Annotated in this window: 46 protein-coding genes, 1 pseudogene and 1 riboswitch (1 of these 48 running past the window's edge); of the genes and pseudogenes, 18 read left to right on the top strand and 29 right to left on the bottom strand. The window is 62.8% G+C overall.

Annotation, left to right across the window (positions count from 1 at the left end):
• Nucleotides 1–191: 191 nt before the first annotated feature.
• The 4 genes from P3T16_RS25155 to P3T16_RS25170 all read right to left on the bottom strand — a co-directional run bounded on the left by P3T16_RS25155 (nucleotide 192) and on the right by P3T16_RS25170 (nucleotide 3,066).
• Nucleotides 192–464: a hypothetical protein gene (locus tag P3T16_RS25155; RefSeq protein ID WP_429344348.1), complete on the bottom strand. Its 273-nt coding sequence runs from the start codon at nucleotides 462–464 to the stop codon at nucleotides 192–194.
• Between the two features lie 51 nt (nucleotides 465–515).
• Nucleotides 516–962: an OsmC family protein gene (locus tag P3T16_RS25160; protein WP_429344349.1), complete on the bottom strand. Its 447-nt coding sequence runs from the start codon at nucleotides 960–962 to the stop codon at nucleotides 516–518.
• Nucleotides 963–1,036: 74 nt separating this feature from the next.
• Nucleotides 1,037–1,483 (bottom strand): Ohr family peroxiredoxin, encoded by a 447-nt coding sequence (locus tag P3T16_RS25165; protein WP_429256303.1) that lies wholly within the window; start codon nucleotides 1,481–1,483, stop codon nucleotides 1,037–1,039.
• A 251-nt stretch (nucleotides 1,484–1,734) separates the two neighbouring features.
• A complete protein-coding gene (locus tag P3T16_RS25170; protein WP_429344350.1) occupies nucleotides 1,735–3,066 on the bottom strand; it encodes a PLP-dependent aminotransferase family protein in 1,332 nt (443 codons plus the stop codon).
• 90 nt (nucleotides 3,067–3,156) lie between these two features.
• On the opposite strand from P3T16_RS25170, the gene P3T16_RS25175 reads away from it, so the two are divergent.
• Nucleotides 3,157–3,753, top strand: coding sequence for a DJ-1/PfpI family protein (locus tag P3T16_RS25175; RefSeq protein ID WP_429344351.1), 597 nt, complete (start codon nucleotides 3,157–3,159; stop codon nucleotides 3,751–3,753).
• Between the two features lie 288 nt (nucleotides 3,754–4,041).
• On the opposite strand, the gene P3T16_RS25180 is transcribed toward P3T16_RS25175, so the two are convergent.
• Nucleotides 4,042–4,860, bottom strand: coding sequence for a response regulator transcription factor (locus P3T16_RS25180; protein WP_429253886.1), 819 nt, complete (start codon nucleotides 4,858–4,860; stop codon nucleotides 4,042–4,044).
• A gap of 125 nt (nucleotides 4,861–4,985) precedes the next feature.
• On the opposite strand from P3T16_RS25180, the gene P3T16_RS25185 reads away from it, so the two are divergent.
• Together P3T16_RS25185 and P3T16_RS25190 are read left to right on the top strand one after the other, a co-directional pair.
• A complete protein-coding gene (locus P3T16_RS25185) occupies nucleotides 4,986–5,831 on the top strand; it encodes a carbon-nitrogen hydrolase family protein (RefSeq protein ID WP_429344352.1) in 846 nt (281 codons plus the stop codon).
• 86 nt (nucleotides 5,832–5,917) lie between these two features.
• A complete protein-coding gene (locus P3T16_RS25190) occupies nucleotides 5,918–7,258 on the top strand; it encodes an APC family permease (RefSeq protein WP_429253888.1) in 1,341 nt (446 codons plus the stop codon).
• Between the two features lie 48 nt (nucleotides 7,259–7,306).
• Here P3T16_RS25190 and P3T16_RS25195 read toward each other — a convergent pair whose 3' ends face one another.
• Nucleotides 7,307–7,888 carry a TetR/AcrR family transcriptional regulator gene (locus P3T16_RS25195; protein WP_429344353.1) on the bottom strand — a complete coding sequence of 194 codons (582 nt, stop codon included), beginning with the start codon at nucleotides 7,886–7,888 and terminating at the stop codon, nucleotides 7,307–7,309.
• A 469-nt stretch (nucleotides 7,889–8,357) separates the two neighbouring features.
• Between P3T16_RS25195 and P3T16_RS25200 the strand changes: the two genes are divergently transcribed.
• Both P3T16_RS25200 and P3T16_RS25205 read left to right on the top strand, forming a co-directional pair.
• Complete coding sequence (locus tag P3T16_RS25200) at nucleotides 8,358–8,834, top strand: DUF3331 domain-containing protein (RefSeq protein WP_429344354.1); 477 nt, start codon at nucleotides 8,358–8,360, stop codon at nucleotides 8,832–8,834.
• 45 nt (nucleotides 8,835–8,879) lie between these two features.
• A complete protein-coding gene (locus tag P3T16_RS25205; RefSeq protein ID WP_429344355.1) occupies nucleotides 8,880–10,328 on the top strand; it encodes a catalase in 1,449 nt (482 codons plus the stop codon).
• A gap of 142 nt (nucleotides 10,329–10,470) precedes the next feature.
• Here the strand turns inward: P3T16_RS25205 and P3T16_RS25210 are convergent.
• The 6 genes and pseudogenes from P3T16_RS25210 to P3T16_RS25235 form a co-directional block, all read right to left on the bottom strand.
• Nucleotides 10,471–11,385: pseudogene (locus P3T16_RS25210) on the bottom strand (2-hydroxy-3-oxopropionate reductase); the annotation flags it as partial.
• 30 nt (nucleotides 11,386–11,415) lie between these two features.
• On the bottom strand, nucleotides 11,416–12,201 hold the full coding sequence (garL, locus tag P3T16_RS25215) for a 2-dehydro-3-deoxyglucarate aldolase (RefSeq protein ID WP_429253892.1): 786 nt from the start codon (nucleotides 12,199–12,201) through the stop codon (nucleotides 11,416–11,418).
• Between the two features lie 355 nt (nucleotides 12,202–12,556).
• Entirely contained in the window at nucleotides 12,557–13,387 is an 831-nt protein-coding gene (locus P3T16_RS25220; RefSeq protein WP_429344356.1) for an alpha/beta fold hydrolase, read from the bottom strand.
• Between the two features lie 68 nt (nucleotides 13,388–13,455).
• Nucleotides 13,456–15,048, bottom strand: coding sequence for a benzoate-CoA ligase family protein (locus P3T16_RS25225; RefSeq protein ID WP_429344357.1), 1,593 nt, complete (start codon nucleotides 15,046–15,048; stop codon nucleotides 13,456–13,458).
• Between the two features lie 150 nt (nucleotides 15,049–15,198).
• Nucleotides 15,199–16,797, bottom strand: coding sequence for a 3,4-dehydroadipyl-CoA semialdehyde dehydrogenase (locus tag P3T16_RS25230; protein WP_429344448.1), 1,599 nt, complete (start codon nucleotides 16,795–16,797; stop codon nucleotides 15,199–15,201).
• A 125-nt stretch (nucleotides 16,798–16,922) separates the two neighbouring features.
• The gene (locus P3T16_RS25235) at nucleotides 16,923–17,402 is read right to left on the bottom strand and encodes a DUF4863 family protein (protein ID WP_429253896.1); all 480 of its coding nucleotides are present in this window, start codon (nucleotides 17,400–17,402) and stop codon (nucleotides 16,923–16,925) included.
• A gap of 155 nt (nucleotides 17,403–17,557) precedes the next feature.
• Here P3T16_RS25235 and P3T16_RS25240 point away from each other — a divergent pair, with 155 nt between their 5' ends.
• The 4 genes from P3T16_RS25240 to boxA all read left to right on the top strand — a co-directional run bounded on the left by P3T16_RS25240 (nucleotide 17,558) and on the right by boxA (nucleotide 23,203).
• Nucleotides 17,558–18,493, top strand: coding sequence for a helix-turn-helix transcriptional regulator (locus P3T16_RS25240; protein WP_429253897.1), 936 nt, complete (start codon nucleotides 17,558–17,560; stop codon nucleotides 18,491–18,493).
• 133 nt (nucleotides 18,494–18,626) lie between these two features.
• Nucleotides 18,627–20,378 carry a 2,3-epoxybenzoyl-CoA dihydrolase gene (boxC, locus tag P3T16_RS25245; RefSeq protein ID WP_429344358.1) on the top strand — a complete coding sequence of 584 codons (1,752 nt, stop codon included), beginning with the start codon at nucleotides 18,627–18,629 and terminating at the stop codon, nucleotides 20,376–20,378.
• 73 nt (nucleotides 20,379–20,451) lie between these two features.
• Entirely contained in the window at nucleotides 20,452–21,879 is a 1,428-nt protein-coding gene (boxB, locus tag P3T16_RS25250) for a benzoyl-CoA 2,3-epoxidase subunit BoxB (protein ID WP_429344359.1), read from the top strand.
• Nucleotides 21,880–21,955: 76 nt separating this feature from the next.
• Nucleotides 21,956–23,203, top strand: coding sequence for a benzoyl-CoA 2,3-epoxidase subunit BoxA (boxA, locus tag P3T16_RS25255; protein ID WP_429344360.1), 1,248 nt, complete (start codon nucleotides 21,956–21,958; stop codon nucleotides 23,201–23,203).
• Between the two features lie 83 nt (nucleotides 23,204–23,286).
• Here boxA and P3T16_RS25260 read toward each other — a convergent pair whose 3' ends face one another.
• A complete protein-coding gene (locus P3T16_RS25260; RefSeq protein ID WP_429344361.1) occupies nucleotides 23,287–24,189 on the bottom strand; it encodes a LysR family transcriptional regulator in 903 nt (300 codons plus the stop codon).
• A 174-nt stretch (nucleotides 24,190–24,363) separates the two neighbouring features.
• Here P3T16_RS25260 and P3T16_RS25265 point away from each other — a divergent pair, with 174 nt between their 5' ends.
• Nucleotides 24,364–25,155, top strand: a complete 792-nt coding sequence (locus P3T16_RS25265; RefSeq protein ID WP_429253902.1) for an SDR family NAD(P)-dependent oxidoreductase — start codon at nucleotides 24,364–24,366, stop codon at nucleotides 25,153–25,155.
• Here P3T16_RS25265 and P3T16_RS25270 read toward each other — a convergent pair.
• The 10 genes from P3T16_RS25270 to P3T16_RS25315 form a co-directional block, all read right to left on the bottom strand.
• A complete protein-coding gene (locus P3T16_RS25270; RefSeq protein ID WP_429344362.1) occupies nucleotides 25,111–26,286 on the bottom strand; it encodes an aminotransferase in 1,176 nt (391 codons plus the stop codon). The genes P3T16_RS25265 and P3T16_RS25270 overlap by 45 nt on opposite strands.
• A 155-nt stretch (nucleotides 26,287–26,441) precedes the next feature.
• Nucleotides 26,442–28,139 (bottom strand): acid phosphatase, encoded by a 1,698-nt coding sequence (locus tag P3T16_RS25275; protein ID WP_429344363.1) that lies wholly within the window; start codon nucleotides 28,137–28,139, stop codon nucleotides 26,442–26,444.
• Nucleotides 28,140–28,974: 835 nt separating this feature from the next.
• Entirely contained in the window at nucleotides 28,975–31,131 is a 2,157-nt protein-coding gene (locus P3T16_RS25280; protein ID WP_429344364.1) for an ATP-binding protein, read from the bottom strand.
• 224 nt (nucleotides 31,132–31,355) lie between these two features.
• The gene (gene atzF / locus P3T16_RS25285) at nucleotides 31,356–33,182 is read right to left on the bottom strand and encodes an allophanate hydrolase (protein WP_429344365.1); all 1,827 of its coding nucleotides are present in this window, start codon (nucleotides 33,180–33,182) and stop codon (nucleotides 31,356–31,358) included.
• A 53-nt stretch (nucleotides 33,183–33,235) separates the two neighbouring features.
• Complete coding sequence (gene uca / locus P3T16_RS25290) at nucleotides 33,236–36,859, bottom strand: urea carboxylase (protein ID WP_429344366.1); 3,624 nt, start codon at nucleotides 36,857–36,859, stop codon at nucleotides 33,236–33,238.
• 172 nt (nucleotides 36,860–37,031) lie between these two features.
• Nucleotides 37,032–37,673, bottom strand: a complete 642-nt coding sequence (locus P3T16_RS25295) for an urea amidolyase associated protein UAAP2 (protein WP_429344367.1) — start codon at nucleotides 37,671–37,673, stop codon at nucleotides 37,032–37,034.
• Nucleotides 37,674–37,687: 14 nt separating this feature from the next.
• Nucleotides 37,688–38,392 carry an urea amidolyase associated protein UAAP1 gene (locus tag P3T16_RS25300; protein ID WP_429344368.1) on the bottom strand — a complete coding sequence of 235 codons (705 nt, stop codon included), beginning with the start codon at nucleotides 38,390–38,392 and terminating at the stop codon, nucleotides 37,688–37,690.
• 12 nt (nucleotides 38,393–38,404) lie between these two features.
• Entirely contained in the window at nucleotides 38,405–39,196 is a 792-nt protein-coding gene (locus P3T16_RS25305; protein WP_429253910.1) for an ABC transporter ATP-binding protein, read from the bottom strand.
• Nucleotides 39,193–40,008: an ABC transporter permease gene (locus P3T16_RS25310; protein ID WP_429344369.1), complete on the bottom strand. Its 816-nt coding sequence runs from the start codon at nucleotides 40,006–40,008 to the stop codon at nucleotides 39,193–39,195. The genes P3T16_RS25305 and P3T16_RS25310 overlap by 4 nt, the downstream gene beginning before the upstream one ends.
• Nucleotides 40,009–40,048: 40 nt before the next feature.
• On the bottom strand, nucleotides 40,049–41,116 hold the full coding sequence (locus tag P3T16_RS25315; protein ID WP_429253912.1) for a putative urea ABC transporter substrate-binding protein: 1,068 nt from the start codon (nucleotides 41,114–41,116) through the stop codon (nucleotides 40,049–40,051).
• A 57-nt stretch (nucleotides 41,117–41,173) separates the two neighbouring features.
• Nucleotides 41,174–41,283: riboswitch (guanidine-I (ykkC/yxkD leader) on the bottom strand.
• A gap of 209 nt (nucleotides 41,284–41,492) precedes the next feature.
• On the opposite strand from P3T16_RS25315, the gene P3T16_RS25320 reads away from it, so the two are divergent.
• From P3T16_RS25320 to P3T16_RS25335, 4 genes are all read left to right on the top strand, one after another.
• Nucleotides 41,493–41,993 carry a nuclear transport factor 2 family protein gene (locus P3T16_RS25320; protein WP_429344370.1) on the top strand — a complete coding sequence of 167 codons (501 nt, stop codon included), beginning with the start codon at nucleotides 41,493–41,495 and terminating at the stop codon, nucleotides 41,991–41,993.
• 290 nt (nucleotides 41,994–42,283) lie between these two features.
• Nucleotides 42,284–44,443, top strand: a complete 2,160-nt coding sequence (locus P3T16_RS25325) for a hypothetical protein (protein ID WP_429344449.1) — start codon at nucleotides 42,284–42,286, stop codon at nucleotides 44,441–44,443.
• Between the two features lie 95 nt (nucleotides 44,444–44,538).
• Nucleotides 44,539–44,796, top strand: coding sequence for a hypothetical protein (locus P3T16_RS25330; protein WP_429254495.1), 258 nt, complete (start codon nucleotides 44,539–44,541; stop codon nucleotides 44,794–44,796).
• 197 nt (nucleotides 44,797–44,993) lie between these two features.
• Nucleotides 44,994–45,593: a LysE family translocator gene (locus P3T16_RS25335; RefSeq protein WP_429344371.1), complete on the top strand. Its 600-nt coding sequence runs from the start codon at nucleotides 44,994–44,996 to the stop codon at nucleotides 45,591–45,593.
• On the opposite strand, the gene P3T16_RS25340 is transcribed toward P3T16_RS25335, so the two are convergent.
• From P3T16_RS25340 to P3T16_RS25365, 6 genes are all read right to left on the bottom strand, one after another.
• Nucleotides 45,511–46,815: a winged helix-turn-helix domain-containing protein gene (locus P3T16_RS25340; RefSeq protein ID WP_429344372.1), complete on the bottom strand. Its 1,305-nt coding sequence runs from the start codon at nucleotides 46,813–46,815 to the stop codon at nucleotides 45,511–45,513. The two genes, P3T16_RS25335 and P3T16_RS25340, sit on opposite strands and share 83 nt — an antisense overlap.
• Nucleotides 46,816–46,834: 19 nt before the next feature.
• The gene (locus P3T16_RS25345) at nucleotides 46,835–48,538 is read right to left on the bottom strand and encodes an FAD-dependent oxidoreductase (RefSeq protein ID WP_429253916.1); all 1,704 of its coding nucleotides are present in this window, start codon (nucleotides 48,536–48,538) and stop codon (nucleotides 46,835–46,837) included.
• 119 nt (nucleotides 48,539–48,657) lie between these two features.
• On the bottom strand, nucleotides 48,658–49,647 hold the full coding sequence (locus P3T16_RS25350; RefSeq protein WP_429344373.1) for a DedA family protein/thiosulfate sulfurtransferase GlpE: 990 nt from the start codon (nucleotides 49,645–49,647) through the stop codon (nucleotides 48,658–48,660).
• A gap of 255 nt (nucleotides 49,648–49,902) precedes the next feature.
• Nucleotides 49,903–50,334 (bottom strand): HIT family protein, encoded by a 432-nt coding sequence (locus tag P3T16_RS25355; RefSeq protein ID WP_429344374.1) that lies wholly within the window; start codon nucleotides 50,332–50,334, stop codon nucleotides 49,903–49,905.
• Between the two features lie 169 nt (nucleotides 50,335–50,503).
• A complete protein-coding gene (locus P3T16_RS25360; protein ID WP_228983880.1) occupies nucleotides 50,504–50,749 on the bottom strand; it encodes a hypothetical protein in 246 nt (81 codons plus the stop codon).
• Nucleotides 50,750–51,008: 259 nt separating this feature from the next.
• Complete coding sequence (locus tag P3T16_RS25365; protein ID WP_429344375.1) at nucleotides 51,009–51,566, bottom strand: DinB family protein; 558 nt, start codon at nucleotides 51,564–51,566, stop codon at nucleotides 51,009–51,011.
• A gap of 186 nt (nucleotides 51,567–51,752) precedes the next feature.
• On the opposite strand from P3T16_RS25365, the gene P3T16_RS25370 reads away from it, so the two are divergent.
• From P3T16_RS25370 to P3T16_RS25385, 4 genes are all read left to right on the top strand, one after another.
• Nucleotides 51,753–52,271: a methylated-DNA--[protein]-cysteine S-methyltransferase gene (locus P3T16_RS25370; protein WP_429344376.1), complete on the top strand. Its 519-nt coding sequence runs from the start codon at nucleotides 51,753–51,755 to the stop codon at nucleotides 52,269–52,271.
• A gap of 760 nt (nucleotides 52,272–53,031) precedes the next feature.
• The gene (locus P3T16_RS25375; RefSeq protein WP_429344377.1) at nucleotides 53,032–53,598 is read left to right on the top strand and encodes a response regulator; all 567 of its coding nucleotides are present in this window, start codon (nucleotides 53,032–53,034) and stop codon (nucleotides 53,596–53,598) included.
• Between the two features lie 91 nt (nucleotides 53,599–53,689).
• A complete protein-coding gene (locus P3T16_RS25380) occupies nucleotides 53,690–57,181 on the top strand; it encodes an ATP-binding protein (RefSeq protein WP_429344378.1) in 3,492 nt (1,163 codons plus the stop codon).
• A gap of 163 nt (nucleotides 57,182–57,344) precedes the next feature.
• Nucleotides 57,345–57,671 carry the 5' portion of a hypothetical protein gene (locus P3T16_RS25385; RefSeq protein WP_429344450.1) on the top strand. It continues 603 nt past the right edge of the window, so 327 of the gene's 930 nt are visible here — the first part of the coding sequence; its start codon is at nucleotides 57,345–57,347; the stop codon falls past the right edge of the window.

Below are 57,671 nucleotides of genomic sequence, written 5' to 3' on the forward strand. Positions count from 1 at the left end.
CATAGCCGATCGCGCCTAGCACGGCATCGTAAAATCGCTTTGCTTTTTCCAGGTCGTTGGTGCCGACCACTACATGACTGAACATTGTTTCCATCTTCCTTAGTAAATGAACCACGACCCATCCGATGCTGTGGCCGGCGCGCATGAAGAGCGACGATGCGCGACGGCCCAGCGACGGAGGGATGCGCGATCTAGTGACGTGCGAACAGGTTGTCGCGCGACGTCACGGCGACATGGCTCCCCGCCTGGGAGAGTCCGGCGACTACACCGCCATACGCCTCTTGCGAGCCAGTTACGCCGTCGCGTTCGGCGGCGAGGGTCTGCACGCTCTGACCGCGTTGCGACGCCGGCGCACCAACCGAGGGCCGGTAAAAGGGGGCCGGTCCATAGCCGCTGGCGAATGCGGGAGCGGCGGCGGATGCCAACAATGCGACGAGCAGTGCAGCGACAAGTTTGGTCTTCATGATAGAAATTCCCTAAAAAGATGGTTAGTGAGACGCGCGTGCCTTATCCGATCACACCGTGACGATGTTCGTGCCGATCTCGATGTTGCCGCGCACAGACTTCGAGTACGGGCAGATCTGATGGGCCAGGTGCGCGATTGACTCGACGACTTCCTTTTCCAGACCCGGCACGCGGATGGTGAACTGGGCGCCGAGGAACCACGCGGCACCGGTCTGCCCAATGTTTACCTGGATGTCCACGGAATAGTCGGGCGGCAGCGTGACCTTCTTCAGCGAGGCCGCGATTCCGAACACGGTGGTGTAACAGGCCGACCAGGCACCCGCAAACAACTTCTCGGCTGTCGGGTGCGGCTCGGTGGCGATGAACTCGAGGCTTTCCACGCCAGGCGCTGTCAGCTTGAGGTCAAAGACGCCAAACTCGCCGCGCTGGAGACTGGGGTCGCGATTGACCGTGGCGTGGGAGTTGCCTGAGGCGAGGACTTTTTCGATCTTTTCCATGATGGATTCCTATGTGTATGAGGGTATTAAGCGTATTTAAATCGTGCGCGATGTAAGCGTATGCGGTGATTAGGTCACGCCGTGACGACGTTCAGGCCGACCTCGATGTTGCCGTGCACAGCCTTCGAGTACGGGCAGAGCTGATGGGCCTGGCGCGCGAGTGCCTCGACGACTTCCGTTGCCAGACCCGGCACGCGGATGGTGAACTGGGCGCCGAGGCAATGCCCGGTACCGACCGACCCAATGCTTACCTGGATGTCCACGGAGTAGTCGGACGGCAGCGTGACCTTCTTTAGCGAGGCCGCAATCTCGAACGCGCTGATGTAACAGGCCGACCACGCGCCCGAAAACAACTGCTCGGCTCTCGGGTGTAGCTCGGTGGCGATGAACTCGCGGCTTTCACCGTCGGGCGCTGACAGCTTGAGGTCGAGGACGCCGAGCTCACCGCGCTTGACATTGGGGTCGCGATTGACCGTGGCGTGGCTGTTGCCCGAGTGGAGGACTTGTTCGATCTTGGTCATGATGGATTCCTGTGTGAATAAGGGTGTTAAGCGGCTTTAAATCGCATGCGATGTGATCGCATGCGTCGCATAATGGGCAAAGATGCTTCCGTTGTCAAGCGGATAAGATTTAATCGTATGCGATTTTCGATAGGCAGTTAGGGAAGAGGGTGACGATCGGAGGTCGACCACGAGCGGAATCGGGCAAACAGCCTCTGGTGCTGACATGCCTGCGAATCCTGGCAGTCGGACTGCGCCGTCGCGACTGTCGGTCAGTAGGTCTGGTCGGCAACAACTCGGGCCACTGTTTCCAGCGACCGCTTGAGCGTGACCAGGTCGACAGAGCCGAGTGCCAATCGAATGGCGTGAGGCACGTGAGCTGACGTCGCGAACGGATGGGCCGTCGACACGGAAATGTGCTCGCGCATCAACGCCATCGCAATCGCGTCCGCGCGAACCTCCTGCGCCAGAGGAAGCCAGACGAAGTACGACGCGGGATGGCTGATCCTCTTGAGCTGGCCCAAAACCTCGGCGACGAGGTTCTGACGCAGCGTGGCATCACGCTGCTTGTCGTCTTCAAGCCGGGCCACCGTGCCGTCTTCCATCCATCCGCAGGCGATGGCAGTCATGGTCGCCGGGGTGTTCCAGGTCGTCGCCCGGATGGCTCGTTCGAGCTGGGGAACCCATTCGCGCGGCGCACAGACGAAGCCGACGCGCAGACCCGTCGCGACACTTTTCGACAAGCTCGACACATAGACCGTCGTCTCCGGAGCAAGCGATGCCAACGGAGGTGGCGCGCCTTCCGCCAGGAACGCGTAGGCCGCGTCCTCGATGAGGATCAGTCCATGTCGTCGGGCGATGGCGACCAGTTCCCGACGTCGCCGCGCGCTCATCACCCAGCCAAGCGGGTTGTGCAGCGTCGGCATGGCGTAGACGGCGCGTACTCGTCGCTGCTTGCACAGGGCCGCTAACGCGTCCAGATCGGGTCCGTGCCCAGCGGCCGGGATCGGCGCGAGTTCCAGTCGATTGGCCTCGGCGGCCAGTTTGAATCCCGGGTAAGTCAGCGCGTCCACAGCCACCACGTCGCCGGGCTCGAACAACGCCATGGCGGTCGTCGTCAGCCCGTGCTGTGCGCCACTTACGAGCAATGTCGTTTCGACCGTTGCTGCCAGACCCCGGCTGGCCAGGTGGCGCGCCACCGTCGCCCGCTCGTGCTCGCGCCCGCCGTGGGGCTGGTATCGCAGCAGTGACTCCAGGTCACCGGCGGCCGCGAGCTGGCGCAGCGCCGCCCGGAGAAGGTCTGCCTGATCCGGCAACGACGGATAGTTGAAGCTCAGGTCTACTGCGTCCGCGCTCCAGGCATGCAGGTCAATGCCTTGAGCGCCAGGGAGAGGCTCCTTGACGAACGTGCCGCGGCCGGTTTCGCCGCTCACTAAACCCATCGCTTGAAGCTCCGCGTAGACACGCGTGGCCGTGACCAGCGCCAGGCCTTCGCGAGCAGCCAGGTCGCGGTGCGTAGGCAGACGTGTCCCGGGACGCAGGCGGCCTGCACGGATATCGGCCGCGAGGTGGTCGACCAGTTGTTTGTAGCGCGGCTGAGGCATGCCTGAATGTATCCATGACAATTATTTGATTGTATTGATTATCGGCCCTACCATGGCGTGACACAACGTCTCCACCCGCACGAGGACGCCATGCACATCGCCATCCTGACCTTTGAAGGCTTCAATGAACTCGACTCGCTAATCGCGCTCAACATACTCAGCCGGGTCAAAAAGCCCGGCTGGCGGGTTTCGATCGCCAGCCCGGCAGCGAGGGTGCGTTCAATGAACGGCGTGGTGCTGGAGGCGCAAGCGTCGCTGAAGGACGCGTGCGACGCCGACGCGGTGCTGGTCGGCAGTGGGATACACACCCGGGACGTTGTCGCCGATGCCGCGTTGATGTCGCAGCTAAGGCTTGACCCGACGCGCCAGTTGCTGGGCGCGCAATGCTCGGGCACGCTGATACTCGCCAGGCTAGGTCTGCTGGACGGCGTTCCGGCCTGCACGGACCTGACCACCAGGCCGTGGGTCGAAGAATCCGGCGTAGCTGTGCTCAACCAGCCGTTCGTGGCGAGGCGAAACGTCGCGACCGCAGGCGGGTGCCTGTCGTCGCCGTATCTGGCGGCCTGGTTCATCGCGCGTCTGGAAGGCATCGAGGCTGCGCGCAGCGCGATTCACTATGTCGCCCCGGTGGGGGAGAAGGAGACCTACGTGACGCGCGCGATGGCGAACATTTCGCCATTCCTTTAAGGGAAAACAGCGACGCCCGGTGCGCGTCCTTCAAAGTTGGCGTTTGCACGATTCCGGAATGGTGAGGAATTCCAGGAGATGTCACCAAAGGTGAGCAAATCCAGGAGGTGTGAGCAGATGCCTTAAGGTGAGCGTTTCCAGGATGGTGAGGATATCCAGGAGATGACACCGCGAATTCACGCGTTAAAGCGGTAGCGCCTGGTATGCTGGTCGAGGTCGAGGTCGAGGTCGAGATCGCTGCAAAAACCGCGTGACGCACGTTGCGTCTCGCAGTCGCAAAAAGGGTAATCACTCACCCTCGACACGTCCTGGCTCATAGAACATCGCAAACAGTTCCGACTGCGAGCCAACGCCGAGCTTTGCATAGATGTGCTTCTTATGGGCACGCACGGTCTCGAAGGAAATCGCGAGCTTGTCGGCGATTGCGCGCGACGAAAATCCGCTCAGCGACAGCATCGCCACTTCGTTCTCGCGGTTGGTCAACGCGCCGCGTCGACTTTTCTCCGTCAGCAGGCCGAGTCGTGCAGGCACGTCGAGCTGGATATTCCCTAAAGCCGGCGAGACGTCCTGCGTCGTGCCGAAATCCTCGTATCGCAGACGCTGCTGCATCAGCGCCAGCACCCACGGCGCGAACAGCGACAGCAACACGATTTCGCGCTCCTCGTACCGGCGCTTGTTGCCCAGCGAAAATCCCATCGTATGATTGCTGTCGATCACAACGTTGAAATGCACTTCATCGCCGATGATGTTCTTCCTGAAGTACCGGTTGTAGTACTCGGTCATCCTGAAGTTATCGGGCGCGACGTCGGCGAGCGTATAGAACCCCGATGCATGCACTTCGAACGCGGCGAGATAGAACGGATCGAGCTGATAAAGCGCCGCGAGATAGTCCTGGAACATCAGATCGATCTTGCCGTCGGGCGCGGCCTGCTCGGCGCACACGAATGGCGGCGCATCACGCGCGAAGCGCAACGCGACCCAGCTGTCGAAGGCGACATGCCGCTCCAGCACGCGCGTAAGACGGGCCCAGAAATGCGGGCTGTCGAGAGCGTCGATGGCTGAACCAATCTCCCGATGAAAGGCGAGATCACGCCATTCGAACTCCATGCCGTCCTCCAGTGGGGTAACTCACGTGGGTAATTTGTGGACAAAAATAATACCCCGATAATGCCCTGGACGAAGCGATGGCCCGACATAGGGCTATTGCAATGCAATTGAAAGGAGACGGTGCAATGCAGGTGGAGCTCGCGCAACTTTCGCTGGTGGACGGCGACATCGACAACAATCTGCGCAAGGTGATCGAGACAATCGGACGCGCTGACGTAGACGGCGGCACACAGCTGGTCGTCTTTCCGGAAGCGACGCTGTCCGGTTTCCCGAACCGGGAAAACGTTGCCGATGTTGCGCAGACCATCGATGGTCCCGCGCTCGGCACCGTGCGCGACGCAGCGCGTCGCGCACGTGTATCCGTTGCGGTGGGCTTTGCTGAACGCGTCGGCGCGCGGTTTTACAACACGACCGTGCTCATCGATCAACAGGGCGAGATCGCGCTGCGTTATCGCAAGACGCATCTGTGGGCGTCGGACGTCGGCGTGTTCAGCCCTGGCGACCGCTTCGAGACCTGCGTGTGGAACGGCGTGACCGTTGGCCTCCTGATCTGCTACGACATCGAGTTTCCCGAAACCGCGCGGGCCGTCGCCGCGCTCGACGCCGACATGCTCATCGTCACGAACGGCAACATGGACCCGTTCGGCCCGGTCCATCGGCGCGCGATCACTGCCCGCGCGATGGAGAACCAGATGTTCGCGGTGATGGTGAACCGCTGCGGCGACGGCGACGAAAACCTGACGTTTCCCGGCGAATCCGCGCTGGTCGATCCGTTCGGCGACATCGTCGTAGCGGCCGGTGCAGACGAGACGCTACTGAAGGGCCGGATCGACATGACACGGCTCGAAGCAAGTCGCGAGCACTATCGCTATCTGCACGACGCGCGCGTACCGCTGGGTCTCGCAAGCGTCGAGAACACAGACGGCTCCCGCGCGCTTGTCATCGAAGAGCGCCGCCGCCGTATCGACTGAATTTCGCAGTTCTGTTGCACATCCATCGTGCGAGCCTCGCGCTTCGCACGCGTCCGACTACGCCTGTCGAAAGTCCTGGAGATATCATGCAAGAGTCGTCCATAGCATCGCAGCCGCACCTGAAACGCACACTCGGCCTGCCATCGGTCTTGCTGTTCGGTCTCGCCTACATGGCGCCCTTGATTGTGTACGGCACCTACGGCGTGCTCGCCAAGGCCAGCGACGACACCGCCGCACTCGCTTACGTCCTCGCGCTCATCGCAATCGCGTTCACGGCCCTGAGCTACGGCAAGCTCGCGCGCCTGTATCCGGTTGCGGGTTCGGCCTACACGTACACACGCAAGACCTTCAACGCGCACCTTGGTTTCATGATTGGCTGGGCGACGCTACTCGACTATTTCTTCCTGCCGATGGTCATCTGGCTGATCGGCGCGGCGTATCTGAACTCGGCGTTCCCACACGTGCCGACGTGGATCTGGATCGTCGCGTTCATCGTGTCGACCAGCGCGCTGAATATCGTCGGCATTGAACTCGCTGCGCGCTTCAATATCGTGCTGATGGTGGTGCAGCTCGCGATCGTTGCATTGTTCGTCGCGCTCTGCTGGCACTACGCTTCTGCTGCGGCAGGCCCCGGCGGCATCGCGATGGCTGAGCCGTTCTTCAAGCCGCACGTGCCGCTTTCCGCGACGATGGCCGGCGCCGCAATCGCCGCTTATTCGTACCTCGGTTTCGACGCGGTGTCGACGCTCACCGAAGAAACCATCGACCCGAAAAAGAACATGCCGCGCGCCATCCTGTTGATCGCGCTGATCGGCGGCGCCATCTTCGTGCTGGCCGCGTACACGACGCAGCTCGCGCATCCGGGCGTCGAATTCAAGGACGTCGATTCAGCCGCCTTCGAAGTCGCCAAGATGATTGGCGGCGATATCTTCGTGACGGTGTTCCTTGCCGGCCTGATCCTTGCGCAGTTCGCGTCGGGCATCTCGGCACAGGCGAGCGTCGGGCGTTTGCTGTATGCAATGGGTCGCGACGAGATTCTGCCGAAGCGGATCTTCGGGTTCATTCATCCGAAGTTCAAGACGCCGGCGATCAACATCGCGATTGCGGGCATCGTCGGCCTGATCGCGCTGAAGCTCGACGTGGCGACGTCGACGTCCTTCATCAACTTCGGTGCGTTCCTCGCCTTCACGGCGGTCAATCTGTGCGTGGTGCGCCTCTATCTGTCTGGCAATCATGGCGACAGGAAGATGGGCGTGATCGGCGGACTGGTGTTCCCGCTGATCGGCGCGATCGCGGATATCTGGCTGCTCGCCAGCCTTGAAAAGACCGCGCTCGTGCTCGGCGCAATCTGGTTCGCGGCCGGACTGGTCTATCTGTGCTGGATCACGCGTCTGTTCCGCCAGGCGCCGCCGGAAGTCGCGATCTAGCAAAGGCCCGGCTCGGCCTGCTGGCAGAAGCACGGCGTCCCGTTTTCGTCAGACCTTCGGCACCAGTGCGTCGACGAGCGCGGACGCCGTCTGTTTGAGCGCTTTCGTATCGCCGTACACGCGCTCCATGACGGCGATGCCGCGCGTCATCGTGACGACGAGTTTCGCCGCCTGCGCCGCCGGAATCGCGAGTCGCGTTCTCGCTTCGGGCGTGTCGAGTACGCTGAGCAACGCCGCCTCCAGTTCGTCAAGCATGTTCTGGAGCGCCTCGCGCAGACGCGGTGAATCGGGATCGATTTCACTCGCGGTTTTGGTCGACAGACAGCCGCGCGCAGGCGTGCCCTGCATGATCGAGCCGATCGCAAAGGTGAAGAAAGCCGTCAGTGCATCGCGCACGTCTGGCTTTTTCAGTGCCTGGCGCGCGCTGGCGATAAAGCGTTCGGCGTAGCGCTCGAATACCCGCACGAAAATCTCTTCCTTGTCGCCGTACGCGTTGTAGAGCGAGCCGCGCTGCACGCCGGTGGCCTCGGCCAGGTCCAGCATGGACGTCGCGCGGAATCCCTTGCGCCAGAACACTTCCAGCGCCTGCGCAAAGGCACTGTCTTCATCGAATTGTCGAACGCCCGCCATGCTGTGCCCCGGTACTCAATCTGTGATGTCTCTATTTTGACACCGCTGGCAAAAATGCGCAAAAACGTCTGACCGAAAACCCATCGACGTGGGTGAGGATATTCGGGAGCCGATGGGCCGCCGACCCTTGCCGGGCCGATGTTTCGGGCATGCACCGACGTGATGCATTGGCTGTTCGACCCAGCCGGCCGCCGCTTCGCGAACGTGCGTTCGTTAAGGCCGGTCGCAAAAGATTCACAACAATTAATCCCATTCAGAACACGAGGGCGACTACGATCAATCCATGGCTTCCTGCGCACGAGCGGCGGGAAGCCTTCTCGCGTGGTTCCCTTTTTGTCGTTTCCAGAACTAGCCAGACGCGTGGTGGCGTTGCGCCTGCAACTGCCGTCGCCGCCCATGCCGCCGCCGCTGTCCATGCAGCGCGCATTTCGCGGCAGGTCTGGCCCGCCACCCCCGCATGAGGTGAACGATGAACGTACAGGATTTCCCGTCCCAACATGACTCCCGCGCGCGTACCAGCCATTGCCGCCCGCTGCCAGCCGGCGCACGGACGCGCGACCCCTGGTCGCAGACGCTCTCGCTGCTCGGCGCGCTGTCTTCGGCGCCGTTAGATGACGACGCGTCCGACCGCCACACACGTCGGGCAGACGCACGCCACCGCACGCGTGCATCCCGGTGCGACCAGACGGCGTGCCGCGAAACGGTGCCGCCGGTGATTACGGTGCTGGAACGCCTTTCCACCACCGCGGTGGTGCTGTGCTGGCGCTCCACGACTTGCCACTATGGCGACCAGGTCTGGATTCAGGGCGTCGCGCGCAGTTCCGGCCAGTGCGCGATCAGCGGCATGGCGATACGCCGCGGCGATGCGGTGTATCGTCCTAGAAATCGCGGTCGACGCGTGCCAGTCAACGTCAGCGCGATGATCAGCGCGTCAGCGTTCGCATGAACCGGGCGCCGCCGGCGCCCATCTCCCCACCGGACAGGACACGACATGAACAAGCTCACCACAGCTTTTGGTGCACCCGTTGTCGACAACAACAACATCCAGACGGCCGGCCCGCGCGGGCCCGCGCTGTTGCAGGACGTGTGGTTCCTTGAAAAGCTCGCGCACTTCGATCGCGAAGTGATTCCCGAGCGCCGCATGCACGCGAAGGGCTCGGGCGCGTTCGGCACCTTCACGGTGACGCACGACATCACGAAATACACGCGCGCGAAAATCTTCTCTGACATCGGCAAGACGACGCCGATGTTCGCCCGCTTCTCGACGGTCGCCGGCGAGCGCGGCGCAGCCGACGCCGAGCGCGACATCCGCGGCTTCGCGTTCAAGTTCTATACGGAAGAAGGCAACTGGGACATGGTCGGCAACAACACGCCGGTGTTCTTCATGCGCGATCCGCTGAACTTTCCCGACCTGAACCACGCCGTGAAGCGCGATCCGCGCACCGGCCTGCGCAGCGCGGAAAGCAACTGGGATTTCTGGACACATCTGCCCGAAGCACTGCACCAGGTGACGATCGTGATGAGCGATCGCGGGATACCGAAGTCGTTCCGTTTCATGCATGGGTTCGGCAGCCATACGTTCAGCTTTATCAACGCCGCGAACGAGCGCCACTGGGTCAAGTTCCATTTCCGCACGGAACAGGGCATCCAGAACCTGACCGACGCCGAAGCGGAAGCGCTGGTCGGCAAGGATCGTGAAAGCTCGCATCGTGACCTGTACGAAAGCATCGAGCGTAAAGCGTTTCCGCGCTGGACATTGCTCGTGCAGATCATGCCGGAGAAGGACGCGGCCACGTATCCGATCAACCCGTTCGATCTGACGAAGGTCTGGCCGAAGAAGGACTATCCGCTGATCGAAGTCGGCTATGTGGAACTGAACCGCAACCCGGAGAACCATTTCGCCGATGTCGAACAGTCGGCGTTTAATCCGGCTAACGTCGTGCCGGGCATCAGCTTTTCGCCGGACAAGATGTTGCAGGGCCGTCTGTTCTCGTACGGCGATACGCAGCGCTATCGCCTCGGCGTGAATCACAACCAGATTCCGGTGAATGCGGCGAAGTGTCCCGTGCACAGCTATCACCGCGACGGCCCGATGCGCGTCGATGGCAATGCGGGTGGCGCGACGTCGTACAACCCGAACTCGCGCGGCGAATGGATCGAGCAGCCCGACTTCCGCGAGCCGCCACTCACGCTGGAAGGCTCAGCAGATCACTGGAATCATCGCGTCGACGAAGACTATTTCTCACAGCCGGGCGCGCTGTTCCGTCTGATGTCGCCGGCGCAGAAGCAGGCGCTGTTCGACAACACGGCGCGCGCGATTGCAGGCGTGTCGAAGCCGATCCAGGCACTGCATATCGAACACTGCACGAAGGCCGACCCGGCTTACGGCGAAGGCGTCGCGAAGGCGATTCGGGCGGTCGAGGAAATGACAGGGCGGTAATTCGACGAGGAACCCGTTTCCCGCCAGAAACGGACGTCCTGCACAACGGTGAGTGTTTTCGGGAGCCGAATGCGATCGATGCCACATGAGTGGGATCGATCGCAAACGGCTCCATTCTCACTGCGCTACTGACGCAGCCTCTTTACGCCTTAACAGGCTGACCGATCTCGTGATTCGCGAGCACTTCGAGTGCGCGTACGATCGCCGAGTGATCCCATGCCTTGCCGCCGTGCGCGACGCACGCGTTGAACAGCGCCTGACACGTGGCCGTGTTGGGCAGCGACACGCCGAGCGTCTGCGCGGTAGAAAGCGCGAGGTTCAGATCCTTCTGATGCAGCTCGATGCGAAAGCCTGGATCGAAGCTGCGCTTCGTCATCCGTTCGCCGTGCACTTCGAGAATCCGCGACGACGCGAACCCGCCCATCAACGCTTCGCGCACACGCGCCGGATCGACACCCGCCTTCGAAGCTAGCAGCAACGCCTCGCCCACCGCTTCGATCGTTGCTGCAACGATCACCTGGTTGGCCACCTTGCATACCTGTCCCGCGCCGACTTCGCCGATCAGCGTGACGTTCTTGCCCATCATGTCGAAGAGCGGCTTGACGCTGTCGAACGTGGCCTGCTTGCCGCCGACCATGATCGTCAGCGATCCGGCCTTCGCGCCGACTTCGCCGCCTGACACCGGCGCATCGAGATACTCCGCGCCGCTTTCGCGGACGCGCGCGGCGAATTCGCGCGTGGCCATCGGCGAGATCGAACTCATGTCGACGACCGTGTGGCCCGCACGCAGTGCGCCCGCGAGGCCGTTCTCGCCGAACAGCACGCGCTCGACGTCGGGTGTATCCGGCACCATGATGAAGATGACGTCGGCTTTCGCCGCGACGCCGGCGGGGCTGTCGCATGCGACGGCGCCGGCCTGCTTCAGTTCGTCCGGCACGCCGCTGCGCGTAAAGGCCGCGAGCGACACGTTGTTCTTGAGGAGATTCGCGGCCATGGGCTTGCCCATGATGCCGAGTCCGATGAAGCCTGCTGATTGCATGTGATCCTCCGTTCTATGTCTGTGGTTTGGCTTGTCGCCGTATCCGGCTCAGGCGGGTATGAAATGCTTGTGCACGGCTTGCGCTGCATTGCGCAGCAAGCCGAGATCGGCGCACACAGCAACCACCTGGCAACCCATCGCGATATAGCGCTCTGCGTCCGCCTGCACGGGCGCGAGAATGCCGCTCGCCTTGCCGCCTGCACGGGCGCTCGCGAAGATCCGTTCAATGGCCTGCTGCACGTCCGGATGATTCGCGTTGCCGAGATGTCCATACGCGGCCGCGAGATCCGATGGGCCGACGAACACCGCGTCGACGCCTTCAACAGCGACGATCTCGTCGATTGCCTCGACGGCTGCGCGGCTTTCGATCTGCACGATCACGCAGATGTTCTGGTTCGCAATATCGAAGTAATTGGCGACCGTGCCGTAACGATTCGCGCGATGACCGACCGACACGCCGCGTACGCCGTGCGGCGGATAGCGCGTCGAGGCGACGGCGCGCCCGGCGTCGGCTGCGCTGTCGACGAACGGAATCAGGAAGTTGTAAAAGCCGATGTCGAGCAGACGCTTGATGACGACGTTCTCATTCGCCGGCGGCCGGACAACGGGCGCGCTGCGACTGTCCTTCAGCGCCATCAACTGCGGAATGAGGGTGGTGACGTCGTTCGGCGCGTGTTCGGCGTCGAGCAGGAGCCAGTCGAAGCCGATCACACCGAGCATTTCCGTGACGATCGGGCTCGCCAGCGACGACCAGCAACCGATCATCTTCTCGCGGTTGCGTACGGCCTGACGGAATCCATTGGGCAAGGGCTGATACGGCGAGGATGCGGTCATGGCTTGTCCTTCGGCTGGGTGTTCAGGGTAACGCGCGGGCGATGAACCGGCATACCGCGCGATGCGCTGTGTTATCGGTTGTCGTACATCAAGGCACAGGATATGCGCCAATCGACCCGCCTTGGTAGCCGCGTTAACCCGAATTTCGACGTGTAATGTGGCGGGGCGACCGTCAGCGCTAAGTTATACGATGACTGATCATTTGGGATATTCGTATGCACTGAGCGCAAGAAGCGTCGTGGGTGTCCAGACGCGGCGGGACGGAGATATCCGGGGCCAGAAAGGCCGGGTGACAAAGGTGAGCGCAAGATGGCGCCGCACTCACCTCCCGAAAAAGCTCACCGCAAAGCGGGGCTCACTGACTTTTCACGAAATCTGCGATCTGACCGTTCAGCAATGCCGGCGCCTGACGATGCGGAGAATGCCCGCAACCGTCGAGCTTCGCGAGCTGCGCATGGGCGACGTGCTGCCGGATCAGGTCGATCTGCGCCATCGTGCCGTACTCGTCGTCATAACCTTGAGCGGCCAGCAGCGGAGACGTAATCGAGGGCAGAACGCCGGTGATATCCCAGCGCCGAAAATCCGCGTTGAGCCAGATATCGTTCCAGCCGTAGAACGCGGAGTCGACATCCTCGTGATAACGCGCGAGCTTGCTCTTGAAGTCGGTTGTTTCGTAAGCGACCTTTGCTTCGGCGATTGCATCGACGGACTTCTGTTCGACGATCACATGCGGCGCGACGACAACAGCGCCGCCGAGCGCTTCCGGAAACGCTGCTGCATAGAGCAGCGCGATCGAACCGCCGTCGCTATGACCGACGAGCCACATACGGGCGCGTTCGGCATGGTCGATCTTTAATGCGTCGAGCAGAGCGGGCAACACGTCATGCGCCTGCCGATGCATGAAATCGACGGGCCACTTCACGCTGTGTTCGCGCGGCGTCGAGCGTCCATAGCCCGGACGCGAATACACGAGACCCCGAAAGCCCAGTGCATCACACAACGACTGCGGCCAGTCTTTCCACATCGCGATCGAACCGAGCCCTTCGTGCAGAAACACGGCAAGCGGCGCCTCGGTGCGCTGCGGGTTCAGCCACTGGTACTCCAGACGCAGCGCGCCGCGCCCGGCAGTGGCAGGCAGCTCCGTGAAAGCGATCGAAGCAGGCGAGTGGATAGTCAGGCGATCCATTGGACAGGTCACAAAAGAGTTGGGCAGCTTTTCATCGCGTATTTTGAGCCCGTCAGGCTCCATGTAAATCAAGGCACGTCACGCAGCTTGAAACGCTGGATCTTGCCTGTCGCCGTCTTTGGCAGATCTTCGACGAACAGGATTTCGCGCGGATATTTATGCGGCGCGAGCCGTGCCTTGACGAACGCCTTCAGTTCGGCAGCGAACGCATCGGTAGCGGGCGCAGCATGCTTCAGCACGACGAACGCGCGGATCTTCGTCAGCCCGTCGCGCGTCACGCCAACAACGGCCGCTTCGAGCACATCGTCGTGCTGCATGAGCACCATCTCGACCTCGATCGGCGACACGTATTGTCCGCTAACTTTCAGCATGTCGTCGCTGCGGCCCGCATACGTGTAGTTGCCATCCGGCAGTCGACGGTATTTGTCGCCACTTTTCAGCCAGTCGCCAAGAAACGTCGCGCGCGACTTCTCGCGATTGCACCAGTACATCAGCGCGGCGCTCGGCCCCTTGATGTAGAGGTCACCGATTTCGCCGTCGGGAACCGGATGCCCGCTTTCGTCGCGCAGTTCGATCTCGTAGCCCGGCACTGCGGTGCCCGTCGTGCCGTACGCGACATGACCCGCGCGGTTCGACAGGAAGATATGCAGCATCTCGGTCGAACCGATGCCGTCGAGAATCTCGCAGCCGAACCGTTCCGTGAAATGCTCGCCGGTCTCGCGCGGCAACGCTTCGCCCGCGGATGTGCAGACTCGCAGCCGCACGTCCGCGCGCGCCGGCAGATCGGGTGACGCCAGCATGCCCGCGTAGAGCGTCGGCACGCCGTAGAAGATCGTCGGCTTATGGCGCGTGAGTTGTGCGAAGACGGCCTCGGGCGTCGGGCGCGCGGCCATCAGGATCGCGGTCGCGCCAACCGAGAGTGGAAACGTCAGCGCGTTGCCGAGACCGTACGCAAAGAACAGCTTCGCCGCTGAATAAACGACGTCGTCTTCGCGGATGCCGAGCACGCGTTTGCCATAAAGCTCGGCTGTCCAGTACAGGTTCGCGTGCGTGTGGACAGTGCCTTTCGGCTTGCCCGTCGAGCCGGACGAGTACAGCCAGAAGGCGATGTCGTCGGCGTTGCTCGCGTACGGCGCGGCGCGTGGCGTGGCCTCTTCGATCATGCGGCGGAACACGTGTCCTCCAGGCAGATCGTCGTTCTGCGGTTGCGAGACCACGAGCACGCAGCCTTCGTTCGACGTACCGGCGAGCGCCTGCGCGATCGTCGGCAGCAGTGCGCCTGTCGCGATGACGGCGCGTGCGCGGCTGTGATCAAGCATGTACGTGTAGTCAACCGGCGTCAGAAGCGTATTGGCGATGACCGGCACGACGCCCGCATACAGGGCGCCGAGAAAGGCGACGGGCAGATCGGTCGTGTCGTGCATCACGAGCAGGATGCGTTCCTCGGCGTGAATGCCGAGCTTCGTCAGCGCGCTCGCGAAACGGCGTGCCTGCGTTTCGAGTTCGCCGTAGGTCGTGACGCCGGTGTCGTCGATATACACGGCTTTCGACGCGCGTGCCTCGTTTAGCGCGAAAAGGTGCGTCGCGAAATTGAAGTGGAACGGCGGTGCGTCGACGGCGGGTTGACCGTTTGCAGCGGCCGGCTCAACAAGGGCTTCCATGCGTGTCTCCTGACGTGGGCGACGCCTGTCCGGCTGGGCGGGAGCGGCCGTCATGCGTTCTTTTGCCGGTTACTGGCGGATAGGGTGTTGCGTGTTGTTTCAGCGTTCTGCAGCGGATCCGGCTGCAGCCCGGTTTTAGCCAGGTTCAGTTCAGTCAGGGAAACTGCCGGTCGCCTGCTGAACGGTGTCGTTCGTCGCCAACGGCGCCTGGATAGCCGCGCGGCGATGATAGAAATTCAGCGCGCGCACGCCGCCAAGTTCTTCTCCGCCGCCTGCCCGGCCCGGGCCGCCGTGCAACGACATCGGCATGACGTTACCGTGTCCGGTCTGGCTCTGCGCCACCGACGGCGAAATTGCGTGGACGCGGCCATGCGTATCGGCGAGTTCCAGCGCGATTCGCGCAAGACGCGCTTCATCGTTCGAATACACCGACGCGACGAGCGAACCATGCCCGCGTCTTGCCAGCGCTATCGCGTGCGCTTCTTCGAGCGTCGCGCTGCCCGAAGTTGCAACTTCGTAAGCGCATAGCGTCGCTACTGGACCAAACACTTCGATATCGTGGATGCGCGTGGCCTTGTCCGCATCGTCGACGACCAGCAGGTGCGGCGCGACGCACGCAGCGACAGACGGATCGGCATCGACGAGTTCGACCTTCGAGCCATCGAACGCGACGCGCGCTTCTTCGCGCAACGCCGCGATGCCGGCGCGCACGTTGTCGTACTGCTCGCGGTTGACGAGCGCGCCCATCCGCACTGCTTCGTTGCGCGGATTGCCGACGGTGATCTTTGCGAGCCTGGCGACGAGCGCATCGGTGGCTGCGGCGAGATGCTGCTTCGGCACGAACGCGCGACGGATCGCCGTACATTTCTGGCCGGACTTCACCGTCATTTCGCGTACGACTTCCTTGATGAAGAGATCGAACGCCTCGGTGCCCGGCGCTGCATCGGCGGCGAGGATCGCGCTGTTCAGGCTGTCGGCTTCGACATTCAGGCGCGCGCCGTGCTCGATGAACGCCGGATGCGCGCGCAGCTTCGCGGCGGTTTCAGCAGAGCCGGTGAACGAGACGACATCGAACGCGCCGATCTGGTCGAGCAGACCTGCCGAGCTTCCGCAGATCACCGACAGCGCGCCCTCGGGCAGAATGCCCGCCTTCACGACATCCGCAACCATGCGTTGCGTGAGCCACGCAGTAGCCGTCGCGGGCTTGATGATCACCGGCACGCCGGAGAGCAGCGCGGGTGCCGCCTTTTCCCACAATCCCCACGACGGAAAATTGAACGCGTTGATGAAAAGCGCGACGCCGCGCGTCGGCGTCAGCACGTGTTGCGTGGTGAAGGATTTGTCCTTGCTGAGACTCACCGTGGCGCCGTCGCGCAGCGCGTGCACTTCGCCGAGCGTCGCGCCGAGTTTCGCGTAGTACGACAGCGTGAAAATACCGCCGTCAATATCGACCGCCGAATCGTTCTTCGTCGTGCCGGAGTTGGCGAGCGCGATTGCGTAATAGTCGTCGCGATTCGCCTGCAGCACTTTCGCGACTTCCGCGAGCAGGGCGGCGCGCGCCGCGTAGGTCAGGCCGCGCAGCGCGGCGCCGCCTTTTGAGCGGGCGTAACCGAATGCTTCGGACAGGTCGAGACCTTGACTGGAGACGCGCACCAGCGCTTCGCCCGTCACCGGATCCGTGAGCAGCGTGCCTTTGCCGCCGCCCGCAACCCACTTGCCGGCGATAAAGTTTTCTAGCAGTTCGGTCATGAGATGCCCTTCTTGAGACGTCGGTGAACCGGTTCGCAACGTGACCTTCAACTGCCGCGGATAGCGCGGCGTGAATTGATGCGATGCAGCGTTGCGGCGGTCGGGAATACGCAGCGCGGCGAGCGTCAAGCCGCGGCTTCCTGTTTCGTGAACTGGATTGCGCCTTCAGGCAACAGATAGAGAACGAGCGCGCTACCGTTTGCGACTGTCGGCCGGTGAGCGGTGCCGGGCCCGTAGACGCACCAGCCAGCCGGATGACCGTCGAACGTCGCGCCCTCGGTGAGCGGGATGATCAAATCGATTTCACCATTCGGATGCACGTGATGCGGCCCGGCAATGTCAGTCATGCTGACGACGTCGACCGAAAAGCCGTGTGTTTCCGGCAGCGCCTTGAAGATGCGTCCGTAGCGGATGCCGCCGGCCTCGCGGTCGCACAGCCAGCCTTCCTTGACGCCGGCGCGGCACGCGGCGGCGAGTTCGGCATATGCCGTGCTGCTGGCGGAGTATTCGGCATTCAGCCAGTCGGCGAGATCCTGATCGAGCGCGCGGGCTTCGATCCGTTCAGTTACGCGGCCAATCAGCGTTCGGAAAGTATCGGGGGACATGCGTGTCTCCACCGCGCGTTGAGCGCGGATCGATGCCGTGGCGCGAGCGAGCCGCAGGTGCCTGGCAGTCTTGAAATGTGCATTAAACTTAGCGTGCGACAAACTGCATGTCAAGCACTATAATTCATCAAAGCCTGCCCAAAGGATGCATCAACATGAAACAAACCGCCGCCGCGCAGCCGGTCGAGCCCGCTGAGCCAGACGCTGCACCCGATGAATCGCGCGAGGTCCGCGATCCCTTTCTGGTCGGAATGGGCGAGCGCGTGCGGGTACTGCGCGCTCGCCGCGGCCTGACGCGCAAAGCGCTGGCGAAGGAAGCGGACGTGTCCGAGCGCTATCTCGCGAACCTCGAATCGGGTGTGGGTAATGCGTCGGTGCTGTTTCTTCGTCAGCTCACGAAGGCACTAAACTGCACGCTGGCCGAGATTGTCGGCGACGAAACGACCTCGTCGGCCGACTGGCTGCGCATCCGCGAACTGCTTTATGGCCGTGACCACGACACGCTGAAGCGCGCCCGCGTCGCGCTCGAGGAAATGCTCGCGACCGCGCCGCAAGACCCGAACCGCCGCAACCGGATCGCGCTGATCGGCCTGCGCGGCGCCGGCAAATCGACGCTCGGCCGGATGCTCGCCGACGAGCTGAAGATGCCTTTCGTCGAACTGAATCGGGTGATCGAACAACTGGCCGGCTGCCCGCCCGCCGAGATCCACGCGCTATACGGAGCGAGCGCTTACAGGCGCTACGAGCACCGCGCGCTGGAAGCGGTGATTCAGGAGCATCCTCGCGCGGTGATTGCGTCTCCGGGCGGTCTGGTGTCGGAGCCGACCACCTTGAATGCGCTCCTCGCGCACTGTTTCACGGTCTGGCTGCAGGCCACGCCGGAGGAGCACATGCGGCGCGTCATCGCCCAGGGCGACCTGCGGCCGATGTCCGGCAACAAGGAAGCGATGGACGATCTGAAGCGCATTCTGGAAGGTCGTGGCGAGTTCTACGGCCGCGCCGATATGACGTTCGATACCAGCGGCAAGCCGTTGGCCGAATGCTATCTGTCGCTGCGGGACCGGCTGGCGGCGCGCATCGCTTCCGAGTGATGATCCGGGCGGGGAAAAGTGCACGATGAGACATGCCCGGGAAAACCCGCAATAGGCACTAAAGTGCTTTACTCGACATGAAAGATGCACTATCGTACATTCAACCAGCCCGCAATGTACGAAGGAGACATCCATGTCAGTCGCTCAGTCAGTAGAGCAGGGAGCCGCATCAGGCGCCACGCCGGTCAGCCAGACAGCCGGTTCTTCGGGGCCGGCTTCCGCCGCGCCGTCGGTGGGTCCGCGTGTCGATTACCGCACGGAGCCGTCGCGCTATAAGCACTGGTCGCTGACATTCGATGGTCCGGTCGCCACGCTCGGCATCGATATCGCCGAAGACGGCGGCATCCGCGAGGGCTACAAGCTCAAGCTCAATTCGTATGACCTCGGCGTCGATATCGAACTGCACGACGCCATCCAGCGCGTGCGCTTCGAACATCCGGAAGTGCGCACAGTCGTCGTGACGAGCCTGAAGGATCGCGTGTTCTGCTCCGGCGCGAACATCTTCATGCTGGGTTTGTCATCGCATGCCTGGAAGGTCAACTTCTGCAAATTCACCAACGAAACGCGTAACGGTCTCGAAGATACGTCGCGCTATTCGGGCATCAAGTTTCTCGCAGCAGTGAACGGTGCGTGCGCCGGCGGCGGCTACGAAATGGCACTCGCGTGTGATGAGATTTACCTGGTCGACGACCGCTCGTCGTCCGTCGCGTTGCCTGAAGTGCCGCTGCTCGGCGTATTGCCCGGCACCGGTGGTCTCACGCGTGTCACCGACAAGCGCAAGGTCCGCCACGACCGCGCCGATATCTTCTGCACGATCGTCGAAGGCGTACGCGGCGAACGCGCGAAGCAATGGCGTCTGGTCGATGAAGTGGTCAAGCCGAACGTGTTCAGGCAGACGGTAGAGGCGCGCGCGCTGGAACTGGCTGCGCAAAGCGACCGTCCGGCGGATGCGAAGGGCGTGACGCTGACGCGCGTCGAACGTCTGGATCGCGAAGATGGCCTTGGCTACGCGACCGTCGACGTCACGATCGATCGCGCTAAACGTACGGCGACGTTCACGGCGAAAGCGCCATCCGGCAACCAGCCCGCCGATATCGATGCAATCGTGGCAGCTGGCGCGAACTGGTGGCCGCTGCAGTTCGCACGCGAACTCGACGACGCGATTCTCTCGATGCGCACCAACGAACTCGAAATCGGCACGTGGATCTTCAAGACTGAAGGCGACGCCCGCGCGCTGCTCGCCACCGACGCCACGCTGCTGCAACACAAGGACCACTGGTTTGTCCGCGAAACGATCGGCATGCTGCGCCGCACGCTGGCCCGCATCGACGTCTCGTCGCGCTCGCTGTTCGCGTTGATCGAGCCGGGTTCGTGCTTTGCCGGCACGTTCGCCGAACTGGCTTTCGCGACCGACCGCACCTACATGGCCGCGCTCCCGAGCAATGAAGACGAAGAACCGGCGATCACGCTGTCCGACGTCAACTTCGGTCTGTATCCGATGATCACGGGCCAGTCGCGCCTCGGTCGCCGCTTCTATGACGAAACCGAACCGATGCAGGCCGCACGCGAGCAGATCGGCAAGGCGGTGAAGCCGGTCGAAGCCGAGCGCCTCGGCCTCGTGACCGCTTCGCCGGATGACATCGACTGGGCCGACGAAATCCGTATCGCGATCGAAGAACGCGCGGCGATGTCACCCGATGCGCTGACGGGTCTCGAAGCGAATCTGCGCTTCAACGGACCGGAAACGATGAACACGCGCATCTTCGGCCGGCTTTCCGCCTGGCAGAACTGGATTTTCAACCGGCCGAACGCGGTGGGCGAGAAGGGCGCGCTCAAGGTGTACGGCAAGGGCAGCAAGGCGCAATTCGATTTGAACCGCGTTTAAGACGCAATCGAACGAAATCAGTCCCCGCCCAACGATCTCGCGAAGTACGCGCTCAAGCCTTAAGGAAACGAACATGCCCACGATCAACTACAGCGAAAAGATTCCGAACAACGTCAATCTGGCCGACGACCGCACGCTGCAACGCGCGCTCGAACAATGGCAGCCGAACTTCCTGTCATGGTGGGGCGACATGGGTCCGGAAGGCTCGCATGGCTACGACGTCTATCTGCGCACGGCAGTCAGCGTCGATGCAGGCGGCTGGGCGCACTTCGATCACGTGAAGATGCCGGATTATCGCTGGGGCATTTTCCTCACACCTGGCGACGCCGATCGCAAGATCAACTTCGGCGAGCACAAGGGCGAAGCCGCATGGCAGGACGTGCCCGGCGAGCATCGCGCGAACCTGCGACGCATTATCGTCACGCAAGGCGATACGGAACCGGCATCGGTTGAACAGCAGCGTCATCTGGGGCTGACCGCGCCTTCGATGTACGACCTGCGCAACCTGTTCCAGGTGAACGTCGAGGAAGGCCGTCACCTGTGGGCGATGGTTTATCTGCTGCATCGCTACTTCGGCCGCGACGGCCGTGAAGAAGCGGATGCGCTGCTCGATCGCCGTTCCGGTGACGACAACAACCCGCGCATCCTCGGCGCGTTCAACGAACGTACGCCGGACTGGCTGTCGTTCTTCATGTTCACGTACTTCACGGACCGCGACGGAAAATTCCAGTTGTCGGCGCTGGCCGAGTCGGGCTTCGATCCGCTCGCGCGCACGACGAAGTTCATGCTGACCGAAGAAGCGCATCACATGTTCGTCGGCGAATCGGGTGTGTCGCGCGTCATCCAGCGCACCACGCAGGTGATGAACGAACTCAAGACCGACGACATCAACAAACTCCGCGCGGCGGGTGTGATCGATCTGGAGACGATCCAGCGTTACCTGAACTTCCATTACTCGGTGACGATCGACCTGTTCGGCGCGGATCATTCATCGAATGCCGCGACGTTCTATAGCTCGGGCCTGAAAGGCCGTTACGAAGAAACGAAGCGCGACGACGATCATCAGCTGAACGGCCAGAACTACAAGCTGCTCGATGTACAGGACGGCAAGCTGGTCGAACGCGAAGTCCCGATGCTCAACGCGATGAATGAAGTGCTGCGCGACGATTACATCAAGGATTCGGTGGCGGGCGTCGGGCGCTGGAACAAGGTGCTCGAAAAGGCTGGCATCGATTTCCGCATGACGGTGCCGCATAAGGCGTTCAATCGTCAGATCGGCACGTTTGCCGGCGTGCGTGTCGCACCTGACGGCCGTGTGATCAACGAAAACGAATGGAAGGCGAATGAAGCCACGTGGCTGCCGACGCCGGAAGACCGCGCGTACGTCGCATCGCTGATGGGGCGCGTCGTCGAGCCGGGCAAGTTCGCGAACTGGATTGCACCGCCGGCGATGGGGATCAACCGCCAGCCGGTCGATTTCGATTACGTGCGCTTCAACTGATTTATCCCAGCAATACCAGGTGCCCGGCGGTGTCGCGAACGATAGCGACGAAGCCGGGCGCAGGGGGAGACAAAACATGAACGGCCCAGCTCCGATCGCAGTCCTCAAGCAGCATCTGATCGACCCGGAAATCTGCATTCGCTGCAACACGTGCGAAGAGACCTGTCCTGTCGACGCCATCACACACGACTCGAATAACTACGTCGTGAAAGCCGATGTGTGCAACGGCTGCATGGCATGCGTGCCGCCGTGTCCAACGGGCGCCATCGACAACTGGCGCAACGTCCTGCAGGCCGACGCATACAGCATCGAAGAACAGTTCACGTGGGATGAACTGCCCGCGCAGAACACGACGGCCAGTCCTGTACTCGATGCAGTCGCGCCTCAAGCAGGCCCGGTGGACGATGATGCGGGTGACACGTCCGAAGGAATCGAAGTCGATACGATCCGGGGCTCGACGTTGCCGCCGTGGTCATCGGCCAGGCCCTATGTGAATCTTTATACGCATAAAGCCCCGGTGGCGGCGACGGTGGTCGGCAACTACCGGCTGACGGATGAGTCGACCGAAAGCGATATACATCACATTGTGCTGGATTTCGGAACGATGCCGTTCCCGGTTCTGGAAGGACAATCGATCGGCGTGTTACCGCCGGGTTCGAAGGAGGGCAAGTCGCATCACGCGCGGCAGTATTCGATCGCGAGCCCGCGTGATGGCGAGCGCAAGGGCTACAACAATCTGTCGCTGACGGTGAAGCGCGTCACGCAGGACTATCACGGCAATACCGCCGACGGCGTGTGTTCGAACTATCTGTGCGATCTGAAGAAGGGCGACAAGGTCGATGTGATCGGTCCGTTCGGTAGCACGTTCCTGATGCCGAATCATCCGAACTCGCATTTGCTGATGATCTGCACCGGTACGGGTTCGGCGCCGATGCGCGCGATGACCGAATATCGTCGCCGTCGCAGGCTGAAGGGTGCGACGGGCAAGCTGATGCTGTTCTTCGGCGCGCGTACCAAGGAAGAGTTGCCTTACTTCGGGCCGCTCGTGAATCTGCCGCGCGACTTCATCGATACGACGCTGGCGTTTTCACGCACGCCCGGTCAGTCGAAGCGATATGTGCAGGACGCAATGCGCGAACGCGCCGCGGATGTCGCGCAGATGCTGCGCGACGCCAACACTTACATCTATGTGTGCGGCCTGAAGGGTATGGAAGACGGCGTGTTGCAGGCACTTCGCGATATCGCGGAACAGAACGGACTTGAGTGGGAACCGTTGTGGCAGAAGCTCAAACGCGAAGGGCGCCTGCACCTCGAAACGTATTGAGATTTGTCAAAAGGTGAGTGTTTGCGGGAGCCGAGGAACGGTGCGCAACGTGGTGACGCGTTGCGCACCGTTTGTTTGGGACACTAACTTTTGCAGACTGTATCGCCTAACTGCTTCACGAGCGCGTCGAACACAATGCGCACGCGTTGGGGTACGGGTCCGCGTTGTGGCCGGTATACGTGGAGCTTCCAGGGTTCAGGTTCGAAGCGTCTCAGGACGCGGATCAGCCGTCCGGTCGCGATATGTGACCGCACGAGATACTCGGGACACTGACTGAACCCGAGCCCCGCTTCGGCCGCTTCCATTTCGATGCCTTGATCGTCAGTGATAAAGGCGGGCGCGCGCGGGATCAACTGTTCGTCGCGACTGAAAACCCACGGCCACGGACGACCCGTCGCGCGATCGATCAACACGGTCATGGGCATCGACGAGAGCGTCTTGAGATTTTTGGGCTCACCGACACGCGCCAGCAACTCCGGCGACGCAACCACCCAGATCGGCAAGCCGCCGACGTGTCGTGCGACAAAACGGTTGTCCGCGATCAAACCGACCCGCACACCGATATCGATCTGTTCATCGACCACTGCCGACGGAATGTCCGACAGTCGCAGATCGATGACGATTTCAGGATGCTGAATCGCGAGGTCGGCGAGCACGGGCATGACGTAGAGGCGTCCGAGCCCGGCTGCGACGGTAATCCGCACCGTTCCTCCACCTTCACCTGACGCCCCTGCGGCTTTTCCAAAGACGCCATCGACGGCGTCGAGTGCGGCCTGCGCCTCAATCGCGAAGCGTTCGCCATACGTCGTGATCTGCACGCGTCGCGTGTTGCGATGGAAGAGCGTTTCGCCGAGCGTTTCTTCGAGTTCGCGCACCGCGCGCGTCACCACCTGCGGCGAAGCGCCGATTCGCACAGCGGCATCGCGGAAGGTAGGCGCAGTCGCCGCCGCAACGAAAACGCGCAACAGGTCCAGTCGATTGAGCATGCAGACCTCTTCTGGTTAATTCCGTTTGACGGAATTGTGAATGCGTGATTATTCCATTTTATTCGACATTGGTTGCTTCCATACTGTGTTCACACCTGGCAAGACGGACATTTCGACGAAGTCGCCGGCGCTATTTTTCGCGGCCACGCGGCCGCTAACAGAACGGAGCACATCATGAATGCATCGAACAGCAACGGCGCGCGTACGCAGCGGCCGCTCGAAGGTAAAGTCGCACTCGTTACGGGCGCAAGCTCGGGAATCGGCCGCGCGTCCGCCATCGAACTTGCGCGGCGCGGCGCGAAGGTGGTGCTGGCGGCGCGCCGCAAAACGGAACTCGACGAACTCGTGAAGGTGCTCGCCGAAGAGGGCGCGGATGCTGCCGCTGTTACCGTCGACGTCACGCGCGAAGCGGACATCAAGAACATGGTGCAGTTCGCCGTCGCGACATATGGCCGACTGGACATCGCTTTCAACAATGCAGGCGTCGAAGGCGTGTTCGCGCCGCTGGTCGAGCAGAACGCCGAGCGCTATGACATGGTGTTCGAGCCGAACGTGCGCGGGGTCTTCAACTCGATGAAGTACGAGGCCGAGGTGATGCTCGCGCAAGGGACAGGCACGATCATCAACAACGCGTCGATGGGCGGCGTAATCGGGTTCGCCAACGCGTCGCTGTATACCGCGACCAAGCATGCGGTGATCGGCATGACGAAGACTGCATCGATCGAGTGGTTCCGCCGTGGCGTGCGCGTGAATGCGTTGAGCCCGGGTCTGATCGAGACGCCGTTCCATCATCGTGGCATCTGGCCTTCGCCTGAAGCGCAGCGGGAGTTTGCCGCTGCTTCTCCAGCGGGGCGCTTTGGCACGGCGGAGGAGATGGCTACGATCGTCGCCTTCCTGGCCTCGGACGATTCGACGTATGTGTCAGGGCATGCGCTGGTTGCGGATGGGGGGTATACGGTCGCGTAGGGATGGACCACGCGAGATATCCCGCAGGAAGCCGGACACTTTCGCCAGCCCGGCTTCCAGCACTTCGCGGCTGTTCGTATAACCGATGCGCACGTAGCCTTCCATATCCATCGCACTGCCGGGCGTGAACATCACGCCGGTTTTTTCGAGCAGCGCCACGCAGAAGTCGCGGGACGTCATGTCGAGATCGAAGCGTACGAGCGCCGTCGTGCCTGACTTCGGTTTGACGTACGAGAGCAGAGGCTCCTTTGCGATCCACGCATCGAGAATCGCAAGGTTCGTGCGCAGAATATCGTGGCTGCGCTTGATGATCGCGTCGCGGCTTTCAAGGGCAATGGAAGCGAACAGATCGTTCAGCATGCCGACGCTGATCGTGTTGTAGTCGCGGTGAATCTGTACGCGGTGGATCAGTTCCACCGGCGCGACGATCCAGCCCACGCGCAGGCCGGCGAGCGACCACGTCTTCGACATGCTGCCCGTGCCGATGCCCTTTCCGTACAGGTCGGCGATCGAGGCGGTGAAGCCGTCGCCCTCCTGATCCGTGCCGCGATAGACCTCGTCGCACAGCACCCAGGCGCCGCACGACCGCGCGATCTCGACGAAGCGTTCGAGGAGGGCGCGGTCCATCAGCGAACCCGTCGGGTTGTTCGGATTGTTGATCGCAATGACGCGGGTGTTGCTTTTGACGAGACGCTTCAACTCGTCGAGATCCGGCAGGAAACCGTTTTCTTCACGAAGCGGAAGGATGTCGACGTTCGCGCCGTAGCTCGCCGGAATCGAATAATGCTGTTGATACGTCGGCAGCACGGAGATCACGTGATCGCCGGGTTCGACGAGCGTTTCATACACCAGCGCGTTTGCGCTGATCGCGCCGTGCGTGATCAGCACATTCGGTACGTTCTGCTTTTCGTACAGCGACGCAACGTTCGAGCGCAGCCGCTCGGTGCCGTCGATGGCGCCATACGTCAGCTTGAGCGGCAGCATCTCGCCGAGGATGGTGTCCTGCCTGCCGGACATGCGCAGCAGTTCCTCAACCGTCAACGATTCGACGCAGGTTTCCGCGAGATTCAACTCGCAGCGGTTCTCGTAGAGATCCATCCAGCGTTCGACACCGAATTCCCTGATTTTCATGACTTCCGTCCTCGATTGAAGAAGCGCACATACATCATGCCGTGATCAACGGTCGCGGCGGCGCGCGACCTCCAGGCATCGAGTATAGACGAAAAGTCTATTGTGGACTTTAAAGAATCATCCGGAGCGCGCGATGTCGATCAGCCCGCACAACATCACGCAAGATCGAGCGTGCCGGTCAGATCGCCGGGCGGCGTCATGTTGTTCTGCGCGAACGCCCGATCACGGGCGACGACGCCATCGAGCGGCACCAGTCCGTGCACGCGCGTAATCAGCCGCAGAATCGAGTTGGTGTCGTAGACGGTGTGATCGACGTAACCCTTTTTCGCAAGCGGCGACACGACGAGCGTCGGAATGCGCGAGCCCGGGCCCCAGCGGTCGCCTTTCGGTGGCGAAACCGGATCCCACCAGCCGCCGTTCTCGTCGTGCGTGACAATCACGACGGTGTTCGCCCACAGCGGGCTGCGCTGCAGATGATCGATGACGTTGGCGATGTGACGGTCGCCCGATTCGACATCCGCGTAACCCGCGTGCATGTTCAGGTTGCCCTGCGGCTTGTAGAACGTGACGGCAGGAAGACGTCCTGCATCGATGTCGGCGATCAGAAGGTTCGTCGACGCGTCGTCGCCCGTGCCCGCGTCGCGCAGATGTTTCCTGCGCGCATCCGTGCCGGGCGCGAAATTGACGAAATAGTTGAACGGCTGGTGGTGATACTGGAAGTCGGGGACGGCGCCCGTGTCCTGATGATCGAGCGCGTACTGCCACGCGCCGCTGTACCACGCCCAGTCGACGCCCTTATCCGACAGCCGGTCGCCGATCGTCGCGTAGGTCTGCGGCAGCAGCACCTTCGGATTGGACGGGTCCGCGCGATTCGGGTCACCGCCTTCCGCAGGCCGTACGCTGCTCGGCATGTAGGGCGGCGCCATCGTGTTGACGGCGTAGCCGTCCGCGGTGAAGAGACCGTCGTTTTCATACTTCGGCGGCCCGTTGAGCGCCGACGCCGGGGAATCGGCGGCGAGCTTCAGTCGCGTGCCTGTCGGGTCGTCACCCACGACCACCGACACCAGTTTCTTCGCGGGGCTGTTATGCACATCCGTATAGAAGGGCGCCTGCGCCGAAATCAGGAAGATATGGTTGAGCCACGAGCCGCCAAAAGCCGCCATGAAGAAGTTGTCGCACAGCGTGTATTGCTGCGCGAGGCTCCACAGACGGAGTGAATCAGCCGAGTTTCGATAATGACCCATCACGAGCCCGCCCGAGTCCGCCCACGCGGCGAACTGGTTGTTGCGCCCGGCGTTGATCTGCATCTGGTTCTGATAGAAGCGATGCACGAGGTCGCGCGTGATGACGCCGTTCGGCAGTGGCGTGCCGTGCGCGTCGGCAATCCGGAACGGACCGTTGGGCAGGCCAGCGATGTCGCGCTCGGCGATCATGTAGCGCTTGCCGTCCACTTCCTGCGCCTGTGGCACGAGACCGCCCCAGATCTTCGGCAACTGCGGTAACGGCGTCTTGCCGTCGCGGTCAAGTTGTACGTAACGCTCGGCGGGCACTGCGTCGAGCGGATGCTGCACGCCCGGGAAGTTGCCGTACAGATTCGCGAAGCTGCGATTTTCTGCATAGATCACGACGATGTGGCGAACCTGATCGTTCAGCGCGGCGTTGAGCCGGAGGTCGGCCGCGCTGAGCGGTCCGCCGCCGTTCGCCGATGTCTGCGCGGAGGTATGGCAGCCTGTCAGCGCCAGACCGATCCCGACCGCTGCGATGCCGGTCAGGACACGACGGCGGTCGGGATCGTCAGGCTGGTCTGCTGGCTGGGCATTGGCGGGAGGAAGAGTTGGGTCGTCGGGCTGCATCGGCGCGTCTCCTGACGGGTGGGCGGGTTGACTGCGGCATGATTGGCGGCTGCCCGGCGTCAGACAGAACCGCACGCGGAGCCGGGCGCGTGGAACCTGACGCGCCTCGTGCATCCTGACACTCGTTGCGGCATGTCCGCAACCGTCGATTGCCTGATCGTTGACGAGACCAAAGGGCTGACCGGAAAGCAACGTCGCGAAACCCGTCCATGAAAGGGGGCGCCCACGCCGACCCAGCCTGAGTCGACCCGGCGATCAATGGTGAGGATTTTCGGGAGTCTCGTAGCGTAATGGCTGATCTGCCCGCCCGGCGAGTTTTCTGCCATGAGCTTGGTGTGATCGCCTGCGATTCCGCAACGCGAAATATCGGGCGTGGGCAGCGATGGGAAAACCCTCTCCCCGCGAATGAATGGTCACGCGGAGAAGCCTTTAAACAAAGGCTCTCCGGGCGGTGTGCCCGACCACAATGTCGCACGGGTTGAGCCATCGGGGATCGCGAATATGTCTGCACATGAGGGCGGGTGGCGGATCCAGAAAGCGTCCGCTCCACTCGACGCTACAACCCGCTGCGGGACGGTCTATCGCGTTGAGGTGAGGTTTTTCGGGAGCACGCAACGGTGCAGGGATGACCTGTTCACGCAGCCCCACAAGCCCTCACAGCGCCCTTGACGCCACGCCCCGGGCCGCCTCGAATGCAACGGCCAAAATCTTTTTGCGCATAAAGGCGTCGCCTCAACCAGCACGCGTCACCGTCGCTCATCGCGAGCGATAGACGGAATAGCGGGCTCACAACGTAAGTGGGCGCTAACCAGGGCGGTTGCGTCAGCGGCTCTCATCAAGGCGTGCACGCCACCAGTCCCCGCAATTCATCGATATCGAACGGCTTCGCCAGAATCGGCACACCGAGGTGCCGGGCGCGTTCGAGTTCGTCGGCGTAACCGGTCATGAGCGCGATCCGCTGGTCCGGCCATGTCCGTTTCACCCGCTCCGCGAGATCGATCCCGCTCAGGCGGCCGGGCATCTGGATGTCGGACAGCACGAGATCGAACGTGTCGCCTGCATTGAGCGTATCGAGCGCGGCGTCGGCGGTCGGCTCGTGACGCACCTTGCAGCCGAACACTTCCAGCACGGCGGCAACGCCCGCGGCCACATCGTCGTTGTCTTCGACGAGCAATACCGTGCCCTGCGTTGCGTCCGCACTGGAGGGCGCAGGAGGTGCAACGGGCTGAAGCGGAACCTGCTCACCCTGATAGCGCGGCAGATAGAGCCGCACGGTTGTGCCGCGCTCCGGCACGCTGTCGATGCGTGCCGTCCCGCCGGCCTGTTCGCACACGGCCAGCACCTGCGCGAGTCCGAGGCCTGTCCCTGCGCCGCTGAACTTCGTCGTAAACAGCGGTTCGAACGCGCGCTTCAACACGCTCTCCGTCATGCCTTCGCCGTCGTCCGTGAGCGATACCAGCACGTATTCGCCATCGGGCAATTGTGTGTCGCTCGCCGTCAGGCGCACGTTCTGGCCGCGAATGGCGAAGCGTCCGCCAAGCGGCATGGCGTCGCGCGCGTTCACGGCAATGTTGATGATCGCAAATTCGAGTTCGGTCGCGTCCGCGAACACCGGCCACAAATCAGACACCACCTGCATGCTGACCTGCACCTTGTCGCCGACGGCGGTCTGGATCAGATGCGTCGCGGCTGGCAACCAGCTGGCGAAGTCGATGGCGTCCTGCTTGAGCGGCTGCTTGCGGGCGACGCTCAGGAGTCGCCGCGCCAGCGACTGCGCGCCGACCGTCGCGCGCTCGACCGCCACCACTTCGCGCTCGAGATTGTTGAAGCCTTTGCGACGCGCGAGCCCCATGTTGGTCGAGACGACCATCAGCAGATTGTTGAAGTCGTGCGCGACGTTGGCGACGAGGTTACCGAGTGCGCCCATCCGGCGCATCTGCCGGCTCGACGCTTCCGCGGAAAGACGCATTGCCACTTCGGCCTGCCAGCGCTCCCACGCGATCTGCTCGGCGCGCAGTTGCCGCAGCGAGAACAGCACGAGCACGCATACCGCGAAGCACGGCACGGCGGTGATCGCTGCGATCAGCAAATAGTGATGCCACCACTCGTCGAAGATCGCGTCGGTGGCATAGCCGGTCACGACATAGAGCGGATAGCTGCCGACGCGCCGGAACGACAGGAGACGATCCACGTCATCGACCGTCGACGTCATGCGCAGGCGGCCGAACAGCAGGCCGTCGTGCAGCGCGCGCGTGAACGGCGTATTCGCGGCGGGCATGACGCCCGGCCTGGCTTCGGGATAGCGCAGCAGAATACCGCCATCACGGCGATAGAGGCCGATGGTCACAGCCGGATTGTCGCTAACGAGTTCGCGGTAGAAATCGGCGAAATACTTTCGTTGCAACGCAATCGATACGACGCCGAGAAACTGGCCGTCATTGATCGCCGTGCGGCCCGTGTTCGTCACGAAAACGTCAGCCTGGCCGATGACCCCGCGCAGCGGCAGTGAGAAATATGGCTCGGGCCGGATCGCGCGCGCGGAGAGAAAGTCTTCGCGATTCGCCACCGACGCTTTCGGCACCGGGTAGTAGCGGCTTGACGCGAGCACATCGCCTGTTTCGCCGAATACGGAGATCGCGGCGATCTGCGGAAAGTCACCGCCGATGGCACTCAGCCGCCGATGTATCAGCGCTTCATGAGCGCGGATTTCGGCGTCGTCGCTGTCGTCGAGCAGATCGATGATGCGCGTCGCCATTTCGTTGTTCAGATCCAGCACCTTCAGCGCGTGTTCCTGTGCAACCCGCACGAGGCGATCAGTCACATCGTTCGCGTCGATCGTGCGGCGCTGATAGTCGTAGTACCCATAGCCGATCAGGCAGACCAGCGGGATCAGCACGGCTGCCGCGAGGACGACCTGAAGGATACGGCGCGTCGCTGCAAAATTGCGCGACGGGAGGGGCAGGTCGAGTGCCGAGGACTCGGTAGGACGCAAGCTCGCTCGCTCCCGTGGTGACGAAAGGGATATCGTACCCGGTACTCGACCGTCAGGAGCGGTTGACAGGCCGGGAGCGTGCGATCCCCTGGCGGCCTGAAGGTGAGAGGGTTCGGGAGCGTTAGCGCAACCGTTTCAAGGCGACAGGTGAGAACATCCGGGACCCGTCGGCCGGTGAGCCGCGCCGGCCGGCGCGGTTCACCCTGGCATCGCGAACAGGGTTATCAGGCGCTCGCAGCGGGATGCGTTTCCTTCTCGCGTTCAGCGAGCCACGCGCGCCATCCGCCGGTGTGCGTGATGTCGATGGCATCGTCGAGACCTTGTGATTCGCAGATGAAACCCGTTTCCCAACTGCCGTCCGCGAGTTCGACCTTGCCGAGTCCGAGCGGTGCGGCAATGCCGGTCAGGAACGAGCCGAGTTCAGCGCTTGACAGGTCCCAGACTTCGACTGCGATCGCGGCGCCTTCCTTGTCGACGCGCACCATGCCCGGCCGTGCGATGCTGCCGCCGGCCAGCGCGTAGAGACGGTAGTGCGGCGCGCTCAGCGTCGCTTCGACGAGGCGCGCACCGCGGCGCTTCAGTTGCCCATTGAGCGGCAGACCATCGAGGTGCGCGCCGCACACCACCACGCGCGTACGGTCATGACGTGCAACACCCACAGGCGCATCGAGGTCGCACGAGACGCCGCCGACGAGTGGCAGTTTGAGCGTGCGTTGCAGGTCGTCGGCGACGCTGAGCAGGTACTGGTCGGTGAACGCGCGACCGAACAGCGTGATGCCCCACGGCAGACCGTTCTTCATGAACCCGATGGGCGCGGCAACGGCTGCGTAGTCGAGCAGGTTCATGAAGTTGGTGTAATAGCCCAGCAGCGAATTTGCGCCGATCGGGTCGCGCTCCAGTTCGGCGAGCGTCACCGGGCGCGGGAACGACGGCGTCAGCACCAAGTCGACGGTTGCGAGCACCGCGTCGCAGGTCTTCTTGAGCGCCTGCAGACGGTACTGCGCACGGAATGCATCGACGGCGGTCGCGCCGGGCGCTTTCGCCAGTACGTCGCGAATCACGGGCAGCACGGCGTCGGGTTGCGTTTCCACCAGTTCGCCCGCGACGCTATAGCGCTCCGCGACCCACGGTCCTTCGTACAGCAGCTTCGCGGCCTCGACGAACGGCGCGAAGTCGATCTCGACGGCCTCGCCGCCCATCGCTTCGAGCGTCGAACGCGCGTACGCGAACAGCGCCGGGCTTTCGTCGCAGCCGGCGAATTCGGGATCGCGCGGCACGCCGAAACGGAAGCGCGCGATCTTGCCGAACGCCGCGCCGTCATTCCATTGCGGATTGGCGCGGCTATAGGCGTCGGCGGGGTCTTCCTGCGCGGTTAGCGCGAGCAGCTCGCTGGCTTCGCGCGCGGTCGCGGTGAGGAACGTCACGCAGTCGAGCGTGCGGCACGCGGGCACGACACCTGACGTCGAAAGCAACCCCTTTGTGCCCTTCAGGCCGACGAGGTTGTTCAGCGCGGCGGGCACGCGTCCCGACCCGGCGGTGTCGGTGCCGAGCGCAAAGCTCGCGACGCCGAGCGCCACGGCCAGCGACGATCCCGAACTCGATCCGCCTGACGGATATTCCGGCAACACGCTGTTGCGGCATTTACCGTAAGGCGAGCGCGTGCCGTTCAGGCCGGTCGCGAACTGGTCGAGATTGGTCTTGCCGAGCGGCACCGCGCCGAGCGCGATCAACTGCTCGACGAGCTTCGCGGAGGCGGCCGGCGTGTACGCAAATGCAGGGCACGCGGCCGTCGTAGGAATGCCGGCGAGATCGATGTTGTCCTTGATCGCGAACGGAATGCCATAGAGCGGCAACGATTCGATGTCGCGTGTTTCGAGCGCGGCGAAGTACGGTTCGAGTTCCGCGTCGCTCAGCAGATGAATGAACAGGTGATAGTCCGCGTTCAATGCGGCGGCGCGCTCGCGCAGCTCGCCGATCAACTGGCGCGGCGTCTTCTGTCCTGCGCGGTACGCCGCGCGCAGCGTCGGCAGACGCATATCGAAGGAAGGCATGCCGGCTCCTGTTTCCGGGTTCGTTTGTGTGCTCATGGTCACGGCTTCAAGGTTCATCCGCGCCCGATCACCACGACGCGCTGGCCTGCACGTACCGGCGAGCCAGGTGCGACGTATACCTCGTCGATGACGCCCGCGCACGGTGCCGTGACCGAGATTTCCATTTTCATCGATTCAATAATCAGCAGCACGTCGCCGGTCGCGACTGTCTGGCCCGGGTTCACGTGCACCTGCCAGAGGTTGCCCGCGATCTCGCTGTCGACGGCGATCTGATGGTCTTCGAGCGGCGTGGTATCCGCGTCGTCGGCGACAGGCGGTTCCAGCGTTTCTTCCGCGCTCCCCGCTTCGTGCCAGCGTTGACGTTCTGCCTGAAACGCCGCCTGCTGACGCGTGCGGAATGCGTCGATCTCGCCCGCTTCGCGATCGAGAAATCCCTGATAGTCCGCGAGCGACAGTTCCGTCTCTTCGATCTTCAGGGGATAACGGCCGAGCGGAAAGTCGGCGCGAATCTGCAGCAGTTCACCGGCAGGGACTTCGTAGAAACGGATCTGGTCGAAGAAGCGCAGCAGATAGGGGCGTCCCGCAAAATCCGCGGTCTTGCGGAAGCGATTCCACATCTGCAGCGTGCGGCCGACGAACTGATAGCCGCCCGGACCTTCCATGCCATACACGCACAGATAGGCGCCGCCGATGCCGACCGAATTTTCCGCCGTCCACGTGCGTGCCGGGTTGTACTTGGTCGTCACGAGCCGGTGGCGCGGATCGAGCGGCGTCGCGACCGGCGCGCCGAGATAGACGTCGCCGAGACCCATCACGAGATAGCTCGCATCGAAGACGATGTTCTTCACGGCATCGATCGAATCGAGATCGTTGATGCGGCGGATGAACTCCAGATTGCTCGGGCACCACGGCGCATCCTTGCGCACGGTCGTCATGTATTTGTCGATGGCGAGCTGGCACGCCGGATCGTCCCACGACAGCGGCAGATGCACGACGCGCGACGGCACGCGCAGATCCTGTTGCAGCAGCACGCGTTGCCATGTGCTTTCGACGGTCGCCAGCAGCTTTGCGAGCGGCAGGCGTTCGGGCTGATAGTGAATCTGCAGCGAACGGATGCCGGGTGTCAGGTCGATCACGCCATCGAGGTCGAGCGCTTCGAGCGATTGCATCAGCGCGTGGCCGCGAAAACGCAGCACGAGGTCGAGTTCGGCCGGTCCGATTTCGAGCAGCAGATGCGTGTCGCCTGAAAGACGCGCGACGAGACGTTCGCGTTCAGCGCCGATGTCGAGGACGATCGGCGAATCCAGCGTGGGTGTTTCGTTCGCGTGCGTTACCGTGAGCGGCGTCGCATCGGCATGGGCTTCCAGCGTCGCGGTTTCGTGATTGCGTGCGACTGCGGCGGCGCGTGCCATTGTGATATCGACGGGAACGAAGCGCACCTTGTCGCCGGCTTTGAGCTGACCGATTTGCCAGAGGTCGGCTTCGATGATCGTCACGGGGCACACGAAGCCGCCAAGGCTCGGACCATCGGGCCCAAGAATCACAGGCATATCGCCGGTGAAATCGATCGCGCCCACCGCGTAGGGGTTGTCGTGAATGTTCGACGGATGCAGACCCGCTTCGCCGCCATCCTGACGGGTCCATTCCGGCTTCGGGCCGATCAGGCGCACGCCCGTGCGGCTCGAGTTGAAGTGGATCTCCCATTCGGTCGCGAGGAAGCGCTCGATGTACGGCACGCTGAAGTATTCGGGCGCACCGTGCGGGCCGTAGATCACGCGCAGGACGCGCACGTTTTCCAGTTGCGGGGTGAGCGTTGAAGGCAACGTTGCGCCCGCGCTCTGATCTGCAAGCGGCTGAAGGTGCAGCACGTCCCCGGCACGCAACGCGCGGCCGCCGTGTCCGCCGAACTGGCCGAGCGTGAATGTGCTGCGGCTGCCGAGATATTGCGCAACATCGAGCCCGCCGCGCACGCACAGATACGCGCGCGCCCCAGCGCCCCGGATCGTGCCGAGCGTGAGCGTTGTTCCTGCCGCGATGAACAGCGTCGTGTTCATCGGCTGCGCGATGTCATCGGTCGTGACAGGTAGCGTCGCGCCTGTGATGGCGATCACCGCATCCGTGTTGAAGCGCAACGTCGGCCCGCTCATCGTGATTTCGAGCGCGGCGGCTTGAGCGTCGTTGCCCAGCAGACGATTGCCGAGACGCAACGCGCGGTCGTCCATCGGACCCGACGGCGGAATACCGACTGCCCAATAGCCGAGACGCCCTGGGTAATCCTGCGCGGTCGTCTGTGTGCCGCCGCTCAGCACTTCGAACGTAGCGGCGTGATAGCGCAGGCCTTCCAGGCAACGCGTCCACGGTTCGCCGCTGGCGAACGGCGTGTCATCGAGAATCTGGCGCAGATAGCCGCGATTCGTTTCGACACCGTAAAGCCGCGTTGCACGCAAAGCTTCACCCAGCGCGTGACGTGCTTCATCGCGCGTTGGCGACCAGGCGATCAGCTTCGCGAGCATCGGATCGAAATACGGCGGCACCTCGCAACCGGCTTCGATCCACGTATCGATACGCAAAGCACGACCATCGGCCTCAGGAAATGCGACGTCGGTCAGTAGACCCGGACTCGGCTTGAAATCGCGGCCCGGATCTTCGGCGTAAAGACGCGCCTGGATCGCATGACCCGACGGCCGCAGATCGCGCGCGAGCATGTCGAGCGGCGCGAGCGTGCCGGCGGCCAGTTCGATCATCCATCGCACAAGGTCGACGCCCCAGACCTGTTCTGTCACGCCGTGTTCGACCTGAAGGCGCGTATTCACTTCAAGGAAATAGAAACGCTGCGCGAGGCTGTCGTACACAAACTCGACCGTGCCTGCCGAGCGATAGCTGACGGCCCGCGCGAGCTTGATCGCCGCGTCGCACAGTTCGTCGGCCATGCCTTCGGGCAGATTCGGTGCGGGCGTTTCTTCGAGCACTTTCTGGTTGCGTCGCTGCACAGAGCAGTCGCGCACGCCGAGCGCAATCGCGTGACCTTTGCCGTCGCCGAAAACCTGCACTTCGAGGTGACGCGCGCGCTCGATGTACTTTTCGAGGAACACGCCCGCGTCGCTGAAATTGTTCTGGCCGAGTCGCTTCACGACTTCGAACTGCGATGTCAGTTCGTCCGCCGAGCGGCACACGCGCATGCCGATGCCGCCGCCGCCCGCCGTGCTCTTCAGCATCACCGGGTAGCCGATGCGTTCCGCCGCGCTCAATGCCACTGCGATATCGTCGAGGAGGCCGGTGCCTTCGAGCATCGGCACGCCCTGTTCGCCGGCGATTGCGCGGGCCGTGTGCTTCAGGCCAAAAGCGCGCAACTGGTCAGGCGTCGGTCCGATGAACGCGATCCCGGCCGCTTCGCACGCCTCCGCAAACGCCGCGTTTTCCGACAGAAAGCCGTAGCCCGGATGAATCGCCTGAACACCTTCGGCGCGCGCGATACCGAGGATCTTGCCGACGTCGAGATACGTGGCGCCAGCCGCGCCTTCGCCGAGCCCGTGCGCAACGGTGGCTTCGATGACGTGACGGCTCGCGCGATCGGCTTCGCTATAGACGGCGACGCCCGCCACTTCGAGTTCGCGCAGTGTGCGCAGAATGCGGCAGGCGATGGCGCCGCGATTGGCGATGAGAACTTTCTCGAACATGAGAGGACGTGTCAGACATGGGCGGGTCGTCCCGCCACGTGGGCATGCATGCCGTGGTCGTCCGCGGCATGTCAGCGGTGCTGCGTTTAGCGCTTCGGCGAAGTGCGCTGCATCGGGAAAAGACGTTCCGCGCGCGCCTTCAGCATCGCGTAAAGCCAGTCACGCAAGGTCTTCAGTTCCATATCAGCAGCTCTGCGGGCGTCGGGTTGTACGCGTTACACGGGTTATTCAGCTGCGGACAGTTCGAGATCAGCACGATCACGTCCATCTCCGCGCGCATCTCCACGTACTTGCCCGGTGCGGAAATGCCATCTTCGAACGTGAGGCCGCCGCTTGCGGTGACCGGCACGTTCATGAAGAAATTGACGTTCGCGCTGATGTCGGTCTTCGACAGACGGCCGTCGTGTGCGCATGCGCGCAGGTAGTTATCGCGGCAGCTGTGCATGTAGCGCTTTTCGAGCGCATAGCGGACGGTGTTGCTTTCCTGCGCGCAGGCGCCGCCGAGCGTGTCGTGACGGCCGCAGGTATCCGCCACGATTGTCAGCATCGGATTGCCGAGGTTCGAATAGAGCACGGTGCTGGTCGTCAGATACAGGCTCTGCTGGCGACGCAGCGTGCGTTGCGCGTCGTAGCGTTCGCGCGGATCAGCGAGACTGTAGAACAGCGTATCGACAGCCTGATTGCCTTCGAGGTCGTGGATGCGCAGGGTCTGGCCGGCTTTGACTTCCTTGAGCCACGGTTCGCCGGCGGCGAGCGTTTCGCGGTAGACCGCTTCAGCGGGATTCTTTGTGCTTTCGGTGAGCGTTGTCGTCATCTGGCGTGCTCCGGTCAGAGGAAGAAGCGTTCGGTATTGATGAAGCCACGGCCGTTTTCGTCGCACGATGTGCGGCAGATTTCTGCGACCTGCGGGTCGGCTGCGCTGAGCGCCAGCTTGACCGGCTTCGGCGCGTATTCCGGATTCGGATCGAGCGGATGCTGGATCGCCGTCAGCACGACCAGCGTGTTCATCGGCGCGTACAGCTCGACGTAGTCGCCCGCTTTCGAATTGCCGGGAACGAAGCTCAATGCGCCTCTATCGGTGACGTCGACGCGGCTAAAGAGATTCAACGTCATCAGCAGATCGGAGAGGCCTAAACCCCATTTGCCGAGTTCGACCAGCAGGTTGTCGGTGCCATTGCGGAAGAACGCGTTGCGCAGTTCCTGATAGCGCCCCGTGCCGTATTTCTCGTGCACCTCTTCGGCATTCGAGATGCCTGCGAGCGTGTCATGCCAGCCGCACGTATCCGCGACGATCGCTGCAAGCACGCGGCCCATGTCGGAGTACAGGCAGTGACCTTTGGTGAGCTTTGCGGTGTGCTGGCACTTGAGCGTGTCGGGCAGGTTCAGGCGTTCGCTCTTCTCAGCAGCGTTGACCATCATCACGCTGACATTGGCGCCGCCGCGCAGATCGGTGATGCGCAGCAGCTGCCCACGCCTGACGATCAGCGACGTGTGGCCGCCGCCGGGCATGGTTTCTTCGAGTAGCAGATCCATGTTGAGTGTTCCTTATGCCGCGAGCACATCGACGCGCGATGCGCCTTCGACGACGGCCTTCGCCAGATGAAGCGCCGACGCCGAATCGCGGTTGTGTTCAAGCGGAATGTTGTAGGTGATACGCGCGCCGTACGCGCCGGGCGCCTGCGGATCGACGCGCACCTTGTCGAACACCAGCACGCGGCTGCCGAGCGCGAAGCCTTCCTTCAGGTCGTGCGTCACCATGAAAATCGTCAGGCCAGTTTCGCGCCAGAGCTTCAGCAGCAGATCCTGCATGTCCTTGCGAATGCCCGGATCGAGTGCGCCGAACGGCTCGTCGAGCAGCAGCACGCGCGGCTTCATCACCAGCGCCTGTGCAATCGCGAGACGTTGCTGCATGCCGCCGGACAGTTGATGCGGATACTTGTCGAGCGCGGCGCCAAGACCGACGCGTTCGAGCATCGAAACGGCTTCGTCCTGCGCCGCGCGGCGGCGCGCACCGAACAGACGCCCGGTGAACTTCGCATGCGGCAGCTCAAGGCCGAGCAGCACGTTGCGCATCACGCTGAGGTGATCGAACACCGAATAGCGCTGGAACACGACGCCGCGATGCGCATCCGGTTCACCAGGCAGCGGCTCGCCATCGAGCAGGATCTCGCCGCGTGTCACGCGTTCCTGTCCAAGCAGCAGACGCAGAAACGTCGATTTGCCGCATCCCGATGCACCGACCATCGAGCAGAATTCGCCCTGTTCGATCTTCAGGTTCAGACGCTCCAGCACGACCTGGTCGCCGTACTCTTTCCAGACGTTGCGGACTTCGATCATCGCGAACCTCCGCCGTACCACGGGAATGCCGCCTTCGTCAGACGACGCAGCGCTTCATCCATCAGCCACGCGAGCAGCGTGATCCACATGACATAAGGCAGGATCACGTCCATCGCCAGATAGCGGCGCACGAGGAAGATGCGATAGCCGAGGCCATCGGTCGAAGCGATTGCTTCCGCCGCGATGAGGAAGAGCCAGGCTGAGCACAATGAAAGCCTCAACGCGACCAGCAGACGCGGCAGCAACTGCGGCACGATCACGCGCAACATCAGCGTCCAGCTCGTGGCGCCGAGTGTTTGTGCCTTCACCCACAGCTCGTTCGGGATTTCGCGGGCGCGCTGCTGAAGATCGCGGATCATCATCGGCGTGATGCCGATCACGATCAGCACGACCTTCGACAGTTCATCCAGCCCAAACACGATGAAGAGAATCGGCAGCACCGCGAGTGGCGGAATCATCGATATCACCGTGATGAACGGCGACAGCGTGGCCGTGACGAGCGGAATGCTGCCCGTCAGGATGCCCGCCACCAGCGCGATCACAGCGCTCACGAAGAGGCCGATGCCGAGGCGTCGCAGGCTGGAGGCCGTATCGGCCCACAGCAGATGTTCGCCCGTGCGTTTGTCCTCGGTGAAGGCGAACTGTTTGACGGCGTCGGTCATCTGCGTGGCGCTCGGCAGCAGCTTGTCTTCAGGATTCGCCGCAAGCCGCAGCGACGAACCCGTGAAGTACACCGCGACCAGCACGATGAACGGCATGAGCAGCAGCATGAGCGCGCCGCTTCGGCTCGGGTGTCGGTTGATGAGTCGCATGGTGCGCCGTCTTTTCAGGTGGATCGTGGAGATCGTGGGTTTAGAGCTTGCCGTCCGCGGCCATGCGGACGTAGGTCGGATCGAAGCGCAGCTTCACGTTGCTCTTGCTGCCGACGATCACACCTTTGTCGAACGCCATGCCGACGGCATCCGGGTTCGGTGCGCCCTGACCGAGCAGACCGTGATCGAACGAGAACTTCGCGACGCGTGTCATCGTTTGCGGCAAGGTCGGGCTGGTTGCGAAAGCGAGCGCGTCCTTCGGCGTGTAGAAGAGCGCGGTCGTAGCCAGCTGGCCCTTGAAGCCGGCGAGATCGGTGCCCGAAGCCTTCGCCATCGACGTCAATGCGGCCGTGCTGTTCGCGTTGTTCGCCTTCATCAGCGCGAGCATTTCGAACCATGCGCCCGTGAGCGCCTTGCCGAGTGCCGGGTTATCCGCGAGCGTCTTTGTGTTGACCACCATCATGTCCATGATCTCGCCCGGGATCTTCGTGGAATCGAAGACTTCACTGACGTTCGGCTGCGCCTTCAGGTCGGCCAGCATCGGATTCCACGTGACGGCCTGCTTGACGGTCGGCGTCGCAAACGCCGCGGAGATGTCGGCGTCCGAGGTGTTGACGGTCTTGACGTCGCGTTCGCTCATGCCGGCGGATTCAAGCGCGCGGGCGAGCAGGTAATGCGACACGGAGAGTTCGACCAGGTTGATCGACTGACCCTTCAGGTCGGTGATCTTCTTGCCCTTGCCCTTGATGAGCACGCCGTCGTTGCCGTTGGAATAGTCGCTGACGATGAGCGCGGTCGAATCGACGCCGCCTGTAGCGGGAATCGTCAGCGCGTCCATATTGGTCATCGCGCAGCCGTCGAACTTGCCGGCGGTGTACTGATTGATCGATTCGACGTAATCGTTGAGCTGGACGACATCGACGTTGATGCCGTATTTCTTCGCCCACTTCGATACGATGCCCTGGGTTTTGGCTTCGCCCCACGGCATCCAGCCCGCGTAGATGGTCCAGCAGACCTTGAAGTCGGTTTTCCCGGCGGCGAATGCGGGGGTGGAGGCGAGAATGGAGAGAGCGGTGACAGCAGAGGCGAAAAGGCGGAGCTTGCGCATGGGGTTGACCTCGCAGGACGGTTTATCGACGGCAGGAGCGGCGCGACTCATCGCGTTCTCTCCCGGGCTTTTATCCCGCCGTGTAACCTCGCCTGAGGTCGACAACTCTCGGACCAGCGTCTGCGTGCAGTTAAGCGATGCAGACCGGAACCCTAGTCGTCCATTGCAAATTGTGACTACGTGCTAAACCGGATAGTGCGCCGGCTCCCGTGCATCGTACTAAGCGATAAGCGTGCCATGCCGGCGAGCCTTACGCCGTCGTGGATTGCGGTCGAGGTATGCACGAAGATGAAGCCTCAGCGGCATCGGCTCACGCCGCGATGCACGATTTGTGTGCATGCACAACGATCAACATGTCCTTACGGAGGTTGCAGCGATGGCACTCAATCGATTCAACGCGTACCCGTTTGCGTTTGCGTTTGCGTTTGCGCTGGCGATCTGCGTCGCGATACCCGCGCACGCACAGACGCAGACAGCGCCCGCAAATATCGCCAGCCTCTCGCAGGCGGAACAGAACCGGCAGGTTGTGCTCGCGTTCCAGGAGCAGTTCTTCAATCAGCACGACCTGAGCGCCGCGGACCGCTTCGTCGCTGAAAACTATGTGCAGCACAATCCGACCGTACCGGACGGTCGCAAGGCGCTTGTCGAAGTGTTCACGAAGGTGTTCGAGCGAAACCCGCAGGCGCGTTCTGATGTCGTCCGCTCCGCTGTGGATGGCGACCTCGTCTACGTGCATTTGCATTCCACACTGAATCCGTCTGATCGCGGTCGTGCGATCGTGAACATCTATCGCGTGACCAACGGAAAAATCACCGAGCATTGGGATGTGATTCAACTCATCCCGGAGCAGTCGGCGAATTCGAACACGATGTTTTGAACGACGACCAGAACGGAGCGTGCAGGCCGCGCCGCATTTGCTGCGGACCGAATCGATGAACCTGGTCGATGCTCAACGCATCAAACAGGTACCTGTCCCCCACATTTCACCTTTTTTCGGCGAATTGACTGACGCGTTCCCATGTGAAGATCAGGACGGCCGGTTTGAGCGCCACGCACTTTCGCGCGGCGTATGGCCGCTCAACAGGCTGACGATATCGATCGATCAGCCGCGCTTGACCCCTCGCAAGGAACTTCGTCGTGAAAGTCTCTACTTTTCTCGCGGCGTCGATGCTTGTCTGGCAGGGTTGTCTGCCAGCCGTATCGCACGCGCAATCCCAACTCAACGCCACCACGTCCTGGATCGGCAACAGCTTCGGCTTTGGCGACGGTAAATGGATGCAGCAGGACATCGAGGCGATCAGCGTCGCGCCCGATGGCACCGTGTACACCAACGCACCGTGGGACGAAAGCGGCAGCGAAATCGGCGCTTACCGTGCGGGCGACAAGATCGCTGTTGGCGGAAACACGCACGGCTGGGGCAACGCGGGCGGCGACGCGATCGCGACCAATCACACGTACCTGTACGCGGCCATGTCGATAGCCAACGGGAACAACGGGCTCGTCGGCGCGGACTTCCCGCCACGAGACCAGACGTGGTTCGGCATCACGCGACGCCTGCTTGCGAACATCGCAGTCGGCGCGCCGTTCGCGGGCGGCATCGGCAACAGCGCGAACGCGACGAAGAACAGCTTCATGCTGCTCCGCGCGGCCGCCGCTGGCGCCGATGCAGGCATTCGCGGCATGGCTGCAACCGATACCGAACTGTATGTGGCCGATACATACGGCAACCAGATCGTCGTGTTCGATGCACAGACGATGCAGCGATTGCGCTCGTGGAGCGTGCCGACGCCTGGCGGCATCGCGATCGATACCGATTCGACGGTGTGGGTGATCCAGGGTTACCTGTCGTCGAGCGGTGCTTCTGTTGCGCATTATTCGGCGAATGGCGCGGCGCTATCAGGCACGCTTCTATTGCCCGCATCGACATTGCCGACCGCCATCACGATCTCGCCATCCGGCCAGATTCTTGTCGCCGATAACGGGCCTTCTCAACAGATCCTTGCCTTCAACAAGATCGCCAACGGACAGACGCAGCAGGCCACATCGATCGGCACGCGCTCGGGCATTTTCCACGCGACAAAGGGTGCTGCAGGCGACATGCGTTTTAACGGCGTCACCGGCATTGGATACGACAGTTCAGGCAATCTCTACGTCGCGCAAAACAACTTTGGCCCGCGTCCATTCGGCTCGGGTTATACCGGCGACGGCGCGGTGCTCGAAAGTTACCGGGCGGGCACGCGTTCGGTGAACTGGCGGTTGTATGGTTTGCTGTTCGTCGATGGCGGCGCTTTCGATCCGGCATCGCCCGATCAGGTCTACAGCGGCTCGAAACATTTCGCGCTCGACTACAGCCGCGGCCCGGGACAGGAATGGTCGTACAAGGCGTTCACGATGAGCCGCTTCGACTATCCCGACGACCCCGCGCTGCATCTTCCGCGCAACGTGCGCGGCGAGCCGATGCTGCGGCGGATCAACGGCAATCTATATCTGTTCACGCTCGATATGGGCGCGCACTACCTGAACGTCTATCGTTTCGATCCGGCGAAGCAGGGTGAGATCGCGATACCTGCCGGGCTGTTCGCGCAGAATCCGGTGCCGGGTACATGGCCCGCCGGCCAGCCGACCTACGGCGAATGGATGTGGCGCGACACGAACGGCAACGGTCGCGTGGATGCGAGCGAAATCACCGGCAATCCATCGACGGGCAGCACGGTCGGCAACGGCTTCTACTGGGTCGATACGCCGGGCAATGTCTGGCAGGCGACGCCGGGCAGCGGCATCCGCGAAATGCCGTTGCAGGGCTTCGATGCGGTCGGCAATCCGGTTTATACGTATGCGTCGTCGAAGATGTTTCCGATGCCGCAGCCGTTCAACCGCATCGCGCGCATCGTCTATATCGCAGAGACGGACACGATGTACATTTCCGGCTTCACGGCCGCGACGCCGTGGGACAGCACGCACTGGAAAGAAGCCGGCCCGGTGCTCGCGCGCTACGACAACTGGAGTTCCGGCACGCCCTCGATGCAGTACACGATCGCGTTGCCCTGGAGCACGCAAACCTCGCCGCAGGTTACGCCGGTGGGCGTCGCGGTGGCGGGCAACTATGTGTTCGTCGCCGAGCTCTATACGCCGAAGATCGATGTGTACGACGCGCGCACCGGGCAGGCGGTCGGCTACCTGTCGCCGGGCGCGAGCGTGGGCAGCACGTCGGGCTGGGTCGATGTGTATCTCGGCGTGAGCGCCGTGCAGCGCGCGAACGGGGAATACGTCGTGCTCGTCGAAGATGACGCGCGCGCGAAAATCCTGATGTATCGCTGGGCGCCCTGATGCTCAGGTCGCGCCGAATGGACGACCGCGCACGATCGGTATATAACAGCATGAAAGATCTATCACGGGTCCTTCAACAGGGAGCGATGACCATCATGACGCGTGAAGTACCGGACAAGCAGGAAACAGACGAGCGGCCTGACCTGGAGCATCTCGACGCAGCGGTCAGCCACGTCGATCATCTGGTGTCGACCGGCGGTATCGCGGTGGGTGCCGCAAAGGGCATTCTGTACAGCCTGATCGAAACGCTCGGCGCCTTTGTCGGTGACCCGGATCTGCCCGAGCATGCGCGCTCGGGCTACGAAGGGCTGCTCGAAACCGCGCGCGAACTGCGCGCAAAGCTCGAACGCTAGCCGCGTGCGACGTGTGCCGGTCGATCGGACCGGCGCCGCTCGTGTGTGTTCGCGTGCGTTCGTGTGCTTTCGTGTGTGCTGGCGGCCGGCGCGATGCCGGCCGTTCTGTCTTCTGGCGGCAGCGTTGAATGGTTCTGGTCGCGCGACAGACAATCTATGTTAAAAAGTCGCACCGCATCTGTCTGACTTCGCTCCCCATGTTTTCTGTTTCCGAAGCCGTACTTCTCGCACTCGGTATCGCCGTCGTGCTCATTACGCCAGGTCCGACGAATACGTTGCTCGCCGCAGCCGGTTTGCGACAGGGCGTCCGTCGTTCCGTGCCGTTGATCGGCGCGGAACTCGCCGGCTACGTCGTGTCGATTTCGGTGTGGGGGCACTTTCTCGCGCAGGCTTCGCACGCGTGGCCGTGGCTGCCTTCAGTGTTGCGCGTCGCGAGCGGACTCTACATCGCCTGGCTCGCCGTCAACATGTGGAAGGCGGCGGTTGCGCTGCCCACTTCGACGCAGGCTGCCACCGGTCTGCACACGCTGTTTGTCGCGACGCTGCTCAATCCCAAGGGGTTGTTGTTCGCGGGCACGATCTTTCCGGCCGTCGCGTTCACCAACGGCGAGGCGTATCTGCTGGCGATGGCGGTCTTCGTCAGCCTGCTCGTGCCGGCCGCGTTCGCGTGGATCTCGTTCGGCGCGGCGCTTGGCAACGGCAAACTCGCGTGGATCAATCCGTCGAAAGTGCAGCGCGGCGCGTCGATTGTGCTCGGCGTGTTTTCGCTGTCGCTGGCGTGGGCGGCGTTTCACTGAGTGTGCGTTTTTTCGCTTCGTCCCTGAACGCGGCGAGCACTTCCTTAGGCCCCGACGTGATCCGTAATTCAGGCGTGCCGTGCCAGTCGGCGCAACGCTGCAACGCGCGACGCAGATCGTCCGTCAGCCGGCCACTCAACCGCACGCCGGGTTCGAGATGAAACGATTTCAGCTCGAACACACCCTCCGTGCGATGCGCCTTTGCATCCACACGACCCACGAGCTTTCCGCGGCTTAGCAAGGGCAGCACGAAGTACCCGTATTTGCGTTTTGCAGCGGGCGTGTAGCACTCGATCGCGTAGTCGAAATCGAACAGCGCAGCCGCGCGTTTGCGATCCCACACGACCGGATCGAAGGGCGAGAGCACGGTGGTCACCGTCGAAGCGAGCTTGCCGGTCATGGCATCGTCAATCATCGGCGCGAATTCGCGATGCACGAACGTGTCCTGCTTCCAGCCGTCGACCTGCACGCGTACCAGTTCGCCTTCGTCGGCGAGCGCGTTGAGTGCATCGACATAAGGACGACGTGGCAGCCGGTAATAATCCGCGACCCAGTCCGCCCGCGCGATGCCGAGCGCGCGACAGCTACGCAACAGCAACTCACGCGCGACAGCCTCGACCGGTTGCAGATCGCGTGCGTCGTCCCAGCCGGGCAGCACGCGCTCGGCCAGATCGTAGATGCGATGGAAATTGTGTCGCGCGGACACCATCAACTGGCCGGTCGCGAACAGCACTTCGAGATGGCGCTTCTCGGGTTTCCAGTCCCACCAGCCGTTACCTTTGCCGCCTTCGCGCGCAAAATCGGCCGCGCGCACGGCGCCGTTTTGCCGGATGTGCTCGAGGAGACTGTCGATATCGGCGCGATATTTGCCGTGCCAGTCGGCGGCGTATTTCCAGCCCATGCCGACCGGGTCCAGCATGCGATGCCGCAGCAGACCGTAGTCTTCGATCGGCACGAAACACGCCTCGTGCGACCAGTATTCGAACAGCTTGCCTTCGGCGAGATACGCGTCGAGCCAGGCCGGCTCGTACGCGCCGATCCGGCTGAACAGCACGAGATATGGGCTGCGCGCGACGACATGAATCGTGTCGATCTGCAGTTGCCCCATCTGGCGGATGGCGGTCAGCACGTCCGCCTTCGCCGCCTTGCGGCGCGGCGGAGCGAGCAGACCTTGTGCGGCCAGATGAAGCGTGCGGGCAGCGGAAAGCGGGACGGTCTTCAAAGAGGGCGCGTCCGCTCGGTCAGGCGCCAAGCGCGATGGCTTCGCCCGCCCGTTCCGCCAGTAGCTGGTGAATCTGCGCCACCACCGCCGCGCCTTCGCCGACGGCGGCCGCAACGCGCTTCGTCGACCCGGCACGGGCGTCGCCGATGGCGTAGACGCCTTCGACCGTCGTCGCCAGATCGCAGCCCGAGCCTGCGCCCACGCCGGTCAGCACGAAGCCCTTCGCGTCGAGCTGGACGCCGCAGGTGCGCAGCCAGTCAGTGTTCGGGTCGGCGCCGGTGAAGAGGAACAGATGGCGCGTGTCGAAGTGATCGGTGCCGTCCGGAAGCGGCGATTTCAGCACGACCGAAGCGAGCCCGCTGTCGTCGGCTTCGAGCCGGCCGATTTCAGCGCGCGGATGCACGGTAACGTTCGGCAACGACTGGATGCGGTCGATCAGGTAACGCGACATCGTCGATTCGAAGCCGCTCTTGCGGATCAGCACGTGCACGTGTTTCGCGTGCGACGCCAGATAGACGATCCCCTGGCCAGCCGAATTGCCACCGCCGACCAGCACGATTTCCTCGTGCTTGCACAGCTTTGCCTCGACGGGTGACGCCCAGTAATACGCGCCGCGCCCTTCGAAGCGCTCCAGCCCTTCAAGCGCCGGACGGCGGTATACCGCGCCCGTCGCGATCACGACCGTGCGCGACAGCAGGCTGCCGCCGCACACCAGATCCAGCCGGTGCGGTTGCTCGTCGCAATGGAGCGTGCGGACCTTCACGGGAATCGCGACGTGCGCGCCGAACTTCTGCGCCTGCACGAACGCGCGGCCCGCCAGCGCCTGGCCGGAAATACCGGTCGGGAAGCCGAGGTAGTTTTCGATGCGCGAGCTGGCGCCGGCCTGGCCGCCGGGCGCACGGCTGTCGAGCACGATCACCGAGAGGCCTTCAGACGCCGCATACACGGCCGTCGCGAGCCCGGCCGGACCCGCGCCGACAACCGCGACGTCGTAGACATGCGACGCGTCGAGATCGGGCAACATCCCGAGGCAGGTTGCCAGTTCAGGGTCGCTCGGATGATGCAGCACCGTGCCGTCTGGACAGATCACGAGCGGCAGGTCTTCGGGTCGCGCGGCGAACTGTTCGATGAGACGCAACGCGTCTTCGTCGCGTTCGTCGATCACCGAATGCGGATGACCATTGCGCGAAAGGAAGCCTTCCAGTGAGACGAGGCGGGGATCATTGCGCTTTCCGATCAAAACTGGACCGCCGGCGCCGTTTTCGATCAGCGCCACACGGCGCAGGATCAGCGCGCGCATGATCCGCTCGCCCAGTTCCGCCTCAGCGACGATCAGCGCGCGCAGGCGATCTGGCGGAATCAGGAGCACTTCGACCGGCCGGGTGGTCAGCCCGTCGACCAGCGCCGGCTTTCCGGACAGCTGGCCAACTTCGGCCATAAACTGGCCGCGGCCATGGTCGGCGATCACATGTTCGCGCCCGAGGGCGTCGCGCCGGGTTATCCGGACGCCTCCGCACAGGATGACGAACATGCCGGGGCCCTTCTGGCCGGTGAGGAACAGATATTCCCCGGCTCCCCGGCGGGTCACCTCGCCGAACTTGCGCAGGCGATCGATCTCTTCGTTCGTGAGCTCCGGAAACATCTGGTGACGCCGCGTGCTCAGATTCGAGAACGGTGCGTCGGCTACGATTGCTTGTCCTTCACTTTCCTGAGTCGCTGCCATCAAACGGCTCCTTCCTCTTTCTGTGTGACAGGGGGCTGACGTCGGCGTGCCACATGGGTTGCCGCAGCCGGGGCGCCCGCGTCGGGAACGCCTCGCGGCCGCGCTCCATGGGCCGCGCGCTATGCAGCTTTCGGGGCGATGTCACCATCAACGTGACGGGTGGGTTCGCCGGGCAGCGGCTCCAGCGTGCGGCCGGCGTCGCGCCATGCGTCAAGGCCGCCGCGCAGCGGCACGACATCGGAGAAGCCGGCCTCGGTCATCTGCTTCGCCATCCACGCTGCCGAAATTTCGTTCGGGCACGAGCAATAGATCACGACCTTCTGATCGTGCGGATATTTCGCGATGATCTCTTCGAGCTGACGCTCGTCGGCATACTGCGAGCCGGGAATCACGAACGGATCGAGCTTGCGCTTTTCATGCGAGCGGATATCGAAAAGCACGGGCGTCTGATTCGCGGTGATCAGCTCGTCGAGTTCCTCGATTTCCATACGCGCGGTCGCCAGCTTCTTGATCAGCTGACGGCGGCGGATCCAGCGATACGTCCCGTACGCCAGCAACAGCGCGACCACGACGACCGCGGTCATGTGCCCGAGCCGGCTCGCGCCCGCAAACAACATGTCGATCTGCTGCGCGAACAGCACGCCAATAATCAGCCCAACGCCGGACCACAGCGCCGCGCCGATGCTGTCGTAGCTCAGGAACGTGCGGTACCGGACGCCCATCGCGCCGGCCATCGGCACGGAGACGATCGACAGGCCCGGCACGAACTTCGCCACCGCCAGCACGCGCACGCCCCAGCGGCCGAAAAAGCGCTCGGTCTTCTTCACGCACGTATCGCGCGACAGCGACAGCTTGCAGAGCGTCTTCAGCGTGTTGCCGCCGTAGATGCGGCCCGCCAGAAACCACGCGCTATCGCCGATCAGCGTTGCGAAAATCGACAGCACCAGCACCGGCAGCAGTTGCCCGCCAATGGATCCCGGATGCAGCGCAGCCATTGCCCCAAACAAGACGAGAGACGGCATCGCGGGCAGGGGCAGCCCGAACGAGGCGGCGAGCACGTTGGCAAACACCAGCAACGGCCCGTACTGTTCGACGAGGTCATGTAGCATCGGCTTACATCCGCGGCCTTATGGCCAGAAATGAAGGTGACTCAAAGATTATGGACGCATTTTCGAGACGTGCAAGCGTGCCGAAAAGTGACTTGAAAACAAACAAAAATCAGCTGCGAACCGGCCTGGAACGCGCCGGTGAAACGCAGCGGGCCGGCCGCTTCGCGCAACCGGCCCGCTGGAAGCGGTCGTGACGTCAGTCGGCGCTACTGGCCGCGTCACGGGCAGATGGGGACGAAGCGCCGTTTGGCAAGGTCAGGCGGCGCCTTCCGGCATGGCAGCCACAATTCGCGCGGCGATTTCGCGAAGCTTTTCGGTATCGGCAAGCACCGCGCCGTGCGGTTTCAGCGTTTCGCCTTCGCGTCGCGGAATCACATGGAAATGCACGTGCGGAACGGTCTGGCCGGCCGCGAGGCCATTGAACTGGGCGATCAGCACACCGGGCGGGTGGAGCGCCGTCCTGACAGCCGTCGCGACCCGGCGCGTCGTCCGCATGCAGGCTGCCGCGCTCTCTTCCGACAGGTCGAAGATCTCAACCGCTGGCTCCTTCGACAGGATCAGAACGTGGCCGTCGGCCTGCGGCATGATATCCATGATCGCGACCGTCAATTCGTCTTCATACACGCGGATGTCCGGCAGTTCGCCGCGCAGTATCCGGGCGAACGCATTCTGCGGATCGTATTCCATTGTCTACCTTCGTGAGTCGGCCGCCGCCGGTGCTGGCTGGCTGTGGCCGGACGGCTGGCCTGCTGGGAGCGCGCGCCGGGCGGTTGCTGACGTACGACGCCTGCTGCCGCCCGTGGTGAAACCCGTCGCGCCTGACAGGGAATGGTCGTGCGGGTTGTGCGCCTGGCGGCTAACGGTTGTGCTGTTCGCCCGGCAGTTCGGCGCCGTGGGCGCGAATTGCTGCGATCAGTTCCGCAGGGGTGATTTCGTAACGCACTTCGCGGTGGATTCCCGGCTTGCGTTCATCGACTTCGATCAGAAGAATGCCTTTGCCGTCTTCAGTCGATTCGAGGCGCAGCGAGCGAAGTTCGCGCGCCGTTGCGTCGTCGTATTCGGTGAGCAGGGTCATTGCCCCGGAAGAGCCGGTGGTGCGCATCGACATTGTCCTCGTTCCGTTGTTGAGCGATTCATTGTACGGGCTGGCTGCGACTTCGTCTGCCGCGCGGCCATCACGCGCGGGCATCCGATGCCGTGCGTGTGGCCGCCCGGAGGACCGCATGCAGCCTGCCGCAGCGGATCAAGGGCAGTTTAACGCGAGTGTCCATCACGCTGGCGGGCTTTTTGCATGCCCAGCCACGGTGCATGCGGTTCTTCACGGTTTTATCGCCGTGTCATCGCGGTGTCGTCAGGCTGTGTCAGCGCGCGTCGTACGGCGCGTCGCGGGCGCGGGAAGGCGCGTCGAAGCGCAGGAAAAACTCGTCGAGCTGCGGCGGCGCGACGCTCGTGCCTGACAGCATCGCGTGAACCTGACCGCGATGATGGATCTGATGCACAAAGAGATGCGGCAGCACGGCGCCGACCGTTTCATGCGTGATGCCGACACCGGGCCCGCGGTCGATGTGGACTTCGCGCTGGAGGGCCGCGTCGCTATCGAGTGCGTCGCAAAAGGCGATCAGACGGCGGTCGCTTTCCTGTTGCGCGGGCCACAGGTCGGCGGCGCGCGGGTAAGGCACCTCTTCGTCGAAGATCGTCAGGCCTGCGCCGCCGTCGACGAGCGCGTCGATGTAATAGCGGTCCACCAGCAGGATGTGATTCAGCGTGAGCTGCAGTGACGGGAAAAAGCTCACACGGGTCGCAGCGAACGCATCGTCGGATAGCGCGAGACACGCGCGATATAAACGCGCGTTCGACCACGCGTTGTTGCGCGCCATATCGGCACAATGCACGGCGAGCGGGGAGGTGGCTGGACTCACATTGGTCTCCGGTTGGTCAATGGCAGTCAGCATTGCACGGGCGATTCGTTGAAAGCGTAGCACCAGATCTTCGTTAGCCTCACAGGCGGAAACGCGGTGCGGCACCAGACGATGCGCTACAGTGAGAGCGATCGGCGGCAGTGTCTGACTGAAGGTGGAAGCGCTGCCAGAACCCATGAGCGCCACATGAAACAGTGCACACTGATTGCGAGCCCGTTCGGCGACATCCTGCTGCGCGCGGAAGACGACGCCCTGACCGGTCTCTTCTTCGTCGGCCAGAAGTATTTTCCCGACGAGCGCATCGACGATCGAGGTGGCGAAACATTGCCCGTGCTGCGTCAGACGCAGGAGGAGCTCGCCGAATACTTCGCGGGCGAACGCAAGGTGTTCGCGATCAACGTGCAACCGTCTGGCACGACGTTCCAGCTTCGCGTCTGGCGCGAACTCGTGAAGATTCCCTATGGGCAGATCGAGAGCTACGGCGGCCTTGCCGACCGGCTCGGGCTCGAGGGCAACAGCGCCCGCGCGGTCGGCGCTGCGAACGGGCGCAACCCGGTGTCGATCATCGTACCGTGCCATCGCGTGCTGTCGGGCGCGGGCGACCTGACCGGATACGCAGGCGGACTCGAACGCAAGCAGGGACTGCTCGCGCTTGAGCGGCCGGCGATCACTTCAGCCCGGCAGATGAATCTGTTCGGCGCCTGAGCGTCGGTTCCGCAAACAGGCGGCCAAAAAAATAGCCCGTCCATACCTGGGCGGGCCGCTAAAACGCCGTTGTTACCTGGATCAGCCAGCCCGCACTATTGGGCGCTGACGGGTCCATCGTGAGCCGTTCTCCACCCGCTGTCGAGATGGTAGTAACGCCGATCTATCAGATCAATTCCGCTTCCATGTCCGGCTCGATCTCGCGCGTGTGACCGGCGAACGGTCGCGCTGAACAATGCCCCTGACACCCGTATCGACGATGCGCACGACGGGTCAGTTCGCCGCGGCGTTCAATCGAGAACGGTCGTCAGGCAGTCGGATGACCTTCAAATAAGGCATGAATCCGCCGCTTCCCTTTGCGAAATATCCGAAATTCGAATCCCTGATTTAAGGGAAATACGATACCGCTTACCAAAAACGCCATTGAGAATGCACGACGCATAGTGTGGCGGGCAATCTTTATCCATGTAGTCCGGCGACCGGATCGGCGTCAGACGCCGCCAGGCTTGATAGCGGAGGGACGTTTTTGCTAGCTCGACGTTTTACCAATCAACACAATGGATTATCTCCATTGCATCTTTATACGCACCGCTCCTCGGCCGTGTGTTTCCGGAAAACCCAATATTCCTTGAGCGGTGGCCGAGAGGTTTTCGCCAATTCCACATTCGTGAATCAGACATTTCCTAAGGTTGGCAAAAAGGCTAAACTGCCTCCGAAAGCAGCCTGCACATTCCCCTCCGGCGTCCTAAGGAACAACGGCATGTCAGTGAAGCCCATACGTGTCGCGCTTGCCGACGATCATCCGTTGATTGTCGTTGCCCTGAGGGATTGCTTGCGGAGGGCACCGGGTTTCGAGGTGGTGTGCGAATGCACGAACGGCAGCCAGCTCGTGCAGGCGCTGGCGCAGAACCCAGCGGATGTCGCCGTCACCGACTTCAGCATGGGGCACGGCGACGCGTCGCTCGACGGCTTCAACCTGCTCAAGCGTCTGACGCGCCTTTATCCCGACACGCGAATCGTCGTGGTCAGCGCGCAGACCAATCCAGGCGTTGTCCTGCGCGCGATGAAGCTCGGCGCGCGCGCCTTCGTCAGCAAGGAAGACCAGCTCGACGAAACCGTTCGCGCGTGTATCCATGTGACCGTCAGCGATGGGCACTTCTACTCGCCTTCGATCCGTGCGCTGCTCGATTCCGCTTCCGCCAACGCCGCTCCCGCAACCGAACTGACGCAGCGCGAACTCGAAGTGGTACGTCTGTACGCGCAGGGATCGCTGCTCTCGGAAATCGCGACCAAGCTCGGGCGTTCGGTCAGCACCGTGCCGAGCTAGAAGACCATGGCGATGCAGAAGCTCGGCCTGCAGACCAACACCGACCTCATCCGCTATGCCTATGAGAACGGCCTGATCTGACGACGACGTCATGCAGAAAATTCTCGACCTCACGCAGGACTCACTCGCCGAGTCGTTCGCGGCGCTTGCCCGAAGCGCGCGACGGCAACGCTACCTTTACTTTGCAACGATTGTCACGCTGGTGGTGATCGTCTTCGTATCGGGCTTGCTGATGGCGGTACTGGCCGCTGCGCGGCATCTCGACTTCCGGCGTGGACAGGTCGTGCAATACGCGACCGATGTGTCCGCGCTCGTTGATCGCGAGGCCTCGTTCCTGCGTCGCACCGAGCTCACTGTCCGCTACTTCGGCACGATCGACACGCCCCGTCCTTTGCCACCCGGCGTGGCCGACCAGTTGCGGCAGACGGGCACCGTGAGCGGTTTCGTCAAATTGCCCGATGCGCGCTTCGACGTACTGGTGCCGGAAAGCACACGCGCCGCGTGGGGTGATGCACTCGACGAACATCTCGCGCGCCTTTATGAAACAGCTGACTCGACGCTGGCGACGCAGCGCGCGTTCGATCTCGCGCATCGTGCGTATCTGTTCGGCCTGGCTGACCGCTATGACGTCATTCTTCCTGCCATCGATACAGCACCGTCGGGCGAGCCGCGTGCGCCCGACGCCAGCGCGTTGACGCAGTTGCGCGACATGCTGACGCGCGAACTCCAGTCGCGTACGGGAAAGAGCGTACCGGCGCGAGGCGGGCGCGTGTGGATTGGACCGTACCTCGATCCAGTGCAGCACATCACGGTGATGACAGCGGTGACGGCCGCCTACGAGGACGACAAAGCGATCGTGCTCATCGCCGCAAGCGTTCCCGTCGATATGTTTCTCACAGGCCTCGTCCGTCCAGGCGACCCGGGCACGCTGCTATTGATGACCGACAAAGGGCGCCTCGTGGCATCGTCACCGCCCGCTGCGACGGATCGCTCTCGCCGGTTGCAGGCAATGGCCCACGGCGTGTCACCCGGCCATTTCGTCTACTCCCGCGAAGGCGTGCTGCTTGTCGAGCCGATGCAGCCGGGGTTCGGCTCGCTGATCTATTTTTTGTCGTATGCGGGCTTGCTGGGCGCGCTCAGCGTGCAGCTGACGGTAATCGCGGGGTTCGCGTTGCTGCTCGTCGCCGGCGTTCTGCTGACGGCGCGCTTCTGGGGGATGCGCCTGTTGCGCCAGTCTCACGCCGAAACGGCTCGTGCGCTGGAAAGCGAAACGATCAACCATATTCTCGTCAGCGCGACGCCCGTCGGACTGTGTATCGTCCGTCAACGCGACTACTCGTTGCTGACATCGAATCAGCTGGCAGCGGCGCTTCTGCACCTCGGAAGCGAGATGACGCTGCCGTCTCATATCGTCACCGCGTTTCGCGAGCAAGGCGGTCATGCGTTGTCGGCTTCGTCGTTCGCGAAGATCGCGGGCTTTATCGTGCCGGCGAAGCCGCTCGACGACGGCGGCGCGCTTCCTCAATTCCTGCAGATTACCTACGCGCCTGCGCGTTACGACGACGAGGACGTGCTGTTTTGCGCGGTCCTCGACGTGACTGCACAACAGACGCTCGAGCAGCAGCTTCGTGAGGCGCAACAGGCCTCCGAAGCGATGATGCGCGCGCGCTCGAACTTCTTCGCGTCGATGAGTCATGAAATCCGCACGCCGCTCAATGCGCTGCTCGGCAATCTCGAACTGCTGTCGCGGAGCCCGGGACTGGAGCCGCATGAGCAGCGGCTTCGTGCGGTAGGCATGGCGGCGGACGGCCTGCGCCGCATCGTGAACGACATCCTCGATTTCTCGAAGATCGATGCTGGCGAGATGAAGCTCGTCACGGAGACGTTCCGTCCCATCGACGACATGGAGAGTCTCGCGATGTCGTATTCGCCGATGGCGCAGGACCGGCCGATCCGCTTTTACACCCATCTTTCGGTGACGCTCGATGAGGTGTTGAGAGGTGACCGCGCGCGCATTGCGCAGGTCGTCAATAACCTGCTGAGCAACGCGTTCAAATTTACGGCGTGCGGCAAGATCACGTTGAGCGCCGAGGTGACGCTTGACGTGCAGAATCGCAGCGTTCTTGTTTGCAAGGTGTGTGACTCGGGCGTCGGGATGGACGCGGCGCTGGTGGCGAAAATCTTCAGTCCGTTTGTGCAGGGCGAGGCGAGCACGTCGAGCCGATTCGGCGGTACAGGGCTGGGTCTGTCGATCTGCGCGAGATTGTGCGATCTGATGGGCGGACATATTTCAGTCGAAAGCGTGCAGGGCGTCGGGTCTGCATTTACGGTGATGATTCCGCTCGCCACGCTCCACGACTCTTCTACCACGCCGGTTCAGGCGCCCGTGCAACGTGGCAATGCGCTGGTGGTGTGCCAGGAAGCCGAAACGGGGAAATTCCTCGAACCGTGGCTGATACGCGCGGGATGGTTGACCAACGCCGTCCTGTCGAAACGTGCAGCCGAGGCTTATCTGCGCACCAACTCGCCGGATTTCGTGGTCGTGACGGGCGAGTATTCGCTGGAAGACATCGATGCGATGCGCGCTGTGCGGTCCGCGCCCGTTATCTGGATCACGCGTACTAACCAGGACCGCCCGGTGCGTCATGGCGAGGGCTTGTACGAAGTCAGCGAATTCAATGCCAAGGTCACGCTTGCCTGCATCGAACGCGCGCTGCGAGAGTGGTCTGGCCAGACCGAGCCTGTGCCGGATCACGTGACGGAAGTCGCGGTGCCAGACGCGGCGCTGCACGGCCTCGTCATTCTTGTCGCCGAGGACAACCCGTTGAATCAGGCACTCGTCGCCGAGCAGCTCGATACGCTGGGCTGCCTTCCGATCATCGTCGGCGACGGGCGACAGGCTCTCGCGGCACTTCTAAACACGGAAGTCGATGTCGTGCTGACCGACATCCACATGCCGGTGATGGACGGCCACGAACTGTTGGCAAGACTGCATGAGTCGCATCCCGATGTACCGGTGCTCGCGTTCAGCGCGGTGACGAGCAGCGAACAGGCCGACGACTGGCGCGAGCGCGGCTTCGCCGACTATGTCGCGAAGCCGGCTTCGTTGAAAGAGCTGGAAACCGCGCTGCTCCGGCTCGTGCGTAGCCGGGGGATCGGAGCGGCGGCGCCGGCGGTCTTATCGGCCGCAGCGCCGGCAACAGCATCGGCAACAGCACCGGCAACAGCGCCGGCCACAGCGGCAAAGGCAGATGCTGAGTCCGCGACGTCCACGTCATCGGGAATGTCCGTCGACGAAAAAGCGCGCTACATGGCGATGCTGAAGGACTACCTCACCGCTGACCTGCCGAGGCTCGCCGCGACCATCGAACGAAAGGATGTCGCGTCGTTACGTCAGTGGGCCCATAGCAGCGCGGGCGCGTTCCTGGTCGTGCAGGAGGCAGCGCTCGCGACGCAATGCCGCGAACTGGAACGCCTTTGCGATGCAACGCCCAACTGGACGCCCGAGATGGCGCGGCGCGCGGGCGCATTGCACGCCATGCTCGGCGAGCAGTTCAACATACACGGTGACGCAGTGTCCTGAAAGTAGCCGGCCGCGGGGTCGATGCGTGCGGCGCCTGCCGCAGGTAGTGGCAACTGAAAAAGGAGGATTTGTGGCCCTGCGTTTTCGCCATACCGGAATCTTCTCGTCACGCCTGTTCAGCCCCGCTACGTGGGCTGTCGGCGCATGCCTCGCGACTGCTGCGATGTCCTCTGCGCAGGCTCAGGAATTCTCGCTGTTTGGCGGCGGCTCGCGCGGGGCCGGTATCAACACCTACACGTGGGCATTCAATTATCAGGAAGGCCTGGGCGAATATTTCGCGGCGAGCTTCATGTGGCTCAACGAAGGCCATATTCCGGACCATCATCGCGACGGCCAGGCGGTGCAGTTCTGGGGCCGCTTGCCGCTGGCAAACCGGCAGTTCGTGCTATCGGCCGGCGTGGGGCCTTACCGCTATTTCGACACGACGACCGCCGCTCAGGGCGGCAGCTATGCCGACGTGCACGGGTGGGGCGTCGTGTATAGCCTGCGG

Source organism: Paraburkholderia sp. GAS42, from assembly GCF_050436565.1.
Lineage (GTDB): Bacteria > Pseudomonadota > Gammaproteobacteria > Burkholderiales > Burkholderiaceae > Paraburkholderia.

What these genes read in the sequence shown, in the direction of transcription:
- P3T16_RS25235 (WP_429253896.1), bottom strand. Translation starts at nt 17,402, where the DNA reads ATGTCCCCCGATACTTTCCGAACGCTGATTGGCCGCGTAACTGAACGG.
- P3T16_RS25355 (WP_429344374.1), bottom strand. Translation starts at nt 50,334, where the DNA reads ATGGAATACGATCCGCAGAATGCGTTCGCCCGGATACTGCGCGGCGAA.
- P3T16_RS25295 (WP_429344367.1), bottom strand. Translation starts at nt 37,673, where the DNA reads ATGACGACAACGCTCACCGAAAGCACAAAGAATCCCGCTGAAGCGGTC.
- P3T16_RS25335 (WP_429344371.1), top strand. Translation starts at nt 44,994, where the DNA reads ATGTTTTCTGTTTCCGAAGCCGTACTTCTCGCACTCGGTATCGCCGTC.
- P3T16_RS25155 (WP_429344348.1), bottom strand. Translation starts at nt 464, where the DNA reads ATGAAGACCAAACTTGTCGCTGCACTGCTCGTCGCATTGTTGGCATCC.
- P3T16_RS25315 (WP_429253912.1), bottom strand. Translation starts at nt 41,116, where the DNA reads ATGCGCAAGCTCCGCCTTTTCGCCTCTGCTGTCACCGCTCTCTCCATT.
- P3T16_RS25305 (WP_429253910.1), bottom strand. Translation starts at nt 39,196, where the DNA reads ATGATCGAAGTCCGCAACGTCTGGAAAGAGTACGGCGACCAGGTCGTG.
- boxC (WP_429344358.1), top strand. Translation starts at nt 18,627, where the DNA reads ATGTCAGTCGCTCAGTCAGTAGAGCAGGGAGCCGCATCAGGCGCCACG.
- P3T16_RS25260 (WP_429344361.1), bottom strand. Translation starts at nt 24,189, where the DNA reads ATGCTCAATCGACTGGACCTGTTGCGCGTTTTCGTTGCGGCGGCGACT.
- atzF (WP_429344365.1), bottom strand. Translation starts at nt 33,182, where the DNA reads ATGCCTTCCTTCGATATGCGTCTGCCGACGCTGCGCGCGGCGTACCGC.
- P3T16_RS25225 (WP_429344357.1), bottom strand. Translation starts at nt 15,048, where the DNA reads ATGGAAGCCCTTGTTGAGCCGGCCGCTGCAAACGGTCAACCCGCCGTC.
- P3T16_RS25345 (WP_429253916.1), bottom strand. Translation starts at nt 48,538, where the DNA reads ATGGCAGCGACTCAGGAAAGTGAAGGACAAGCAATCGTAGCCGACGCA.
- P3T16_RS25275 (WP_429344363.1), bottom strand. Translation starts at nt 28,139, where the DNA reads ATGCAGCCCGACGACCCAACTCTTCCTCCCGCCAATGCCCAGCCAGCA.
- P3T16_RS25325 (WP_429344449.1), top strand. Translation starts at nt 42,284, where the DNA reads ATGCTTGTCTGGCAGGGTTGTCTGCCAGCCGTATCGCACGCGCAATCC.
- garL (WP_429253892.1), bottom strand. Translation starts at nt 12,201, where the DNA reads ATGACCGCATCCTCGCCGTATCAGCCCTTGCCCAATGGATTCCGTCAG.
- P3T16_RS25175 (WP_429344351.1), top strand. Translation starts at nt 3,157, where the DNA reads ATGCACATCGCCATCCTGACCTTTGAAGGCTTCAATGAACTCGACTCG.
- P3T16_RS25350 (WP_429344373.1), bottom strand. Translation starts at nt 49,647, where the DNA reads ATGCTACATGACCTCGTCGAACAGTACGGGCCGTTGCTGGTGTTTGCC.
- P3T16_RS25265 (WP_429253902.1), top strand. Translation starts at nt 24,364, where the DNA reads ATGAATGCATCGAACAGCAACGGCGCGCGTACGCAGCGGCCGCTCGAA.
- P3T16_RS25310 (WP_429344369.1), bottom strand. Translation starts at nt 40,008, where the DNA reads ATGCGACTCATCAACCGACACCCGAGCCGAAGCGGCGCGCTCATGCTG.
- boxA (WP_429344360.1), top strand. Translation starts at nt 21,956, where the DNA reads ATGAACGGCCCAGCTCCGATCGCAGTCCTCAAGCAGCATCTGATCGAC.
- P3T16_RS25180 (WP_429253886.1), bottom strand. Translation starts at nt 4,860, where the DNA reads ATGGAGTTCGAATGGCGTGATCTCGCCTTTCATCGGGAGATTGGTTCA.
- P3T16_RS25300 (WP_429344368.1), bottom strand. Translation starts at nt 38,392, where the DNA reads ATGGATCTGCTACTCGAAGAAACCATGCCCGGCGGCGGCCACACGTCG.
- P3T16_RS25270 (WP_429344362.1), bottom strand. Translation starts at nt 26,286, where the DNA reads ATGAAAATCAGGGAATTCGGTGTCGAACGCTGGATGGATCTCTACGAG.
- P3T16_RS25220 (WP_429344356.1), bottom strand. Translation starts at nt 13,387, where the DNA reads ATGGATCGCCTGACTATCCACTCGCCTGCTTCGATCGCTTTCACGGAG.
- P3T16_RS25320 (WP_429344370.1), top strand. Translation starts at nt 41,493, where the DNA reads ATGGCACTCAATCGATTCAACGCGTACCCGTTTGCGTTTGCGTTTGCG.
- P3T16_RS25185 (WP_429344352.1), top strand. Translation starts at nt 4,986, where the DNA reads ATGCAGGTGGAGCTCGCGCAACTTTCGCTGGTGGACGGCGACATCGAC.
- P3T16_RS25170 (WP_429344350.1), bottom strand. Translation starts at nt 3,066, where the DNA reads ATGCCTCAGCCGCGCTACAAACAACTGGTCGACCACCTCGCGGCCGAT.
- P3T16_RS25240 (WP_429253897.1), top strand. Translation starts at nt 17,558, where the DNA reads ATGAAACAAACCGCCGCCGCGCAGCCGGTCGAGCCCGCTGAGCCAGAC.
- P3T16_RS25230 (WP_429344448.1), bottom strand. Translation starts at nt 16,797, where the DNA reads ATGACCGAACTGCTAGAAAACTTTATCGCCGGCAAGTGGGTTGCGGGC.
- P3T16_RS25190 (WP_429253888.1), top strand. Translation starts at nt 5,918, where the DNA reads ATGCAAGAGTCGTCCATAGCATCGCAGCCGCACCTGAAACGCACACTC.
- P3T16_RS25380 (WP_429344378.1), top strand. Translation starts at nt 53,690, where the DNA reads ATGCAGAAAATTCTCGACCTCACGCAGGACTCACTCGCCGAGTCGTTC.
- P3T16_RS25165 (WP_429256303.1), bottom strand. Translation starts at nt 1,483, where the DNA reads ATGACCAAGATCGAACAAGTCCTCCACTCGGGCAACAGCCACGCCACG.
- P3T16_RS25330 (WP_429254495.1), top strand. Translation starts at nt 44,539, where the DNA reads ATGACGCGTGAAGTACCGGACAAGCAGGAAACAGACGAGCGGCCTGAC.
- P3T16_RS25375 (WP_429344377.1), top strand. Translation starts at nt 53,032, where the DNA reads ATGTCAGTGAAGCCCATACGTGTCGCGCTTGCCGACGATCATCCGTTG.
- P3T16_RS25200 (WP_429344354.1), top strand. Translation starts at nt 8,358, where the DNA reads ATGAACGTACAGGATTTCCCGTCCCAACATGACTCCCGCGCGCGTACC.
- P3T16_RS25205 (WP_429344355.1), top strand. Translation starts at nt 8,880, where the DNA reads ATGAACAAGCTCACCACAGCTTTTGGTGCACCCGTTGTCGACAACAAC.
- boxB (WP_429344359.1), top strand. Translation starts at nt 20,452, where the DNA reads ATGCCCACGATCAACTACAGCGAAAAGATTCCGAACAACGTCAATCTG.
- P3T16_RS25360 (WP_228983880.1), bottom strand. Translation starts at nt 50,749, where the DNA reads ATGCGCACCACCGGCTCTTCCGGGGCAATGACCCTGCTCACCGAATAC.
- P3T16_RS25195 (WP_429344353.1), bottom strand. Translation starts at nt 7,888, where the DNA reads ATGGCGGGCGTTCGACAATTCGATGAAGACAGTGCCTTTGCGCAGGCG.
- P3T16_RS25370 (WP_429344376.1), top strand. Translation starts at nt 51,753, where the DNA reads ATGAAACAGTGCACACTGATTGCGAGCCCGTTCGGCGACATCCTGCTG.
- uca (WP_429344366.1), bottom strand. Translation starts at nt 36,859, where the DNA reads ATGTTCGAGAAAGTTCTCATCGCCAATCGCGGCGCCATCGCCTGCCGC.
- P3T16_RS25160 (WP_429344349.1), bottom strand. Translation starts at nt 962, where the DNA reads ATGGAAAAGATCGAAAAAGTCCTCGCCTCAGGCAACTCCCACGCCACG.